Raw genomic sequence first — 54,451 nt, 5'->3', positions numbered from 1 at the left:
GCTCGTTCTGGGCCGATATCGTGCCGGAACAGAACGATGTTCTGTTCGGCATCACTCCGGCTGTCGAGACTGCCTATCGGGGCTCGCATGCGCGAGAGACTCATCACGTGGTGGTGCAAGAACTGGAAGTATCCCCGGAACAGGCAGAGGCGGCCTATCGGCTGGCGCGTACCATGGGGCCGGTGCCGGGTGCCTATTGTGCCAATTATACTGCGCGCCTGTTGCAGCAGATTCCGGGGTTCGGTGACATCAAGGTCACGTTCCAGCCGACCAAATTGGCCGATCAATTCGGTTCGCGCCCCGGTGCGGTGACGAACAAGTATTACGAGCAGGACGATGCCGACCTGCAAAAGGGTCTGGCCGCCAACAACGCCAAGCTGAACCAGCCGGGCTGAGCCTTGTCTCAGCCCAGCAAGTAGAGCAGGCCGTAAAGCGTGCCTGCGCCTGAAAAGATCGCGACCAGCACGTTTTTCGACCAGTATCCGGCTGCAAGCGCCACTGCCGCCGCGCTCATCCGAGGCACATCGGGCTGACCGCCGGTGGCCTGCGGCCAGATCACCAAAGGTGCGATAAGCGCGGGCAGGATCGCCACGGCAGTATAGCGCAGGTGCCGCAGCAGCCAGTCGGGCAGCGGGCGGTCGCCCACCAGCCCGATAAAGACAAAACGCAGGCCAAAGCTGCCAAAGGCAAGCCCGGCGATGACGATCCACATGGTTGATGGGGCGATCTCGGTCATGTGTTCTTGCTCCTGCGGGCCAGCATCACTTCGGCCTGCGCGCCGGCCATCATGCCGGCGGTGCCTGCAATCAGCAGGCCCAGGTTGAACGGCACACCGGCTGTCAGCAGCGCGGTCACGATTGCCACCAGCGCCGCGATCACATGCGGCAGGGTGCGCAGCATCGGCCCGATCATCGCCAGAAAGGTGATCGGCAGGGCGAAATCCAGCGCCCAGCTGTCGGGGATGCGGGTGCCCAGCACCGCACCCAGATAGGTCGCCAGGTACCAGGCGGGTGCCAGCGGAGTGACGGTGCCAAAGAAATAGGCCATCCGCTGCGGCACGGTCAGGTCCGGCTCGGTCTCGAACCGCACCACGGACAAGGCATAGGACTGATCCACCGTGAAATAGGCGGCCACCGCCCGCTGCCAGAGCGGGGCCGCGCCCAGATAAGGCGTCAGCGCGGCGGAGTACATCGCCACCCGCAGGTTCACCGCCAGCGCCGACAACAGCACGATCAATGTCGGTGTGTCATCGAGCAAAAGTTGCAGCGCGGTGAACTGAGCAGCACCGGCAAAAACGGTGGCGGTAAAGGTCATCACCTGCACCAGGTTCAGCCCGGCCTCGGTCGCAAACACGCCGAACAGGGTGCCAAAAGGGGCCGCCACCATGATGAAGGGGGCGCCGTCGCGAAAACCCTTCCAGTAGACGGATTTGGATGTGGTGAAGGACATGCCTAAATCCTAAGGTAAGCTCAACTGCTCTATCGGGCTATCGAAAGGGGTGCAATTGGCTATTTCGGACGACCAGTCGGATTACATCATCGCCCCGGACCCGGGAGCCACCCGCCTGACCCGCGCGGTCGAGGGGCTGGACCAGACCGGCGCGCCCGCGCGTATCTCGGTGGTCGAGGAACGGCCGCTGACCATCTTCCTCAACAGTCAGGAGATCGTGACCGCCATGACCATCGGGGATTACCCCGAGTATCTGGCGTTGGGGTTCCTGCGCAATCAGGGCATGCTGAGGCCGGATGAAGAGATCACCGGCGTCGATTACGACGAGGACCTGGAAACCGTCGTGGTGCGCACCGCGGTGGAAACCAGCCACGAGGAAAAGCTGAAGAAAAAGACCCGTACCAGCGGTTGCGCCGTGGGCACCGTATTCGGCGACATGATGGAGGGGCTGGAAGAGGTGCGCCTGCCTCAGGTGGCGGTGCGCACATCCTGGCTCTACGATCTGGCGGCGCGGATCAACCGCACACCCTCGCTCTATCTGGAGGCCGGGGCCATCCATGGCACGGTTCTGTGCCGTGAGAACCGGCCGCTGGTCTATATGGAGGATGTGGGCCGCCACAACGCGGTGGACAAGATCGCGGGCTGGATGCTGTCCACGGGCGAGGGGGCGGGTGACAAGATCCTCTATACCACCGGGCGGCTGACCTCCGAGATGGTTATCAAGACCGCGATGATGGGCATCCCGGTACTGGCCTCGCGCTCGGGCTTTACCGCCTGGGGGGTCGAGATCGCGCGGCAGGTGGGGCTGACCCTGATCGGCCGGATGCGTGGGCAACGGTTTGTCTGTCTGTCTGGGGCAGAGCGGCTGGTCTGGGATGCGGATCCGGACAGCGTGCCGGTCGAGGACAGGAAACACCGCCGGAAGAGTGCGGAAGGGTGACCGAATTTCGCACGAAATTCGGACCGGAAAACGCGCGTTTTCCGGCGCGGGAGGAGAGGACATGACAGGACGTAGGCCGTTGGGCGTGATCCTTGCCGGGGGGCTCGCCACCCGGATGGGTGGCGGCGACAAGGGGTTGCTGCCGCTTGGGAGACAGACGTTGCTGGGCCATGTCATCGACCGGCTGGCGCCGCAGGTAGGGGCTCTGGCGCTCAATGCCAATGGTGATCCGGCACGGTTTGACGCGTTCGGTCTGCCGGTTCTGCCCGACACGGTCGAGGGGTTTGCCGGACCGCTGGCGGGTGTGCTCGCGGGGCTCGATTGGGCCGCGGTGCAGGGGGCCGACAGCATCGTCACGGCCGCTGCCGACACGCCGTTCTTTCCGCGCGATCTGGTGGCGCGGCTGGTCGAGGCGTCCGAGGGGCAGACGCATCCGCTGGTGTTGGCCACAACCCCGCGCGATGGCGCGGCGTTGAAATCGGGCGGCAAGGTCAACCGGCACCCGACCTTCGGTCTCTGGCCCGTGGCTCTGCGCGGTGATCTGCGCGCGGCGCTGAACGATGGTCTGCGCAAGGTGGTGCTGTGGACCGACCGGCATGGCGGGCGCGAGGCGCTGTTTGACGCCGAGCCGTTCGATCCCTTCTTCAACGTCAACACGCCCGAGGACCTGGCCCGGGCCGAAACCCTGTTGGAGCGTGCATGAAGGTCTATGGCGTCACTGGCTGGAAGAACGCAGGGAAAACCGGGTTGATGGAACGGCTGGTGGCCGAGATCACCGGGCGCGGGCTGACGGTGTCGACGGTCAAGCACGCGCATCATTCGTTCGACGTCGACCATCCGGGTCGCGACAGTTGGCGGCACCGGCAGGCGGGGGCCTCCGAAGTGATCCTTGCCTCGGGCTATCGCGTGGCGCAGATGACCGAGCTGCGTGGCGCGGCGGAACCGCCCTTGGCCGAGCTGCTGGGCCGCTTGTCGCCGGTCGATCTGGTGCTGATCGAGGGCTACAAGCGCGAGGGTCATCCCAAGGTCGAGGCATTCCGGGCCGAGGCGGGCACAGCACTGATCGCGCCGGGTGATCCGACCATCCGCGCGGTGGCCAGTGACACGCCCCTGACGCTTGACCGGCCGGTGTTCGACCTGAACGACACAAAAGCGATTGCCGATTTCATCCTCTCCGAGGTCGGGCTGTGACACCCTTTGACACCATTGCCATGGTCGATTGGTCGGGCGGCAACGATACCGGCCCACGCCCGCGCAAGGATGCGATCTGGGCCTGTGCCGCGGGGGCGGAACCGGTCTATCTCCGGAACCGGGGGCTGGCCGAAAACTGGCTGTGCGATCTGATCGAAACCGCGCTGGCCGCCGGTCGGCGATTGATGCTGGGGTTCGATTTTCCATTCGGCTATCCGGCTGGCTTTGCCCGTGCGGTGAGCGGAACGGACGACCCGTTGCGCCTATGGGACTGGTTCGAAGCCCGGATCGAGGATACGCCGCAGACCAATAACCGGTTTGATCTGGCCGGAGAGATCAACCGGGGGCTTGGTGGCAAGGGGCCGTTCTGGGCCAATGGGTTGAAACGTGACATCGCCGGGTTGCCACGAACCAAGCGGGAGTACCTCAATCCGTTCCCCGATCGGCGCATGGTAGAGTGCCGCGCTCCGGGGGCGTTTACCTGCTGGCAGATGGCCGGGGCGGGGGCGGTTGGCGGGCAGGTGATGATGGGGCTGCCGGTGTTGGCGCGTCTGCACCGCCGCTTTGCCGGGTGGGTTTCTGCCTGGCCGTTCGAACCGTTGGACAAGCCCGTGACCCTGGTGGAAATCTGGCCCTCGCTGACCTTGGGAAAGGGGCCAATGGACCGGATCAAGGATGCCTGGCAGGTAGAGCGTGTGGCCGGTGATCTGGCCGCGTTGCCACAGGCAAGGCTCGGTTCCCTGCTGGACATAACCGCGCCCGAGGAGGGTTGGATATTGGGAGTGAACCAGACATGACCGGGTTGAAACCGCCACCGCTGCGCAACGATTGCTTTGCCCTGCCCGCCGGGGTCGCGTGGACACCGGTCGATGCGGCGCTGGAAATGCTGCGGGACAGGTTGGGGCCGGTCACCGGTGTCGAGACGCGCCCGCTGGCGCAGGCGCTGGGCGGGATACTGGCGGCGGATGCGGTGGCGCGGCGCTCAAGCCCGCCGCAGGCCAACAGCGCGGTCGATGGCTATGGCTTTGCCGGGGCGGTACCCGAGGGCGCGCATGTGATGCCGCTGGAGAAGGGGCGCGCGGCGGCTGGCGTACCCTATGAGGGGGTTTTGCCCGCAGGCCGCGCCCTGCGGGTGCTGACCGGTGCGGCGCTGCCGCAAGGGGTCGAGACCGTGATCCTGGAAGAGGATGTGACCTTGGGTGCGGGCGAGATCGCTTTTCGTGGACCATTGAAGCGCGGCGCCAATACCCGCAAGGCGGGCGAGGATGTGGCCGAGGGCGCTGTGGTGCTGCCCGCGGGGCGGCGGCTGACGCCCGCCGATCTGGCGCTTTTGGCGTCGGTCGGGCTGGGCGCGGTGCTGCTCCGCCAGCAATTGCGTGTTGCGGTGTTATCCACCGGAGATGAACTGATAGAGCCGGGAGAGGCCGCTGGGCCGGGACAGATTTTCGATGCCAACCGGCCCATGCTGGTGTCGCTGATCCGCCGTCTGGGCTACGCACCGGTCGATCTGGGGAGGGTGCCCGATGACCGCGCCACCCTGCGCGCCATATTTGACAGGGCGGCTGCCGAGGCGGATGTGATCCTGACCAGCGGCGGCGCCTCGGCGGGGGACGAGGACCATGTCTCGGCGCTGTTGCGCGAGGCCGGGGCGATGCAGGAATGGCGCATCGCGCTGAAACCGGGGCGCCCACTGGCGCTGGGTTTGTGGCAAGGGAAGCCGGTCTTTGGCCTGCCGGGCAATCCCGTTGCCGCAATGGTGTGCAGCCTGGTCTTTGCCCGCCCGGCGATGGCGGTGTTGGCGGGCGAAAGCTGGAGCGCGCCACAAGGCTACGACCTGCCGGCATGGTTCGAGAAACGCAAGAAACCGGGACGGCGCGAGTACCTGCGCGCCCGTGTGCGCGAGGGCCGGGTCGAGGTCTTCGCCTCCGAAGGGTCAGGTCGGGTCAGCGGGCTCAGCTGGGCCGAGGGGCTGGTCGAGATCGGCGACGAAGCCTGCCATATCCGGCCCGGCGACCCGGTGCGGTTCATTCCCTATGGGAGTTTCGGGCTCTAGATCTTAGGGCGGTCGGGCGCGGGTTAGTCGAACGTGCCCGCCACCCGGCCCAGGAGCATGAAGGCGCGCGCGGTACGTGTCTCTCCCAGGGCCGAGATCTCGGCATCGCTGGCTTGTGCCTCAAAGGTGGCGAACATCCGGTCGAACAGGCGCAGGAAATGGTGCGCCGCATCACGAAAGATCGGATCCTGCTTCATCCTGCCGGCGGTCAGCGCTAGCGACGAGCGGTCGCGCACCCCGCCCAAAGAGGCCACAGCGCGCCCGCGTGCGCCATGGGCAAACTGGCGCCAGACCTCGGGCCGCGCCATGTCGGGGCGCAGGTCGTCCATATAGATGCCCTCGTGGCTGAGCAGGGTCAGCACATCCTGCGCGGCCTGGATCAGTTGCGCCGCGGACCGGTCCTTGAGTGCGCGGCGCAGCGCTGCAAAGCCTTCGACATCCTCGGCGGTTTCCGGGAAATGCAGGGCGCGGATCAGATCCTCGGTCGAGAGCGGCGGCGACAGCGCCTCGGCTGGGGTGCCAAGCGCGAGCAGGCCCTGATCCTCGGCGCTTTCCGGTACGGCAGCGGGGATGGGCAAGGGGCGCGCCCGCCGCGACGTCGAAAAGGTGGCCAGCGTGGTCTCGGTCTTTTTCGCGGCGGCGGCGATCTCGTCCAGCTTCTTGGCGACCGAGGGTTCGTGCCCGGCGGCCTGTTTCTGTTGCTGGGTGATATAGGCCTGGCGGATCGCGTCGATCGCCGCTTGCAGGCGTTGGCTCTCCTCACGCATGACCCGGCTGGCCTTGGCCGCAGTGGCTGCGACCCAGATCATCGCCACCGGCATGAAGATCGCCAGCATGGTCACCAGAAACCCGATGCCGCCACCGGCGCCAGCATCCGCAAAGACGAACAGATAGACCGACACGGCCAGCCATAGCAGGGTCAGAGCGATGGCGATGATTTCGATGCCGGTCACCGAAGCGCGCCGGGGCCGGTCATAGAGCCCGAGCGGTGCGTTGCGGGCGGGGTCTGGGTCAGGCGACGGGCCGGACATGAGGGATGCTCCGTCAGGAGTACTCGATACTCAGGATTTCATAGGACTTCTGGCCGCCCGGTGTCTTGACCTCGACGCTGTCGCCTTCGTCCTTGCCGATCAGCGCGCGGGCAATCGGCGATTTGATATTCAGCAGGCCCTTTTCGATATTGGCCTCATGCTCGCCGACGATCTGCCAGGTCTTCTCCTCGTCGGTGTCCTCGTCCACCAGCGTCACGCGGGCGCCGAACTTGATGGCGCCGGTCAGCTTCGCAGGGTCGATGACATCAGCCAGAGACAACACGCCTTCCAGTTCCTTGATGCGGCCCTCGATAAAGGACTGCTTTTCGCGCGCTGAATGGTATTCGGCGTTCTCCGAAAGATCGCCATGTTCGCGCGCCTCGGCGATGGCCTTGATGATGGCGGGGCGCTCGACGCTCTTGAGCTGTTTCAGCTCCGCTTCAAGCGCGGCAAAGCCCGAAGGCGTCATGGGGATCTTTTCCATATCGTCTTGTCCACGCAGAAATTGTATCGCCCCGCCGCGCGATGCGCCGGGGCGACTGTTGGGTTGCTTTTTACCTGACCCAAACCGGGCGTGGAATGCAAGAGGGGACAAGCGGTGGTTGGGCAGAACCCCGCCTCAGGCGTAGCTGATCACCTCGAATTCGATGCCATTGTCATCGTCGAAATAGAACCGGCGTCCGGGTTCGTAATCGGCGTGGTTATGAGGGTTAAACCCGGCCGCGCGAACCCGTTCCTCTGTCGCGTCGATGTCATCGACCAGCACGCCCACATGGTTCAAACCGCCGATCACATCGTAACTGCTCTCGGTCGAAGCGACCGGCGCGGGCGGGGCGTAAAGCGCCAAATAGGTATGGTCATCGCCCACATGCACGGTATAGCCCCCGGCCATCGCGGCGCCCTCCCAGCGGGTTTCCCAGCCGAAGACCGTGTTCAGCCAGGCGGCGGTCGCCTTGGGATCGGCGACGGTGAAGTTTGCGTGTTCCAGTGTGGCCTTCATGAAAATCTCCTTTTGCTCTGTTGCCACGGGTGAAGATAATTTCTAAACCTAACTTTAGGTCAAGGTCTGTGTGGGAAAAAAATATGTCGGCTTCCGAAGGTCTCTCTATCGGCGCTTTGGCGCGGCGCACCGGGCTGGCGGTGTCGGCGATCCGCTACTACGAAACCCAAGGGCTGATCGCGCCCTGGCGCAATGCAGGCGGGCAGCGGCGCTATCAGCGCGCCGACCTGCGGCGGCTGAGCTTTGTCATGATCGCACAGCAATTGGGATTGACGTTGCCGGAAATCCGCGAGGTTCTGGCCGGGCTACCCGGCAACCGCACCCCGACCCGCGCCGACTGGACCCGCATCAGCACCGGGCTGCGCGACCGCCTGAACCAGCGAATCGCAACGCTGGAACGGCTGCGCGACAATCTGGACGGCTGCATCGGCTGCGGCTGCCTCAGCCTGCCCAATTGTGCGCTGTACAATCCGGCCGACCGCGCCGGGAGCAAGGGGCCCGGCCCCCGGTTGGTGCTGGACGAGACCGGGGACCTGTGACGCGGGTTTAGCCAACCACCTCGCCGATCAGCATCTGCGGCGCATCGTTGTAGAAATTCGGGATATCCGCCACGACCGGTCCGGCGGCGGCCATCGCCGCGTTCATCTCGGTCTGGTCGGCGAACACGATGGTGGCGATCGCGTGGAACGGGGGCGGTGTGTCGGGGCCGCCTGCCAGACCCTTGGTCACAACCGTGTTCTGGATATGGGCGCCCATGTGTTCAGCGACCAGACCCATATGGGTGCTAAGGTAGTAGTCGTAATCGAAGCTGGTGTCGTCGCGGGCGGGATAGGCGACTTGCAAGGATACGGGCATTCACTCTCTCCAGATAAAGGGGTGTGGACACAGTAGGGCGATTCCCGAGGATGCGGCAAATTATCCTGAAAGGCCCGCAAAAACCCTGATGAGGTGCAGGAAATGCTGCATGTGCGAATATAACCTCGCGTTTCAATTGACGCTTGACCTGCATAGCCTGTAATCAAGCGCGAAACTTTATTGCGTCCGGCCCGCGACCGGAGAGCCAAACCAAAGCCAAGGAGCGTCACGATGGCCGAGATTGAACGCGAAGCGATGGAATATGACGTGGTGATCGTCGGGGCGGGTCCGGCGGGCCTGTCGGCGGCCATTCGTCTCAAACAACTCGATGCCGACCTGAACGTCGTCGTGCTGGAAAAAGGCTCGGAAGTGGGCGCGCATATCCTGTCGGGCGCGGTGCTGGATCCTTGCGGTCTCGATGCGTTGATCCCCGACTGGAAGGAAAAGGGCGCACCGCTGAACGTGCCGGTCAAGGACGACAACTTCTATATGCTGGGTGAGGCCGGGCAGATCCGCATCCCCAATTTCCCGATGCCGCCGCTGATGAACAACCACGGCAATTACATCGTTTCGATGGCCAATGTCTGCCGCTGGATGGCCGAGCAGGCCGAGGAACTGGGTGTCGAGATCTTCCCCGGCATGTCCTGTTCCGAACTGGTCTATGGCGACAATGGCGAGGTCAAGGGCGTGGTCGCCGGTGTCTTTGGCCTCGAGGCCGACGGCTCTTTTGGCCCCAACACCGAGCCGGGGATGGAGCTGCACGGCAAATATGTCTTCCTCTCCGAAGGCGTGCGCGGGTCGCTGGCCAAGGAAGTGATCGCCAAATACGACCTGCAAAAAGGCAAGGAGCCGCAGAAATTCGGCGTCGGCATGAAAGAGATCTGGGAGATCGATCCTGCGAAGCATCGCGAAGGCTCTGTCACTCACACCATGGGCTGGCCGCTGGGCGGCAATGCGGGGGGCGGGTCGTTCATCTACCACCTCGACAACAACCAGGTCTATGTCGGTTTCGTGGTGCACCTGAACTACAAGAACCCGCACCTGTTCCCCTATATGGAGTTCCAGCGCTTCAAGCATCACCCGATGGTGGCGGAACTGCTGAAGGGCGGCAAGCGCGTGGCCTATGGCGCCCGCGCCATCACCGAGGGCGGATACCAGTCGATGCCCAAGATGGTGGCGCCCGGTGTGGCGCTGCTGGGCTGCTCGGTCGGTATGGTCAACGTGCCGCGCATCAAGGGCAACCACAACGCGATGCTGTCGGGCAAGGCCGCGGCCGAGGCCGCCCATGCCGCCATCAAGGCGGGCCGTCAGTCGGACGAGCTGATCGATTACGAGACCGAAGTGCGCAGCGGCCCCATCGGCAAGGACCTGAAGAAAGTCCGCAACGTCAAGCCGATGTGGTCGAAATGGGGCCTGACCGCCAGCCTGGCGCTGGGCGGGCTGGACATGTGGACCAATACGCTGGGCTTTTCGCTGTTCGGCACCCTGGGCCATGGCAAGACCGACGCCGCCGCGACCGAGGATGCCAGCAAACACAAGCCCATCGACTATCCCAAGCCCGATGGCGTGCTGTCCTTTGACCGGTTGACCAACGTGTCCTTTGCCGCCACCAACCACGAGGAAAGCCAGCCCTGCCACCTGCGGCTGACCGACCCCGACCTGCCGGTCAAGGTCAACTTGCCCAAATACGACGAGCCGGCGCAGCGCTATTGCCCGGCCGGCGTCTACGAGGTGGTCGAGGACGAGGCGGGCCCGCGCTTTGTCGTCAACTTCCAGAACTGCGTGCACTGCAAGACCTGCGATATCAAGGACCCCAGCCAGAACATCACCTGGGTCACCCCGCAGGGCGGCGACGGTCCGAACTATCCGAACATGTGATCGGGCGCTGATACCAAGACAGACACCGGGCCGACATGCTGCCCGGTGTTTTCTTTTGTGCAGATGACCGGATCTTTATTGCTGCTTATCGATCCCGGACCCCCCAGCCATTGCACCCGCGCCCGCAACGCCCTAGCTTTGCGGGAAAGCAGCAGGAAAAGGCGGATCCTTGGCGATGTCTCTGGTCAAAAAAGCGGTGGCGGCGGTATTGGTCTCGGCGCTGGCACTGCCGGTGTCGGCGGATGTGGGCGCGGGATCGTATCTGGCAGCGCGCCAGGCGGCATATGACAATGATTTCTCGGCTGCTGCGGATTACTTCGCGCGGGCGCTCACCTTCGATCCCAAGAACCCGGCCCTGATGGAAAACATGGTTCTGTCTCAGCTGGCGCTTGGGCGCCACGAGCAGGCCTATCCGATCGCGCAACTGATGCAGGAGGCAGGGCTGAAAAGCCAGGTCGCCAATATCGCCATCGCGGTTCATCTGCTGGCCGAGGAACGCTATCAGGAGGTTCTGGACCGCGACCCTGAAACCCGGGGTGTGGGCAAGCTGGTCGACGGGTTGGTTGCAGGCTGGGCCGAGATGGGGCTGGGCTCGGTCGCCCGTGCGCTGGCGCAGTTCGACAAGGTGGCGGACGAGGCCGGGCTGCGCGGTTTCGCCAATTACCACAAGGCGATGGCCTTGGCCTCGGTTGGTGATTTCGAAGGTGCCGAGGCGCTGTTCGCCGCCGATGACGGCGCATTGACCACCATCTCGCGGCGAGCGGCCCTGGCCCGCGCCGAGATCCTGTCGCAACTGGATCGGAATGACCAGGCGCTCGAAATGCTGGCCGACGTATTCAACGGCAGTTTCGACCCGGCATTGACCGATATCGCCGATCGTCTGGCAGCGGGGGAAACGCTGCCCTTCTCTCTGGTCCGCTCGGTCCGGGATGGTCTGGCCGAAGTGTTCTTTACCATCGGCGCCGCGTTGAATGGCGAGGCGGCGGATGATTTCACCCTGATCTATATCCGCTCTGCGGTGCATCTGCGCCCCGACCATATCGATGCGTTGCTGATGACGGCGGGCCTGCTGGAATCGCTTGGCCAGTACGATCTGGCCGTGGCCACCTACAAGCAAATCCCCAGCGACAGCCCCGACTATCACGCCGCGGAACTGGGCCGGGCCGAGGCGCTGCGCCGCTCGGCCAAACCGGACGCCGCCATTGAGGTGCTGGAGAAACTGGCCAAGGATTATCCGACGCAACCGCAGGCCTTTGTGGCGCTGGGCGATCTGGAGCGGCAGCAAGAGGCCTATGACCGCGCGGCTGCCGCCTATGACAGAGCGTTGGAGTTCACCGAAGCTGGCGCGCCGAACCTGTGGTTCCTGTATTATGCACGCGGCATCTGTCACGAACGTCTGGGCAACTGGCCCGGTGCCGAGGCCGATTTCCGGTCAGCGCTTGAGTTGAACCCGGATCAGCCGCAGGTGCTGAATTACCTGGGGTATTCGCTGGTCGAAAAGCAGGAGAAGCTGGACGAAGCACTGGACCTGATCGAGCGCGCCGTCGCGGCGCGGCCCGACAGCGGCTATATCGTCGACAGCCTCGGCTGGGTTCTGTTCCGGCTTGGCCGCTATGACGAGGCCGTCGGGCATATGGAGCGCGCGGTCGAGCTGATGCCGGTCGATCCGGTGGTCAATGATCATCTGGGCGATGTGCTCTGGGCGGTGGGCCGCGTGCGCGAGGCCGAATTCCAGTGGAAACGCGCGCTCTCCTTCATCAAACCCGACGATACCGATGGCGAGGCCGACCCGGACCGTATTCGCCGCAAGCTGGAAATCGGCCTCGACCGGGTTCTGGCCGAGGAGGGTGTGCCGCCGCTGAAGGTCGCCAATGGCGATTGAGGTCTTTGCGCCGGCAAAGATCAACCTGACCCTGCATGTGACCGGCCAGCGTGACGACGGCTATCACCTGCTCGATTCGCTGGTTGTCTTCGCGGATGTCGGTGACACGGTGCGGGTGACCTCGGCGGATCGGCTTAGCCTCGATATCGACGGGCCCGAAGCGGGTGGGCTTGACGCCGAGCCCGACAATCTGGTCCTGCGTGCCGCGCGCCTGCTGGCGCCCGACCGTGGCGCTGCGATCACCCTGACGAAACGGCTCCCCATTGCTTCGGGCATCGGCGGCGGCTCGGCGGATGCGGCGGCAAGTCTGCGCGCGCTGGCGCAACTGTGGGATTTGCCCGTGCCATCCACTGAACAGGCGCTTGCGCTTGGCGCCGATCTGCCGGTCTGCCTGTCCTCGACACCGTTGCGCATGCGCGGGATCGGCGAGCGGCTGGACCCGGTGCCGCCGCTGCCCGCGATGGAAATCATGTTGATCAATCCGCGCGCGCAGGTCTCGACCCCTGGCATTTTCAAGGCGCTCGCGCAAAAGGACAATCCGCCGATGGCGCAGACGCTTCCGCGTTGGCGCGATCTGCCTGATTTCGTCGCCTGGCTTGAAACCCAGCGCAACGACCTCGCCACACCCGCCATCGCGCAGCAGCCGGTGATTGCGGACGTGCTCACCGTCTTGCGCGATGGCGGGGCGCTCTTTGCTGGCATGTCCGGATCGGGCGCGACCTGCTTCGGTCTCTTCCCATCAGGGCAACAGGCAGATGTCCGGATGCGTGTCCCCGATTGGTGGTGCGCAAGGGGACGGGTGCTCTGACCTCCTGACCCCTTCATTTCGCCTGAAATACTCCGGGGGTGAGGCCTGTCAGGGCCGAGGGGGCAGCGCCCCCTTGCTTCAGTTCAGCCGCGCCACCACATAATCGGCAAGATCGCTCAGCATGGCGCGGATCTCGTGATTGGGCAGCACCTCCAGTGCGGCGCGTGCCTTCGCGGCCCAGGCGCGGGCATCGGCCCGGGTCGCCTCCAGCGTGCCGTATTTTTCCATCAACGCCAGCGCCTCGCCCAGGTCTCCCTCGGTCTGTTTGCCTTTTTCGATGGTCCGCACCCAGAATGCGCGCTCTTCGTCGGTGGCTTGCGCCACCGCCTTGATCACCGGCAGGGTCAGCTTGCGCTCGCGGAAATCGTCGCCCACGTTCTTGCCCGTCGCCTTGGCGTCGCCCTGATAATCCAGCAGATCGTCGGCGATCTGGAACGCGATACCCAGGGCATCGCCATAGTCGAACAGCGCCTTGACCTGTGGCTCGGGAACGCCCGCGATCACGCCGCCAACCTCGGTCGCAGCCGAGAACAGCGCCGCTGTCTTGCCCCGCACAACTTGCAGATAGATGCTTTCATCCGTGCGCAGGTCGCTGGCCGCGGTCATTTGCAGCACTTCGCCCTCGGCGATGGTTGCGGCGGCATTGGCAAGGATGTCCAGCACCCTGAGCGAGCCGGTTTCCACCATCAGCTGGAAACTGCGGGCAAACAGGTAATCGCCCACCAGCACCGAGGATTTGTTGTCCCAGAGCAGATTGGCCGTAGGACGTCCACGGCGCTGGCCGCTTTCGTCCACCACGTCGTCATGCAGCAGGGTGGCGGTATGGATGAACTCGACCGTGGCGGCCAGCTTGACATGGTCCTCGCCTTGGTAGCCGCACAGCCGCGCCGCCGCCAGTGTCAGCATCGGACGCAGGCGCTTGCCGCCCGCCTCGACCAGATGCGCCGTCACCTCGGGGATGCGGGGCGCGTGTTCAGACGCCATCCGGGTACGGATCAGTGTGTTTACCGCCGCCATCTCATCGGACAGGGTTGCGGCCAGCATCTCATGCGGTTTCGTGCTCACCTTGGCGTCCATCGCTCTCCTGCAACAAGGCTCGACAATGCGCCAGCCTTGCCCTTACATCCATCCTTATGAAGGAACTTTTGCGCAGCACCGACCCGACCGTCATGGCCTTTGCATCCGCCCTTCTCGAGGGCGAGGATATAGACTGCTTTCAGATGGACGTAAATATGAGCATCCTCGAAGGCGGCATCGGAATCTTTCCGCGCCGCATGATGGTGCGGGACGAGGATTATGACGACGCCCTGCGCGTGGTCACCGACAATGGCATTCCGCTGGGAAGATGACCACCTTTGCCGAGAGCGAACTGACCTGCGACACTTTCCTGGGTGGGTATCTGCAACTCCATCAACCGCGGGCCGGATACCGGGCCGGGGTCGATCCGGTGTTTCTGGCCGCCAGCGTCACGGCGGATGCAGGACAATCGGTGCTGGAACTGGGCTGTGGCGCCGGTGCGGCGATCCTGTGCCTGGGTCGTCGGGTGCCGGAACTGGCGCTGACGGGGGTCGAATTGCAGTCGGGCTATGCCGATCTGGCCCGGCGCAATGCGGCGCTGAACGATATCGCGCTCGACGTTGTCGAAGGCGATATCGCGGCCCTGCCACAGACGCTGCGACAGCAGAGCTTTGACCATGTCATCGCAAACCCGCCCTATTATCTGGCTGGTACTCACAGCCCGGCCAGCGATGCGGGGCGGGCCACCGCGTTGGGAGAGCAAACTCCGCTCGCGCTCTGGGTCGATACGGCTGCGCGCCGTCTCCGCCATCGCGGCTATCTGCACATGATCGCCAAGGCCAACCGTCTGCCGGATATGCTGGCCGCCTGCGACGACAGGCTGGGCTCGCTTGAGGTGTTGCCACTGGTTCCGCGTCAGGGTCGCGCCGCCGAACTGGTGATTCTGCGCGCCCGCAAGGGCGGGCGGGCGCCGTTTCGCCTGTATTCCGGCCTGATCCTGCATCAGGGCACCCGGCATCCGGGCGACCGCGACCATTACCTGCCTGAAATCGCAAAGGTTCTGCGCGAACCCGCACCGCTGCCATGGCCCGGCGCGGGATAAGCCGGGTTTGGCCGATATGTCGGTTTTATGACAGAATGCGACCGCTGCCCGCGTGACAGGCCGCTTGGGATGTGCTCAACTCGATTCATTCATAACAGAGAAGGAGGATCGCCATGAGTGTGAGCGCGCATTTGACCGAACTGAAGAAAAAGCACGCAAATCTCAGTCTCGAAGTTGAACAAGCCCAGCGTTCGCCAGGTACTGACGACCTTCAGATCAGCCAGCTGAAGAAACAGAAGCTGAAGCTCAAGGAAGAAATCGAGCGGCTGTCCGTCTAAGCCGCAAAGCTGGCGCGCGCTGCCAGCAGCGCGCCGCCAGTGATCAGAAGCGCAGAGATTGCCAGAACCCAGCTGGGCGCTGCGATGCCGCTGATCACCAGAACAAGTGTTGACAGAAGGGGGGCGGCATAAGAGCTCGTTCCCAACAGTTGGATGTCTCCACGTTTCACCCCGATGTCCCAAACGTAAAAGGCCAGACCCACCGGCCCCAGGCCCAATGCCAGGGTAGAGGCCCAGCCCAGCGTGTCGCGCGGCCAGACCGTTTCTTCGACCATGAAATGCAGCCCCCATGAGGCCGCCGCGGTGGCGAGGCAGAATATGGCGACCGAACTGGTGGGGGCATTCCCAAGGCGCCGGGACAGGACCGAATAGCCCGACCATGTCAGCGCGCAGAGCATCGCAAGCCCATAACCCGGCAGAAACTGTGTCTGGAATCCGGGACCACCACCGCCGGTGATGATCAACGCCGCCCCGGAGAAGGCCAAACCCGCACCCACAAGATGGCCCCGCCGCAGGCGCTCCCCCGGCAGCAGGCCCGAAAACAGAACTATCAACAAAGGCCAGAGATAGGCGATCAGTCCCGCCTCGGCCGCAGGCGCCAGCCTGAGCGCCGAGAAATAGAGCGCGTGATAGCCGAACAGCCCCAGCGTTCCAAAGGCATATACCCTCCAGCCGACGCTGCGCAATTGCGAGAGGTTGCCGGTGGCCATGACCCAGATCAACCCCAGCGCCCCGCCGACGGTAAAGCAGAGCGCGTTCAGCAAAAGCGGTGGCACCGGCGCCGATCCGACCGTCAACAGCGCCAGCAACGCCCAGAGAAGGACGGCAACAAAGCCGATGGCGGTGGCGCGGGCGCGGGTCATGCGGGCGGGATGTCCTTGACGTGAACGATTGTCAAACCGTCCGAGATATGAGCGGTTTTTGCGATCTCGGCAAGGAACCAATCACGGAATGCCGCGATCTTGGGTTGGGTTTCCGAGCCGGCAAGGCAGACGAAGCGAAACCGCGCATCGGTCTCGACCGCAGTCTTGAACGGCATCACGAGTCTCCCCTCGATGACGTCCTTGATGATCATCGGGCGGCGGCCCAGCACAACGCCCACCCCTGCGACCGCCGCGTCGATGGCATGGTCCGCATTGGAAAAATGTGCCCCGCGTTTGGGGGCGAAATCCATGCCCACCGCGCGGAACCATGTGGGCCAGTCGATGGGCGGATCCAGAAAGCTGATAGATTCGTCAAAGATCAGCGGCGCTTCGCGCAGGCTTTCTGGTGTCGGGTACCGGCTCGCCAACTCGGGGGTCATCACCGGGATCATCCATTCCTTGCGGGCAGAGATGGAATAAAGACCCGCGTCCAGCCCCTGGCCAAAGCGGATCGCCACATCGACCCCATCCCGCGCAAGGTCGACCAGCCGCAGGCTGGTCGAGATTCGCAGGTCGATCTCGGGATGCGCCCGCGCAAAATCGTAAAGGCGGGGCGCCAGCCATTTGGCGGTGAGCGCGGGTCCGGCGGTCACCGTCAGAGTGGTGTTGTCCTGAAGCCGACGGGCGGCCCGCCAAGCGGCGGTCAAGACCTCGAACCCTTCCTGTGCGCCCGGGGCCAGGGCTCGCCCTTCCTCGGTCAGTTCTACCGCGCGATTGAGACGCCGGAACAAGGGGCGACCCAGATGCTCTTCCAGCGATTTGATCTGAAAGGACAGCGCCGCAGGGGTCACGCTCAACTCGGCTGCCGCCTTGGCAAAGGACATGTGTCGGGCCGCGGCATCAAAGGCGCGCAGGGCGGTCAGCGGGGGCAGGCGGTCGCTCATATCGATTCAGTTTTTCTTGCCTGAAGGTCGAAAATGTCTCGTTTGTGATGTTTTTTCATTGGGCGCATATTTACATCAAGTCAAGCAAAACTGAATAATTCACGAAGGAGCCCCGCCATGATCGAGATGACAACCAATCCCGCCGCCCGTCGGGCTATGGACCGTGCGCACATGGAACGCGCACAAGCCTTGCGCACAGTCTGGGGATGGCTTTTCGGTTCCCGCTGACCGCTGCGCGCGCGGACTTACGGGATGAGGGGTCGGCCAGATGCGCCGGCCCCTTCGTCGTATTGCAGGAACGAAAAAGGCCGCCCCGCAATGGGGCGGCCAATCTCCCGGATCGCACCAGGTCAGACGAAGAACTGTGCGCCGTTTGCCGAAATGGTTGAGCCGTTGATGAAGCCCGAGTCCTCAGACGCCAGGAAAGTCACGCAGCGGGCGATTTCCTCGGGCTCACCCAGACGTCCGGCAGGGATGCCAGCGACGATCGAATCGCGCACCTTTTCGGGGATCGCCATCACCATCTCGGTGGCGATATAGCCGGGGCAGATGGCGTTTGCGGTGATGCCGGCGCGGGCGCCTTCCTGGGCCAACGACTTGACGATGCCCAGATCACCCGCCTTGGTCGCGGCATAGTTCACCTGCGCGAACTGGCCCTTCTGGCCGTTGATCGAGCTGATCACGATGACGCGGCCGAACTTGCGCTCGCGCATACCGGGCCAAACCGGATGGACGGTGTTGAACACACCGGTCAGGTTGGTGTCGATCACCTGATGCCACTGTTCCGGGGTCATCTTGTGGAACGGTGCGTCGCGGGTGATGCCCGCATTGGCGACTACGATGTCGATCGGGCCGATTTCGGCCTCGACCTTGGCGATACCGGCGGCCGATTCCTCGTAATCGGCGACGTTCCACTTGTAGGTGGCGATGCCGGTTTCGGCGGTAAACTTGGCTGCGGCTTCATCATTACCGGCATAGGTGGCGGCGACATTGTAGCCTTCGGCCTTGAGCGCCTTGGAAATCGCGGCGCCGATGCCGCGCGAACCGCCGGTGACGAGTGCTGTACGTGCCATTGAAGAATCCTCCAGATCTGAATTGGCTTGATAATGCTGTTACGCTGCGGGGGCAAAATACGCAATATTGTTTCGCGGAGATTTTCCGCGTTGCAGAACGTCAATATTGTCGCAGATGCAGCATGCTCTTGGAATGCCACGAAAAAGGGCGCCTGACGGCGCCCTGTTCCTATGGCGGGTTCGGGCGATCAGTCGCGCTCCACGCAGAGGGCGACGCCCATGCCGCCACCGATGCAGAGGGTTGCGAGACCCTTCTTGGCGTTGCGGCGCTTCATCTCGAACAGCAGGGTGTTCAGGACGCGGCAGCCCGAGGCGCCGATCGGGTGGCCGATGGCGATGGCACCGCCGTTCACGTTGACGATGGCCGGATCCCAGCCCATGTCCTTGTTCACGGCGCAGGCCTGGGCGGCAAAGGCTTCGTTGGCCTCGACCAGGTCCAGGTCCTCGACCTTCCAGCCGGCCTTGGCCAGCGCCTTGCGGCTGGCGTGGATCGGGCCGACGCCCATGATCGACGGGTCGAGCCCGGCGGTGGCGTAAGAGGCGATGCGGGCCAGCGGCTCGATCCCGCGCTTTTCAGCATTCTCGGCGGTCATCAGCAGGGTGGCGGCGGCGCCGTCGTTCAGGCCGCTGGCATTGGCGGCGGTGACGGAACCGTCCTTGGTGAAGGCGGGGCGCAGTTTCTGCATCGCCTCGATGGTGGCGCCGTGACGGATGTACTCGTCCTTGTCCATCACGATGTCGCCCTTGCGGGTTTTGATGATGAAGGGAACGATTTCATCGGCGAACTTGCCGGCCTTCTGGGCGGCTTCGGCCTTGTTCTGGCTCGCGACGGCGAATTCGTCCTGCATCTCGCGGCTGATCTGCCACTGCTCGGCCACGTTCTCGGCGGTCTGGCCCATGTGATAGCCGTTGAACGCGTCCCAGAGCCCGTCGCGGATCATGGTGTCGATGTATTTCATGTCGCCCATCTTGTGACCGGCGCGCAGGGCGGCGGCATGGGGTGACAGGGTCATGTTCTCCTGGCCGCCGGCGGCAACGATCTCGGCATCGCCCAGCAGGATGTGCTGGGCGCCCAGCGCCACGGCGCGCAGGCCCGAGCCGCAGACCTGGTTGATGCCCCAGGCGGCGCTTTCCTTGGGCAGGCCCGCGTTGATATGGGCCTGGCGGGCGGGGTTCTGACCCTGGGCGGCGGTGAGGACCTGACCCAGAATGGTCTCGCTCACCTCGGCCTTGTCGATGCCGGCGCGCTCGACAACGGCTTCGAGCACCGCGGCGCCCAGGTCATGCGCCGGGGTATTCGCGAAAGAGCCGCCAAAGCTGCCGACGCCGGTGCGGGCGGCAGATGCAATTACTACGTTGGTCATGTGATCCGATCCTTTGCCGTCATGATCCTATTGGGGAAATCTGACGGCATGACGGGGCGATGTCGACCCCGGAGCGCCCTTATCCCCGCTCTAGCCCCCTTGACATAGCCGAGTGCTGCACATGCAGCAACTGACAGCTTGTCTCACAAGTAATGCCAGGATGGTGATCAGCCGTTGGCCTTTGCGGTTTCGGGTCGTTCCCAGGCCGGCGTGACGGTCGGCGCGCCGTAGAGGTAACCTTGCAAGCAATCGACCCCGTTTTCAGCGAGAAAGCGAGCGTCCTCTTCGGTTTCGACCGATTCGGCGATAATCAGCATTTCGAACTCGCGGGCCAGCGCGATCAACGCTCTCACGGTGGCGCGATTGGCAGCGTCGGTGCTGACCTGACGGATGAAACGACCGTCGATCTTGACCGCGTCAAAAAAGAAGTCGCGGAAACTGTTGAAGTCGATGGGGCCGTCACCGAAATCATCCAGCGCAAAGGCGATCCCGCGTGGTTGCAGCCTGTCCATGAAGTCGATCACGAGTTCCGGAACGGCCATGGCCGAGGTCTGATTGATCTCGAGGATCAGCCGATCGCCCAAGGTTTCGTCCCGCTTGAGAAAACGTTCCAGCACCTGCATCCACTTGCGGTATCCTATCGAGCGGGCGGACATGTTGATTGACAGGCGCAGCGTCGGATTGCGAACCAGCGCCCGCAGACCGGTTTCCAGCGCGATACAGTCCAGTTCCCGTCCGATTTCGGTATTCTCGACAGCTGGCATGAAATCGCGAGCGGGGATGACCCGGCCGGTTTCGTCCAGCACACGGATGAAGCCTTCATAGAAGGCGGTGCCATGTGGTGGCGTGGTTTGCAGGACCGGCTGATAGGCGAGCAGACAATCGCCATGCCGTACAGCCTCGGTCGCCATGGCGACGGCGGATCGGTCACGGCTCGACACCGCCGCGCTCAGGGGGTTTTCCGCCCCTTCGGGCAAGTCTGCCAGTTTCTTGATCCGGGGGCGCATCGAGGTTCCTTGTCGGACAGGCCTAACGAGAGATGTGCCCAGCCTTGGCCAAAATCGTAAATCGCAGGTTAAGCGCAGGATTTGACTAAAAGACGGATCACCCGGAGCTGTGTCATGTCGCGCTCGGATATCCATCTGATTTCAGTGGAATTTCACGGCAATTACGATGGCGCGGCCCATGATCTTGCGACGAGATTGTTAGAATGTGACCGAGTTTCTAACCTTCGAAACCGGGTGCCCCCTTCTGTTCGGGGTGACGGGCCAGGTAGCGCGCCTTGATCCCCTCCGAGGTTTCTCGGCTGCCATCGTGGCTGTAGCCCGGCGGAGCAAAGGCATAGGCCAGCCGCTGGCGCCAGGTCAGGCCCGGTTGGGTCACATCGCGCCAGATGCCCAGCCATTCGTGAAAGGCCACGCGCAGCGGGTTGAATGTGCCTAAGTTGTGGACGAGGCCGTAATCGACCCTTTCATCGTCCTGCTCGGGAACGAAGGTGCCGAACATCTTGTCCCAGATGATGAAGACACCGGCATAATTGCAGTCCAGATAGCGCGGGTTGCGGCCATGGTGCACGCGGTGATGGCTGGGCGTGTTCATCACCGCCTCGAACCACCGCGGCAGCTTGTCGATCGCCTCGGTATGGATCCAGAACTGGTAAATCAGGTTCAACCCACCGCAGAACAGGACCAGAGCGGGATGAAAGCCCAACAGCACCAGCGGCGCCTTGACCACCATCATGAAGGTAAACGTGCCGGTCCAGGTCTGCCTGAGGGCTGTGGTCAGGTTGTAGTGCTGGCTGGAGTGGTGGTTCACATGGCTGGCCCAGACCCAGCGTATCCTATGGCCGAAACGGTGCACCCAATAATAGCGCAGGTCGTCCAGCACGAAACAGATCAGCAGCGCCCAGATGGATGTGCCCATGTCCAGCGGCGTAATCTGCCAGAGCAGCATGAAGAACCCCCAGGCGATGAAGCCCAGCACAATGCCCTCGGCCACCGATCCTGCCCCCATGATAAGAGAGGTGACGGCATCGCGGGTTTCATAGCGCCCGCCGCGTTTCTTGATGGCGATCCACAGGAATTCGATCAGGATCGCAGCGATGAAGAAAGGCACAGCCAGCTGGGTTGCATCGGGGTAGCTGATCGAATCGGTCATGCGCGGGCCAGTCTTTGTTGCCAGATCGGGGTTTCGTCGGGGTCGAGTTTCAGGGTGACGCGGGGCGCGGTGAAATCGTGGAACGTGATGGTCAACCCGCCCGAAACCTCGTCTATCTCATAGTCCCGAAGGTGTCGGCCCACGGTATCGGCGCCCAGTGCCCAGATCAGGCCAGGACCGCTCTGTGTCTCGACCAGAGCCGCATGACAATCGTGTGCGAGCAGCGTGCCCATCACGTGGTCTTCGGGGAAATGTCGCAACCAAGCGGCTTGCAATGTCTCAGGGCGCAGTATCGCGCGCTCTGACCGGCCGGTCAGATGCAGAACAATGGCGATGGCCGATATGCCGCCGATCACCAGGATCAGCAGGATTTCAAGTGGCATGGGCGTCTCCCTGCGACGCAGAGTGAAACCCGGGCGCGCGCTCTGTCAAAGGTCGCGTGGCGTCAACGCTCTCTCAATTGATGGTGAATGGATCACCGACCTTGCCTTTGCCCTTGGAACGGGTGAAGCGGGTCGTATTGCCATCGATCTCGACCAATTGGCAGTCGGTGCCGATTTCCTTCTTGCCGATGATCCCGTTGCGGCACCAGAACTTGCCGTTCCAGGTCCATGCCCCCTTGTAGGTCTTGCCGCCAAAGCTTCCGGTCTGACTGCCATCGGATTTGATGATGGTCCAGTTGCCGTTGGCGTCGGTCAGCTTGCGGTCAACAAGCTGGGCGCGAAAGTCCTTCTCTTTCTTGATCGGCTTGAACTCGGCCAGCGCAGCGGAACCGGCGAGGCCAAAAGAGAGTGAAAGGATGACGAAGGCGGTACGTTTCATGAAAACCCTCTGATTATAATGATCGCTGTAAAACGCCCCAAAACAGGGCCCTGAAATACTGCAGGATCAAAGAGGTCGAATCAAACGTTCCCTTGTCCGGACAAAAAAGGAGCGCCCAAAGGCGCCCCGCTGAGGGAATGATCCGGGATATGCCTGGTCGCTTTGGCGTAGCGGCACCGCGCTATTGCATCAACGCTGCGATGATCGCGCGGGCGCTGTCCGAGTTCCAGTCGGCATCGCCGATCAGGCGGGCGACTTCCATCCCGTCGGCATCGATCAGCACCGTGATGGGCAGGCCGATCACCGCCATCTCGCGTGCCAGCGCCTGACGCGGGTCCTGGTGCCGGGGCAGGTTGTCGACGCCGATCTCGCCAAAGAACTTCTCGATCCCGGCGGGCGAGTTGCGGCCGGTGGCGATGGTCAGCACCTCGAAACTGTCGCCGCCCAGTTCGGACTGGAGCGCCGAAAGCTGCGGCATCTCCTTGCGGCAGGGGGCACACCAGGTGGCCCAGAAATTCAGCAGAACCACCTTGCCCTTGTAATCGCCCAATGTGGCTTCTCCCGCGCCGTCGGCCAGTTGAAACGGTACCTGCGAGACAGCGCGCGCCTCGGGCAGCACGATCAGTTTCTTCATGTCACCGTCGCGCAGCGCCTCGATCTCGGCGCGGTCGGCGGCCAGGCCGAGCGATGGATTTGCGCCCAGCGCGGCGGCGGTATAGACGAGGGCGAGCAACAGTTTCTTCATATCCCCTCCGAAGGGTTCTCTCAGATGACCGACAAGACCTCGAACCAGATGTGGGGCGGCCGCTTTGCCGCCGGACCGGACGCGATCATGGAGGCGATCAATGCCTCGATCGGGTTCGACAAGCGACTGGCGGCCCAGGACATCGCGGGTTCGCGGGCCCATGCGGCCATGTTGGCGGCCACGGGCGTTATTACGGATAGTGATGCAGAGGCCATTCGGAAAGGGCTGCTCACCGTTTTGTCAGAGATCGAGGCGGGAGAGTTTACCTTTTCCACCGCGCTGGAGGACATTCACATGAATGTCGAGGCGCGGCTGAAGGAGATCATCGGCGAGCCGGCGGGGCGGCTGCACACGGCGCGGTCGCGCAACGACCAGGTGGCGACGGATTTCAAACTTTGGGTGCGCGACCAGTTCGACGCCGCCGAACAGGGGCTGTTGGCGCTGATCCGGGCGCTGCTCGGTCAGGCCGAGGCGGGGGCCGATTGGGTGATGCCGGGGTTCACCCATCTCCAGACCGCGCAGCCGGTGACCTGGGGCCACCACATGATGGCCTATGTCGAGATGTTCGGCCGCGATCTGAGCCGGGTGCGCGATGCCCGCGCGCGGATGAACGAATCGCCCCTAGGCTCGGCGGCGCTGGCGGGCACCTCTTTCCCGATCGACCGACACATGACGGCAGCGGCGCTGGGCTTTGATCGGCCTACTGCCAACTCGCTGGATGCGGTCAGTGATCGCGATTTCGCGCTGGAGTTCCTGTCAGTCGCCTCGATCTGTGCCATGCACCTGTCGCGCTTCGCCGAGGAACTGGTGATCTGGTCCAGCGCCCAGTTCCGGTTCGTGGTCCTGTCTGATCGGTTCTCTACGGGCTCGTCGATCATGCCGCAGAAGAAGAACCCCGACGCGGCCGAGTTGATCCGGGCCAAGGTGGGCCGCATCTTTGGCGCCAATACCGCGCTGATGATGGTGATGAAGGGGCTGCCGCTGGCCTATTCCAAGGACATGCAGGAAGACAAGGAACAGGTCTTTGACGCCGCCGACAACTGGATGTTGGCGCTGGCGGCGATGGAGGGGATGGTGCGCGACATGACCGCCAATCGCGCGTCACTGGCGGCGGCCGCCGGGTCGGGCTTCTCCACCGCGACCGATCTGGCCGACTGGTTGGTGCGCGTGCTGGGCCTGCCTTTCCGCGATGCGCACCACGTGACCGGCGCGCTGGTGGCGCTGGCCGAAGGCAAGGGCTGCGACCTGCCGGATCTGAGCCTGGACGAGATGCAATCGGCCCATGCCGCGATCACCGAGGATGTCTATGGTGTCCTTGGGGTGGAAAATTCGGTAAACTCGCGTCAGAGCTATGGCGGCACCGCGCCCGCGCAGGTGCGCGCGCAGCTCGCCCGCTGGAAGGAGATGCTGGCATGACACCGATCCGCCTGAGCCTCGCCCTTGCACTGGCCGTGCTGGTATCCGGTTGCGGTGCCGATGGCGAACCGGTGCAGCCGACGGTGGCGGCCAATGTCGGCGTCTCGGGCAGCGGTACCCATGTGAGCGGTGGTGTCGGGTTGGGCAAGGGTCCGTTCAACCTCTGGCTCGGGTTCTGAGCGGCCAGTCGTGTCCGGGGGCGCTGCCCCCGCCGCGGCAAGCCGCGACTCCCCCGGAGTATTTTCGGCAAAGTGAATGATCTTGGGGCTGCTGCTTCTTTCTGGTCCAAAATACTCCGGAGCGCGAGGCGGAGCCTCGCAAAAATCTTCTCCGCGTTGCGTGGCGGCAATTGATCCGCCACCGGATTTCAGGCTAAGCGCGCGACATGGATCATTTTCTTTATCGTGACGGTGCGCTCTGCGCCGAGGATGTTCCCCTGGCCGAGATCGCGGCCACGGTGGGCTCGCCATTCTATGTCTATTCCACTGCCACGCTGCTGAGGCATTTTCAGCTGTTTGACGAGGCTTTGGAGGGGACCGAGCATCTGATCTGCTATGCGATGAAGGCAGCCAGCAACCAGGCCATCCTGCGCACCCTTGCGCAGGCAGGGGCGGGGATGGATGTGGTCTCGGTCGGCGAATATCTGCGTGCACGGGCGGCAGGTGTGCCAGGTGAGCGAATTGTCTTTTCCGGCGTCGGCAAGACGGCCGAGGAGATCCGGATCGCGCTCGAAGGTGGCATCCGCCAGTTCAATGTGGAATCCGAACCCGAGATGGAGGTCATCAACGCCATCGCTCTGGAACTGGGCAAGGTGGCGCCGATCACCATCCGGGTGAACCCGGATGTGGATGCCAAGACCCATGCCAAGATCGCGACCGGCAAGTCCGAGAACAAGTTCGGTATTCCGATCGCGCGCGCCAGCGCGGTCTACGCCCAGGCCGCGGCGTTGCCGGGGCTGGAGGTAGTGGGGATCGACGTTCATATCGGCTCGCAACTCACCGATCTGGCGCCGTTCGAAACCGCCTATCGCAAGGTGGCGGAACTGACCGAGCGGCTGCGCGCCGAGGGTCACGATATCCGTCGGCTCGACCTGGGTGGGGGGCTCGGCATTCCCTATACCCGCTCGAACGAGGCGCCGCCGCTGCCGATGGAATACGGCGCTTTGATCAAGCGAACGCTGGGCCATCTGGGTTGTGAGATCGAGATCGAGCCGGGACGGCTGATCGCGGGCAATGCCGGGCTGATGGTCTCGAAAGTCATCTATGTCAAATCGGGCGAGGGGCGCGATTTCCTGATCCTCGATGCGGCGATGAACGACCTGATCCGCCCGGCCATGTATGACGCCCATCACGACATCGTGCCGGTGATCGAACCCGAGCCGGGGGTCGAGCCACAGCCCTATGACATCGTTGGACCTGTTTGCGAAACCGGCGATACCTTTGCCAAGGCGCGAATGATGCCGCCGCTGGCCGCGGGCGATCTGGTGGCGTTTCGCAGCGCCGGCGCCTATGGCGCGGTGATGTCGAGCGAGTACAATACGCGCCCCCTGATCCCCGAGGTTTTGGTGCATGGGGATCAATTCGCGGTTATTCGCCCACGCCCGAGCTTTGACGAAATCATAAACCGCGATACCATTCCCTCATGGCTCTGACGCGGTGACCTCACCGTGCGGGCCGACAGGAGGCCCGATGTGATCCCGAACCGCCAGCCGAACCTGCCGCTGCCTCGCTTTGCGCTGGGCCTGACTCATGCGGGCCTTTGGGCCGAACGGCTGTGGCGGGCGTTCTGGCCGTTCCTTTCGGTCCTGATGCTGACGGCATCACCTCTGCTGCTGGGTATGCACGCGCTTGTGCCGCTGGAATTGGCCTGGGGGCTCGCAGCCCTGCTGGCCCTGATGGCGGGTGCGACGCTGGTTATGGGCTTGCGGCGGTTCCGCAGGCCGTCCCGGGGCGAGGCGCTGTCGCGGCTCGACGCCGCGCTGCCGGGCCGACCGATCCAAACCCTCCTTGATGAACAGGCGGTCGGCGCGCAAGATCCGTCCTCGGCAGCGCTCTGGCGGGCGCATCAGTCCCGAATGGCGGCTCGGGTCGCAAGCGCCGAACCGGTCGCGCCCGATCTGGTGCTGACCAAGCGCGATCCCTATGGTCTGCGCTTCATGGCGGCGCTTTGTTTCGTCGCGGCGCTTCTCTTTGGCTCGGTCTGGCGGGTGGGGAGCGTGGCCGATCTGGCGCCGGGTGCGGCGCAGGCCGCGGCAGGGCCAAGCTGGGAAGGCTGGATCGAACCTCCACGCTATACCGGTCTGCCGACGCTTTATCTGAACGATCAGACGGGCGAGGTTCTGCAATTGCCGCAGGGCAGCCGTATCACGCTGCGGTTCTATGGCGAGCTAGGACAGCTGCGTCTGGCCGAGGATGTCTCGGGCATACCGGTGGAGCGTCCCGAACATTCCGAACAGACGATCAAGGTCACCCGGAGCGGTCCGCTTGAGATCGAAGGGCGCGGTGGCCGTGGCTGGCAGGTGGTGATGCTGTCAGACAATGCCCCGCAAGTCGAGATTGCGGGCAGCGCCGAAACCCGGGCGGGTGGACAGATGGTCCTGCCTTTTGCCGCGATGGACGACTATGGCATCACCGGTGGACGGGTGATCATTGCACTGGACATCGAGGCGGTCGACCGCCGGCATGGGCTTCGGATCGACCCCGAACCGCGCGACCCGGTGGTCGCCGATCTGCCTCTGCCGATCACCGGGGACCGGCGCGAATTCACCGAGAACCTGATCGAGGATTTTTCGCAGCATCCGTGGGCACACCTGCCGGTGACGATTACCTTGATCGCCAGCGATGCGGCGGGGCAGGAGGCCGAGACGTTGCCCTTTGGCACGATGTTGCCGGCGCGGCGGTTCTTTGACCCGTTGGCAGGGGCTGTGATCGAGCAGCGCCGTGACTTACTCTGGTCGCGCGACAACGCTCCGCGTGTGGCCCAGATTTTACGCGCGATTTCGCACCGCCCCGACGATGTGTTCCGCTCGCAAACCGCCTATCTGCGTCTGCGGGTCATTCTGCGCCGGATGGAGGCGTTGCAGCGATTTGGCCTGCAACCCGCACAGCAGGAGGAGATCGCCCGGGCGCTTTGGGATCTGGCGATCATGCTCGAGGACGGCACCCTGTCTGACGCACTGGAGCGGATGCGTCGGGCTCAGGAGCGACTGAGCGAGGCGATGAAGAACGGCGCCTCGGACGAGGAAATCGCAGAACTGATGCAGGAGTTGCGCGAGGCGACACAGGACTATCTGAGGCAGTTGGCGCAGAACCAGCAGAACGAGCAGGATGGCGAGCGGCAGGCGCAAGAGGGCGAGCGCCTGCAAATGACGCAGGACGACCTGCAAAAGATGATGGATCGCATCCAGGAACTGATGGAACAGGGCCGCATGGCCGAGGCGCAGCAGGCGCTGGAAGAGTTCCAGCAGATGATGGAGAACATGCGTGTCACCCAGGGACAGGGCAACAATGGACAGTCCGAGGGTCAACGCGCGATGGAGGGGCTGGCCGAGACGCTGCGGAACCAGCAAGGACTGAGCGATCAGGCCTTTCGCGATCTTCAGGAACAGTTCAACCCGGGCGCGCAGGCGGGTGAGAGCCAGCAGAACGAAGGCCGCAATGGGGGCCAGGGCCGGGGGCAAAGCCACGAGGGCGAGGGCCAGGGCAGCCGCCAGTCGGGCACCGGACAGGATGGTGCGCAACCAGGTGAACCCGGCGAGACCGGCGAGGGTTCGTTGGCCGACCGGCAACAGGCATTGCGCAACGAATTGGGACGGCAGGAACAGAACCTGCCCGGTCAGGGTACCCCCGAGGGCGACGCCGCGCGCGAGGCATTGGATCGCGCCGGGCGCGCGATGGAAGGCGCCGAGGAGGCGCTGCGCGAGAACGACCTGGCCGAGGCGATCGACCGCCAGGCCGAGGCGATGGAAGCCATGCGCGAGGGCATGCGTTCGCTGGGCGAGGCGCTGGCGCAGCAAAGCCAGCCGGGACAGGGCAGCCAAGAGGGTGATCAGCGCGCCCGCAGCCAGGACCCGTTGGGGCGCACTCCCGGTTCTCAGGGGGGTGTCGACACCGACGAGTCGCTGGTACCGGGCGATGATGTTTATCGCCGGGCGCGGGATCTGCTGGACGAGATCCGACGCCGCTCTGGAGAAAGTGATCGGCCCAAGATCGAACGCGACTATCTCAAGCGCCTGCTCGACCGGTTCTGAGGCGGGGTTACGTCGGCCGCATTATTTCGGCATCAGCATGGCGGCCTGCGCATCGAGCCACAGTCGGGCCTGGTCGACCAGCGCCACATAGGCGCTGAGCATCGGGTCGGCCTGTGGCACGGTGCGCGCCACCAGCGGGGCGTTTGCGTAAAGCAGGAACAGGACTGCGCCAAAGATCAGCATCACCAGAAAGCCGCGCATGAAACCACCAGACCGACGACGCCGAGCGGGGCCGGCATGCACGGGCGCGGGCGCCACCGCCGCCCCGTCCGAGTTGCGCAGGGTCGAGTTGATTTCCTCGATATCGGGCAACAGCCCCCGGCGCGAGGTGTTGTCCGCTTCTTGCGCAACCGGTTCCTGCCCGCGCATCCGGGCCATCCGGTCTTGGGCCTCACGGGCGCGGCGCCCGGGCTCGTCGCCGGGATAGGCGTCCAGACCCAGATCGGGTTGACTTTCCAGTGCGTCGGCTTCGCGCGCGCGCAACTCGGCCTCGCGGGCGGCCTCTTCGCGCAGGATGTCCGAGATGTCGGGGTCGATGCCACGGGCCTTGGTGGTCTCGGCCGTGTCATCGGTCGCGTCGACTGCACCTTCGGCCTCGGTGTCGTCCTGCCAGTTGTCATCTCCATCGTCGGCGGTGTCGCCATCAGGCGCTGGCGTCTGTTCGCTGTCGAGATCGTCGAAGTCTTCGGTCGACTCGGCCTCGATCGCCTGACCGGCCGCAGGCTGAAACCAGGTATGGCCGCAGTTCGAGCATTGTACATCTCGGCCCTCGGACGGGATCACCTCGTCCGGAACCTCGTATTGTGCGTCGCAATTCGGACATGTCAGACGCATGCTGTCTCCCGGTTTCTTTTTCTGCCTAAGCTTGGTTTTTTCGCCGATCATAGGCGGTTGCGCCCATTGCGGAAAGAGCGATTTGCCGCAAGTCGTCGCGAGTGTCGCCCATTGGACCCAACGCAGGCGCAGGCGGGCATTGAAACCACGTTCCCCATCGGGCAAGAAGAGCCGTCAATATCAGGGGGCCGATGTGATCGAGCTTGAGAATGTGGGCTACAGCTATGGCGGCGACGAATTGCTGAGCGAGATCTCGGTCGAGTTGTCGCCGGGGTCGTTCCATTTTCTGACTGGCCCCTCAGGCTCGGGCAAGACCACGCTTCTCAAACTCTGCTACGGGGCGCTTCTGGCAACCTCGGGACATGTCCGCGCCTTTGGCGAGGACATGCGGCGGCTGGATCGGGACCAGATGGCGCTGTTTCGCCGCCGTATAGGGGTCGTGCATCAGGATTGCCGCTTCCTCGACCATCTGCCGCTGGCCGAGAACATCGCGTTGCCGCTGACCGTCTCGGGCCATGAATTGTCGCAAGAACAAGAGAACCTGCGCGAACTGATGGCCTGGGTCGGTTTGTCCAAACGCGCCGAGGCCCTGCCGCCTGAACTGTCGGGTGGGGAACGCCAGCGCGCGGCGCTGGCCCGTGCGGTGATCATGTCGCCCGATGTGGTTGTGGCGGATGAACCCACCGGTAACGTCGACTGGGAGATGTCCCAGCGGCTGCTACAATTGCTGGTGGAACTGAACCGGATGGGCAAGACCGTGCTGATCGCTACCCACGATCTGAGCCTGATACGTGCGGCCAAGAGCCAGGTTCAGGCGCGGGTGCTGCGGATCTCGAACAAGCGGCTGCAACTGGCGGGGGCGGATCTGTGAGCAAGGGAACCATCCGCGCATTGTTGATGGCTGATAAACAGGCCGACCGGGTGGTGCCGCCTTCGGGCTTTACCGCGCAACTCACCTTGTTCGTGTCGGGCGCGATGGCCTTTCTGGCTGTGTTCGCGCTGGCTTTGTCCCTGGCTTCGGGGCGGTTGGCGGATCGCTGGGCCTCGGAACTGGCGCGGGCGGCGACACTGCGCATCAATGCGCCTGCCGATCAGGTCGCCGCACAGACGCAGGCGGCGCTCTCGATCCTGAAACAGACACCTGGTGTGGCCGAGGCCCGCGCGCTGAGCCGCGAAGAACAGGCGGCGCTGCTGGCGCCCTGGCTCGGGCCTGATTTACCGTTGGATACCCTGCCGGTGCCGCAACTGATCGAGATCGTTGGCGGCGAACCCGCCTATGACGCACAGGGGTTGCGACTGCGGCTGGTGGCCGAGGTTCCGGGCGCTGTGTTGGATGATCACCGGCGCTGGCGCGAGCCGCTGGTGGATGCCGCCAATTCGCTGCGCCGTCTGGCGCTGGTGTCGATCCTGCTGATTGGTGGCGCCACGGCGGCGATGATCACGCTGGCGGCCAATGCCGCGCTGGCGGCCAATGCGCAGGTTATCGAGGTTTTGCGGCTGGTTGGCGCGCGCGACCGCTATATCGCGGGCGCCTTCGTGCGCCGGTTCACCCTGCGGGCGTTGATCGGGTCCGCCGTGGGGGTGGTGCTGGGCATGGGCGGAGTGTTGTTGCTGCCCGAAGCCTCGGACGAGGGTGGCTTTCTGACCGGGCTCGGTTTTCGTGGTGCCGGTTGGCTGCTGCCTTTGTTGATCCCGGTTCTGGGCGCTGTGGTTGCGTTTGCCGCAACCTGGAACGCGGCCCGACGCAGGTTGAAGGAGCTTGCATGATGATCCAGTGGGTGCGTTCCATCGTCTTTACCATCGTCATTTACATCTGGATGGCCATCCTGGGGCTGCTCTTCACCCCTTATGCGCTGGTCTCGAAGAAGGGCGCGCTCAGGGCCTGCAAGCTATATGCTCGCAGCACGATCTGGATGGCGCGCTGGATGGTCGGCATTCAGGGCGAGATACGCGGGCCGGTGCCGACGGGTGAGGTGCTGATCGCCGCCAAGCATCAGTCTTTCTTTGACATCCTGCTGATCTTTCACGCCGTGCCGCATGGCAAGTTCATCATGAAACGCGAGCTTTTGTGGACGCCCGTGATCGGGGTCTATGCCAAGCGGCTGGGCTGTATCCCGGTGAACCGGGGCAAGCGCGGCGCGGCGGTGGCCAAGATGGTCAAGGACGTGGCCAAGGAATTCGCCGAACCCGGTCAGCTGGTAATCTATCCGCAGGGGACCCGGGTCGCGCCGGGCGTATCCAAACCCTACAAGGTGGGAAGTGCGGTCCTCTATGAGGGGCTGCAATATACATGCGTCCCGGTGGCCACCAATGTCGGGCTGTTCTGGCCGCGCGACGGGCTGCTGCGCAAGCCGGGGCGCGCGATCGTGGAGTTCCTCGAGCCGATTCCACCGGGGGTGCCGCGCGATGCCTTCATGCGACGGCTGGAGACCGAGATCGAGGGCGCCTCGGACCGGTTGATGCGTGAAGCAGGATATGAGAACGCTCAGAGTTGAGGCATGACAGGGGGCGCTGCCCCCGTCGCCTGACGGCGCCTCCCCCGGAGTACTTCGAGCGAAATGAAGCCTTGAGGGCGCGTATGACGGGGCGGCGGTGCTGCCGCCCCGAAGCGTTTTAGGGTTACGAGTGGATCGGGCCGTCGCCGCAGGCCAGCGCCGCCTCGCGCACCGCCTCGGAATAGGTCGGGTGCGCGTGGCATGTCAGCGCCAGATCCTCGGCCGAGGCGCCGAATTCCATCGCGACGCAGATCTCGTGGATCAGTTCACCCGCCGCCGGGCCGATGATGTGGGCGCCAAGGATGCGGTCGGTCTCCTTGTCGGCGAGGATCTTGACGAAACCGTCGCCCGCGAAATTTGCCTTGGCGCGGCCATTGCCCATGAACATGAACTTGCCGACCTTGTAGGCGCGGCCCGCCTCCTTGAGGCTTTGTTCGGTTTCGCCCACATTGGCGACCTCGGGCGTGGTGTAGATCACGCCGGGGATGACGCCGTAGTTGACATGGCCATGCTTGCCAGCGACCTGCTCGGCGGCGGCCATGCCCTCGTCCTCGGCCTTGTGAGCGAGCATCGGGCCTTCGATCACGTCACCGATGGCGTAGATGCCGGGCACGTTGGTCTGCCAGTCCTTGCCGACCTTGATCTGGCCGCGCTGGGTCATCTCGATCCCCAGCTTGTCGAGGCCCAGGCCGGCGGTATAGGGTTTGCGGCCGGTGGCGACCAGCACGGTATCGGCTTCGATCTCGTGCTCGGTGTCCTTCTTCATCAGTTTGTAGGTGACCTTGGCCTTGCCCCTGGCCACTTCGGTCTTTTGCACCGCGGCGCCCATGACGAAGTTCAGGCCCTGCTTTTTCAGGATGCGCTGGAAGGTCTTTTGCACCTCGCCATCCATGCCGGGGGTGATCACGTCGAGGAATTCGACCACCGTCACCTCGGCCCCCAGGCGCGCATAGACCGAGCCCAGTTCCAGCCCGATGACACCGGCGCCGATCACCACCATGGATTTCGGGATCTTGCCCAGTTCCAGCGCGCCGGTGGAGGTCACGACGGTTTTCTCGTCCACCTCGACACCGGGCAGCGAGGCGGGCTCAGACCCCGAGGCGATGATGATGTTTTTTGCCTCGTGGGTGTCGTCGCCCACCTGCACCTTGCCCGCGGCGAGGATGGTGGCCCAACCCTTGATCCAGTCGATCTTGTTCTTCTTGAACAGGAATTCGATGCCCTTGGTGTTGCCCTCGATCACCTCGTCCTTGTAGGCGAGCATCTGTTTCCAGTCGACCGAGGGCGCCTTGCCCTTGAGCCCCATCTTGGCAAAGTTGTGCTGCGCCTCATGCAGGCTGTGCGACGCATGCAGCAGCGCCTTGGAGGGGATACAGCCCACGTTCAGGCAGGTGCCGCCCAGGGTTTCGCGGCCTTCGACCACGGCGGTCTTCAGTCCCAGCTGGGCGCAGCGGATGGCGCAGACATAGCCGCCGGGACCGGCGCCGATTACGATGACGTCATAGTTAGCCATTTTATCTCTCCTTCGTGTGCGCCGGGTGGGGTAGTGCGGCCCGGTGCCTGAAATGTCGTGCCGGTGCCGGATCAGACCGGTGTCAGCAGTTTCACCGTGATATGGGCGATGCCGCCGCGTTCGTGGTGCATGGCCAGTTCTTCGCTGTCGAAGAAGGCCTTGGCAGAGGCAAGGTTGGTGATCTCGAAAAGTGCCACGGCGTGGTCGGCGCGATCAGGGTCGCGCCAGATATGCAGGTCGCGGATACCCGCGGCTTTGCGCATCGCGCGATCCTCGCGGAACACCTTGAGCCAGGCGTCGAAGTCGGCCACATCAGCCTGCCAGAGGGCGTGGGTTGCCATGGTTACTTTACCCAACGCGTAGCGCACATAGAGAAACAACCAGAGTTCTCTTCATGTACATTGGAGTTCGTCTTTTGGTCCATTTCCCTACTCTATTTCCTTGGCTTTCTTGTTCCTTTTGGCCGCCGGAGCCTTCGGGAGGTATACGCGGTTTCAACGCAGCCGCCTTGGTTCACTTCGGCTTTCGTTCTTGAAATGCCTTCTCCAAACTCGACCTCAATCGCTCTCTTTCCTCTGCCACGGCTTCGTTGGCGCGCTGTTTGGAAGAGTGCCAAATCGCAAACCACAAAAGGGCGAGAAGAGAAACCAATCCAAGTAGCAGATAGGGCCAAGCTACAGCAACCATCTCGAAGGCTGCTGCCGCCAGCACAAATGCGCCCAAAGCGGCAAGCCATCCCAGTGGACTAAACGCAAGACCCACGCAAACGAGTGCAAATGCGTAAATGACTTGTTCTAGTTCCACTGGTTCGTCACTCCAATCCGCTACCTGGCTTACAGATCCATCAGCAGGCGGCGGGGATCTTCGAGCGCCTCTTTCACGCGCACCAGGAAGGTCACGGCGCCCTTGCCGTCGACGATGCGGTGATCGTAGCTGAGCGCCAGGTACATCATCGGGCGGATCTTGATCTCGCCGTTGATGACCATGGGGCGGTCCTGGATCTTGTGCATGCCGAGGATGCCCGACTGCGGGGGGTTCAGGATCGGCGAGGACATCAGCGAGCCGTAGACGCCACCGTTGGAGATGGTGAAGGTGCCGCCCTGCATTTCCGCCATGGACAGTTTGCCGTCGCGGGCGCGCTTACCCTTTTCGGCGATGGCCTTTTCGATCTCGGCAAAGGACATCTGGTCGGCGTCGCGGATAACCGGCACCACGAGGCCCTGCGGCGTACCGGCGGCGACGCCCATATGCACGTAGTTCTTGTAGACGATGTCCTGGCCGTCGATCTCGGCGTTGACCTCGGGCACCTCTTTCAGCGCGTGGCAGCAGGCCTTGGTGAAGAACGACATGAAGCCCATGCGCACGCCGTGCTTCTTCTCGAAGGCCTCTTTGTAGGTGTTGCGCAGCGCCATAACCTCGGTCATGTCCACCTCGTTATAGGTGGTCAGGATCGCCGCGGTGTTCTGGGCGTCCTTCAGGCGCTTGGCGATGGTCTGGCGCAGGCGCGTCATGCGAACGCGCTCCTCGCGCGCGGCATCCTCTGCCAGGGCAGGCGCGCGGGGGGCCGCGGCGGGGGCCGAAGCCGCGGCAGGGGCGGCGGCCGGTGCGGCGGCTGCGGCGGCAACGGCTGCCGCGACATCCTCTTTCATGATGCGGCCATCGCGTCCGGTTCCGGTGACCTGTGCCGGGTTGATCCCGGCCTCGGCCATCGCCTTCTCGGCCGAGGGCGCGTTGGCAATGTCCTTGCCGGTGGAAGCTGCGGCAGCGACAGTGGTGGACGGGGCGGCGGGTGCGGGAGAGACGCCCGAGGCGCTGCCCGAGATCACCGCGAGTTTGGCCGATGCGTTCACCGTCGCGCCTTCGGTCGCGATGATTTCGGCCAGCACGCCGGATGCAGGCGCGGGCACCTCGACCGAGACCTTGTCGGTTTCCAGCTCGCACAGCATTTCGTCCTGCGTGACGGTGTCGCCCACCTTCTTGAACCAGGTCGAGACAGTGGCTTCGGTCACCGATTCACCCAAGGTGGGCACCATCACGTCAACCGAACCGCCCGCCTCGGCGGCAGGCTCTGCCGCCGCTTTCGCGGGTTTTTCGCCTGCGGCGGGGGCCGCACCTTCGCCGGCGGCAATGGTTGCCAGCAGCGCGTTCACGCCAACGGTTTCGCCTTCCTTGGCCACAATCTCACCCATCACGCCTGCGGCGGGGGCGGGGACCTCGACGGTTACCTTGTCGGTTTCCAGCTCACAGAGCATCTCGTCCACTGCCACGGTGTCGCCGGGTTTCTTGAACCAGGTGGCCACTGTGGCCTCGGTCACGGATTCGCCAAGCGTGGGGACACGAACTTCGATCGTCATCGGTTATTTTCCTTCGATGCTCAGCGCTTCGTTCACGAGCGCCTCTTGTTGGGCTTTGTGTTGGCTGGCCAGACCGGTGGCAGGCGAGGCCGAGGTGGCGCGGCCCACATAGGTCGGGCGGGTGTGTTTGGCGCCGATGCGGGTCAGCACCCATTCGATATTGGGCTCGATGAAGCTCCACGCGCCCTGGTTCTTGGGTTCTTCCTGGCACCAGACCATCTCGGCCCCCTTGAACCGCTCCAACTCGTTGATGAGCGAATGGGCGGGGAAGGGGTAATACTGCTCGATCCTGAGCAGATAGACATCGTCGATGCCGCGTGCGTCGCGTTCCTCGAGCAGGTCGAAATAGACCTTGCCCGAGCACAGCACGACCCGCTTGATCTTGTCGTCGGCGACCAGCTTGGTCTCCGAGTTGCCATATTGCGCATCATCCCACAGAACCCGGTGGAAGGACGAGCCGGTGGTGAATTCCTCGGCCTTCGACACCGCCAGTTTGTGACGCAGCAGCGATTTCGGAGTGACCAGGATCAGCGGCTTGCGGAAGGTCCGGTGCAGTTGACGGCGCAGGATGTGGAAATAGTTGGCCGGCGTGGTGCAATTGGCCACGATCCAGTTGTCCTGACCGCACATTTGCAGGAACCGTTCCAGGCGGGCAGAGCTGTGTTCGGGACCCTGGCCCTCGAACCCGTGCGGCAGCAGGCAGACAAGGCCCGACATCCGCAGCCACTTGCTTTCGCCCGAGCTGATGAACTGGTCGAACATGATCTGGGCGCCGTTTGCGAAATCGCCGAACTGCGCCTCCCAGAGGGTCAGCGCATTGGGTTCGGCCAGTGAATAACCGTATTCGAAACCCAGCACCGCATATTCGCTGAGCATCGAGTCGATGACCTCGTAATTCGCCTGACCCTTGCGGATGTTGTTGAGCGGATAGTATCGCTCTTCGCTGTCCTGGCTGACCAGGCCGGAATGGCGCTGGCTGAAGGTGCCGCGGGTGGCGTCCTGACCGGCCAACCGGACCGGATAGCCCTCGGTCAACAGCGAGCCAAATGCCAGCGCCTCGCCGGTGGCCCAGTCGATGCCCGTACCGGTATCGAACATCGCCTTCTTGGTTTCAAGCAGGCGCTCGACAGTGCGGTGCAGCGCGAACCCCTCGGGCGCGCGGGTCAGGGCATTGCCGACCTCGGCCAGGGTTTCGGGCGTGATCGCGGTCTCGCCGCGCACATATTCCTCTTTGTTCTTATCCAGATGCGACCAGCGGCCATCCAGCCAGTCGGCCTTGTTGGGCTTGTAATCCTTGCCTGCCTCGAACTCTTCGTTCAGATGCGCCTGGAAGGCGGCCTTCATGTCCTCGATCTCGCCTTCGGGGATCAGCCCGTCCTTGACCAGACGCTCGGTATAGAGGCTGAGCGTGGTCTTGTGGGTCTTGATGCGCTTGTACATGATCGGGTTGGTGAACATGGGCTCGTCGCCCTCGTTATGGCCAAACCGGCGATAGCAGAAGATGTCGATCACCACGTCCTTGCGGAACTTTTGCCGGAACTCGGTGGCCACCTTGGCGGCGTGCACAACCGCCTCTGGGTCGTCGCCGTTGACGTGGAAGATCGGCGCCTCGACCATCAGCGCGATATCGGTCGGATAGGGGCTGGAGCGGCTGAAATGCGGCGCGGTGGTAAAGCCGATCTGGTTGTTCACCACGATATGCATGGTGCCGCCGGTACGGTGGCCGCGAATGCCCGAAAGCTGGAAGCATTCGGCCACCACGCCCTGACCGGCAAAGGCCGCATCGCCATGCAGCAGCACCGGCATGACCGAGGTGCGGTCCTTGTCGCCGAACTGGTCCTGCTTGGCGCGGGCCTTGCCCAGAACCACGGGGTTGACCGCCTCGAGGTGCGAGGGGTTGGCGGTGAGGCTGAGGTGGACGGTGTTCCCGTCGAACTCGCGGTCCGACGAGGCGCCGAGGTGGTATTTCACGTCGCCCGAACCGTCGACATCCTCGGGCTTGAAGCTGCCGCCCTGGAATTCGTTGAAGATGGCGCGATAGGGCTTGCCCATCACGTTGGCCAGGATGTTCAGGCGGCCGCGGTGAGGCATGCCGATGACGATCTCGCGGACCCCCAGCGCGCCACCACGCTTGATGATCTGTTCCATCGCGGGGATCAGCGCCTCACCGCCATCAAGGCCAAAGCGCTTGGTTCCCATGTATTTGACATGCAGGAACTTTTCGAAGCCCTCGGCCTCGACCATCTTGTTCAGGATGGCCTTGCGCCCTTCGCGGGTGAACGAGATCTCCTTGCCGTAGCCTTCGATCCGTTCTTTCAGCCAGGCGGCCTCTTCGGGGTTCGAGATATGCATGTATTGCAGCGCAAAGGTGCCGCAATAGGTGCGTTTGACGATGTCGATGATCTGCCGCATTGAGGCATGGGTCAGCCCCAGCACGTTGTCGATGAAGATCGGCCGGTCCATGTCGGAATCGGCAAAACCATAGGTCTTGGGATCCAGCTCGGGATGCGGGGTGCCCGCGCGCATGCCAAGCGGGTCCAGATCGGCCACCAGATGGCCCCGGATACGATAGGCGCGGATGATCATCAGGGCGCGGATCGAATCCAGCACCGCACGCTTGATCTGGTCATCACTGACCGGAACGCCGGCCTTGGCGGCCTGTTCCTTGATCTTGCCACCAGCGGCCTTGGCGTCGATTTCGGCCCATTGTCCGGTCAGCGCGCCGGTCAGGTCGTCGGCGGGCATCGGCGGCCAGTCGGCGCGCGCCCAGCTGGGGCCGTCGGCCTCTTTCTTCACATCGGTATCCGCATCGCCCATCGCGCGGAAAAACTCGGCCCATGCGGCATCGACCGACGCGGGGTCGTTGGCGTATCGGGCATAGAGCTGTTCGAGGTATTCCGCATTGTGCCCCTGCATGAAGCTTGAGGCATGAAACTGGGAGTTGGGCGATTGTTCGGTCATTGGGTCACCTGACTTTCCTAGCTCTGGATTTCGCGCGTTGCGATGGCCAGAACGGGTTCTTTGAGCGATCTGAAACTGTGGCCTGCATTCGGTATGGCGGTGAATGTGGCGTTCAGGCCGCGTGCCTGGGCCTTGGCCACATAGTCCCGGGCAAGGCCGGGCTGTGTATTGGAATCGTTCTGGCCGGTCACCGCGATGATCCGGGTTTGCCGTGGTATCTGGTCGAGATAGCGGATCGGCGACTGGCTTTTGGGCCAGGGCGTGCCGCGCGCAGCCCGCCAGCGCGGAATGTCGAACGGGCCGGACACCATGATTGCCGTGTCGATCAGGCCGGGTACCGTTCCCAGCAGGGTGGCGGTCTGTGCCGCTCCGCCGGAATGGGCCACCACCACCAGCTTTTGATGCGGATATGCCTGGCCAGCCGCCGAGATACCCTGTGCCAGCAGATTGTTGTTCTGCTTGGTGTAATGGTCACGACTGCCGTTATTTGATCCCTTGCTGCGGCGCCCGGCGACGGAATAGCCGGGCCGCGCCATCTGGATGACGGTTGCCTGCGGGTTTCGCGCGGCCAGTTCCGTGGCAAAGGACGTGATGTAGTCCGGCCCGGAATCTCCATGCAGGACGATGACCAGCACCTTTGGTCCCACACCATGAACCTGGCCTGAAACCGGACCGAACATCTCGGCCAGCAACGGAGTGCCAAGACACAGGAACAGCGCGGCAAGGCCAGCCGCGAGGCGCTGGTGAAAGCGGGCCGGATGCGAGACGTGGGCACTCATGGCGACACCGCCTGGCTGGGATGGGGACCGTATTGATTGGTGCCCGGCTGGCTGGGCCGGGTCAGCCACCACAGAACCAGAAGCGGCGAGACGATCAGGACGGCAACAGTCGGGATCAGCAACAGCAGCGTGGCGCGGGTGAAAAGAAGGTCGAGCGAGCCGCCAGCGGCAAAGCTGGAGGCGATGCCGATGCCGAAGACCAGGATCAATCCGGCGCCGATCATCAGCAAGATGGGAAACAGCGCAAAAAGCCCGTTGCGGCCGGTATCGTGCATTCGGCGAAAGGCCACCGCCAGATGCGGCAGGAACACCGCAAGTGAGAACAGCGCGGCGAGGGGGCCGGTATTCTCGATACTGGCGCTGGCGCCGGTGTCCGAGGTTTCGACCGTGGTGGTCACGGAATCGAACAGCGCCGCGTCGAGCAGGGTTGCCACCACGTTGCCCAGCACCATGAACAGGAAAAAATACCAGTACTCCGGGCGAGAGGCCCGCCCGGAGAAGGTGAAGTATTTCGAGAAACACGTTCCTATGGCCTTGCCGAACGTCATGTGTCCTCCCGATTTGCGCGCCGCCCCGCATTGACGCGGGGCAGGCCGGTTACTTGCCGATGGCCGCCAGAACGGCCTCGCCCAGGGTTGCCGGGCTGTCGGCCACGACGATCCCGGCCGAGCGCATGGCTTCGATCTTGTCCTCGGCGCCGCCCTTGCCGCCGGCGACGATGGCGCCCGCATGGCCCATGCGGCGGCCCGGAGGCGCGGTGCGGCCCGCGATGAAACCGGCGACCGGCTTCTTGCGGCCCTTCTTGGCCTCGTCTTTCAGGAACTGGGCGGCCTCTTCCTCGGCGCTGCCGCCGATCTCGCCGATCATGATGATGCTTTCGGTTTCATCGTCGGCCAGGAACCATTCCAGCACGTCGATATGCTCGGTCCCCTTGATCGGGTCGCCGCCGATGCCCACGGCGGTGGACTGGCCCAGACCGATATCAGAGGTCTGTTTCACCGCCTCATAGGTCAGGGTGCCCGAACGAGACACAACGCCGACGCTGCCGCGCTTGTGGATATGGCCGGGCATGATGCCGATCTTGCAGGCATCGGGCGTGATGACACCGGGGCAGTTGGGGCCGATGAGGCGCGAGGACGAACCTTCGAGCGCGCGCTTGACCTTCATCATGTCGAGTACCGGAATGCCCTCGGTGATGCAGACGATCACCTCCATCTTGGCGTCGATCGCCTCGAGGATCGAGTCGGCGGCAAAGGGGGGCGGCACATAGATCACGGTTGCATTGGCCTCGGTCACGGCCTTGGCCTCGTGCACCGAGTTGAAGACGGGCAGGTTCAGGTGGGTCTGGCCACCCTTGCCGGGGGTGACCCCGCCGACCATCTTGGTACCATACGCGATGGCCTGTTCCGAATGAAAGGTGCCCTGCGAGCCGGTGAAGCCCTGGCAGATGACCTTGGTATTTTCGTCGATGAGGACTGCCATCTTGGCGTTCTCCTTTGAAATCTGTCGTAGGGTGGGCAGACTTGCCCACCATTCATTGAGGGATGGTGGGCGGGCCGCCCACCCTACGTTCAGCCCTTGACCGCTTTCACGATCTTCTCGGCACCATCCGACAGGTTGTCGGCGGCGATGACGTTCAGGCCGGAGGTGTTGATGATCTCCTTGCCTTTCTCGACATTGGTGCCTTCGAGACGGACGACCAGCGGAACCTGAAGGCCCACTTCCTTGACCGCGGCGACCACGCCCTCGGCGATCACGTCACAGCGCATGATGCCGCCGAAGATGTTGACCAGGATGCCTTTGACGTTCGGGTCCGAGGTGATGATCTTGAACGCCTCGGTCACCTTCTCCTTGGTGGCGCCGCCGCCGACGTCGAGGAAGTTGGCGGGTTCGGCACCGTAGAGCTTGATGATGTCCATGGTGGCCATCGCCAGACCGGCGCCGTTGACCATGCAACCGATCTCGCCATCCAGTGCGATGTAGTTCAGGTCGTATTTGGAGGCTTCCAGTTCCTTGGGGTCCTCCTCGGTGGTGTCGCGCAGTTCGGCGATGTCCGAGTGGCGATAGATCGCGTTGCCGTCAAAGCCGACTTTGGCGTCCAGCACCTTGAGGCTGCCGCCCTCGGCCACGATCAGCGGGTTGATCTCCAGCATCTCCATGTCCTTCTCGACGAAGGCCTTGTAGAGGAGACCCATCAGCGAGACGCATTGTTTCACCTGCGGGCCGGAAAGGCCGAGCGAAAACGCGATGCGGCGGCCATGATAGGGCTGGTAACCGGTCACCGGGTCGACGCTGAAGGACAGGATCTTCTCGGGCGTGCTGGCGGCGACCTCTTCGATGTCCATGCCGCCCTCGGTGGAGCAGACAAACGAGATGCGGCTGGTCTGACGGTCGACCAGAAGGGCCAGGTACAGTTCCCGTTCGATGCCCGATCCGGCCTCGATATAGATGCGGTTGACCTGCTTGCCTGCCGGGCCGGTCTGGTGGGTGACCAGGGTACGGCCCAGCATCTTCTTGGCTTCCTCGGCGGCCTCTTCGACCGATTTGGTCAGACGGACACCGCCCTTTTCACCGGCATCGGCCTCTTTGAACTTGCCCTTGCCACGGCCGCCCGCGTGAATCTGCGCCTTGACGACCCATAGCGGGCCATCGAGTTCGCCTGCGGCGGTCTTGGCGTCTTCTGCACGCAGCACCACGCGGCCGTCCGAAACCGGCGCGCCATAGCTGCGCAGAAGGGCCTTTGCCTGATATTCATGGATGTTCATTGCATCTGTCCCGTCTGACTGCGATTGACCCGATATAGGGTGGTCTAGCGGCCATTTTTAAAGGGTTATTTGACGCGGACGGGAAATATCGTGAAGATTTTGCACGTTTGTGATCACACGGTTTCAAGCTGTGATCACATATGCGAAACCTTGCGAACGTTTGTGATTCGCTGTTTGCGACTGCAGGGAAAAACGGCTTTGTAGCGGGGTTTTGCGGCTTTTGCGCTAACGGCTCGGCGGGCTGGTGGTTGATCTGGACCAGGGTGGCCGATAGCGTGGGTCCCGCGCCGTCAGAGAGCGTAGCGAGAGCAGGAATGTATTTTCGAGAGGGTGGAGACGGGCAAGCCAGTTGGGCGGTGGTGACCACCTGCCGCGAACCGGCGGTGCTGGTTCTTGCCTTTGTCGCGCATCACCTTTCGCTCGGCGCAAAATATGTCGAGCTTTACCTCGATGCGCCGGATCCGGCGCTGCAATCGGCATTGGCGGGCATTTCGGGGTGCCGGGTCACACTGTGCGACGACAGCTATTGGCAGGACGAACTTGGCGGCCCGCGCCCGGCGACCAATGAAAAGCGTCAGATCCGCAACGCAAGCCGGTCCTATTTGCGGGCAGAGGCCGATTGGCTGCTGCATCTGGATGCGGACGAGTTTCTGGAAACCGATCTGCCGTTGGTCCGGATCCTGGGCGGGCTGCCCGAAACGGTGGATTTCCTGCACCTGCCCAATCTCGAACGAGTCTTCGATGCAGCAGAACCCCAGGAGAACTTGTTCGACGGCTACATGCGCGCACCGTTGCTCCGGGGCTGGCCGGAGCAGGCCGATATGCTCGATCCGGCGATCCAGCCCTTTCTGCATCGGGGAATTGTCGCGCATTCGCAGGGGAAATCGGCGGTTCGGACCGGTCGCAAGCTGTGGCCGGGCATTCACTCGCCTCGCGCGCCGGCGGGCCACGACAGGTTACTGCTCTGGCCTGCCGTCAATGCGCGAATTCTGCATTTCGATGGGCTGACAGGGTTCCATTGGATCATGAAGCTTTTGCGCGGTTGGACAGACCGTGGCGGAGGGGCGGCCGCTCATGCAGGGCTTGCACCCGCTCGACAGGCGCAGATTGCCTATGTCGACGAGAACAGGGAGGACATGTTTGCCCTGTTGCAGCTTCATCAGCAACTCAAGGCCCTGCCTCTGAGCGATCTGGAGCGGTTGGAGGCGATCGGCTTGTTGCGACGCTCGCGGATCGATCCGGGCGCCGCGCTTCGCGCGCTGGGGCAACCCGCCGACCTATCACGAGCCAGCTTTGACGAGGGACTGGAGTTCGACATCCCGGATTTCGACCGACACCGGATCAGGTGGCGACGGCTCTATCGCCTGCATTTTGCAGAAGCCGATCGGAAACAGGCATGAAAAAGGCCGGCCCCAATGGGGACCGGCCTTGAAGCTTGCATCGCCGGGGATCAGGCCAGAGAGTTATCGATGCCCTTGCAGGCTTCGACCAGGCCTTTGACCGCGTTGACCGAGTTGTCGAACATCTCCTGTTCTTCCTTCGTCAGCGTCACGTCGATGATACGCTCGATCCCGCCGGCGCCGATCACGGTGGGCACACCTACATACATGCCCTTGACGCCCAGTTCGCCGTTGCAATGCGCGGCGCAGGGCAGAACGCGTTTCTGGTCCTTCAGATAGGCTTCGGCCATTTCGATGGCGCTGGTGGCGGGCGCGTAATAGGCCGAACCGGTTTTCAGCAGGCCAACGATTTCGGCGCCGCCGTCACGGGTACGCTGCACGATGGCGTCCAGCTTCTCCTGGCTGGTCCAGCCCATCTTGACCAGGTCCGGCAGCGGAATGCCGGCAACGGTCGAGTAGCGGACCGACGGCACCATGGTGTCGCCATGGCCACCCAGCACGAATGCGGTGACGTCCTTCATCGACACGTTGAATTCTTCGGCCAGGAAGTGGCGGAAACGGGCCGAGTCGAGCACGCCTGCCATGCCGCAGACCTTGTTCGCGGGCAGGCCCGAGAACTGTTGCAGCGCCCAGACCATCGCGTCGAGCGGGTTGGTGATGCAGATGACGAAGGCGTCCGGCGCGTTATCGCGGATGCCTTCGCCGACCGATTTCATGACCTTGAGGTTGATGCCCAGCAGGTCGTCGCGGCTCATGCCCGGCTTGCGCGGCACACCGGCGGTGACGATGCAGACATCGGCGCCCGCGATATCGGCATAGGACTGGGTGCCCTTGAGCTTGGCGTCGAACCCTTCCGAGGGGCCGGATTCCGCGATGTCGAGCGCCTTGCCCTCGGGCGTGCCTTCGGCGATGTCGAACAGGACAACATCGCCCAGTTCCTTCAGCGCGACGAGGTGGGCGAGCGTGCCGCCGATCTGACCTGCGCCGATGAGCGCGATCTTGGGTCTGGCCATTTGGAGTATCTCCGGTCCGGTTGAAAATCGTCGCTGTGCTAGTGCGTAAAGCGGCGTCGCGCAAGTGTTCTGCGACGCGGCATCACGGCGCATTCCCCCTGTCCGAAAGCGGGTGATTGCGCTAAAAGCGTTGTCAGGTCGAGAGTTAGAGGGAAATGGCGCGTGCTGGAACCGGATATCGGCTTTTTCGCGGTGACCATTCCAGCGGTGATCTTTGCGGGTATTTCCAAGGGCGGCTTCGGCTCCGGTGTGGCCTTTGCCTCTGCCTCGATTCTGGCGGTCTATCTCGATCCCGGGCAGGCGCTGGCGCTGATGCTGCCCTTGTTGATGCTGATCGACCTGGCGACGCTGAAGCCCTATTGGCGCAGATGGAGTTGGCCGGATGCCCGGTTGCTGATCCTGGGTGGGTTGCCCGGTGTGGCGCTGGGAGCGCTGCTCTATCGCGCGACCGATGCTGATCTGTTGCGCCTGCTGATCGGGGGAATTTCTCTGGCGTTTGTGGCTTGGCAGATGGCGCGCGGGCGCGGTTGGGTGCGCGAATTCGCCTCGCGCCTGCCTCCGATGGCTGGGTTGCTGGCGGGGACGGTGGCCGGGTTCACCAGCTTTGTCAGCCATGCGGGCGGGCCGCCGGCTGCGGTCTATCTGCTGTCTCAAAGGCTGGGAAAGACCGAGTTTCAGGCCACCACGGTGTTGACCTTCTGGGCGCTCAACATCGCAAAGTTCATTCCCTATGCGTGGCTGGGGATGTTCACCCTGGACACCGCGCGGGCGGGTCTCTTGCTGGCACCCTTTGCCCTGCTCGGGGCGTGGCTGGGCGTCAAGGCACATCACCTGGTGCCGGAACGGGCCTTTTTTGCGCTGGCCCATTTCATGCTTACACTTACCGGGGTCAAACTGATCTGGGACGCGCTCGGCTGAGCCGGGTCAAAGTGGCGCGCCGATCCGATCCGCAAGGGCCCCACGAGGGACGGGGGCACATCGGACCGGCGCGCAACTCGGTTCAGGCGTCGTTGCCGCTGGTCGGCAGTGCCTCGGCCAGCGCCTCATAAGACTGGCCGCTGGCCACCATGCAGGTCATGCCATTGGGCAGGGTCACCGTGATGGTCCAGGTTCCGGTCTCGTCCGAAGCAAAGACCTCCATCACCGAGCCCTGCTGAACCAGTCCGATACCGCGCCGCGCTTCGCCATATTTCTCTGCCAGTTGGTCCAGCACCATCTGGCGCGGCGCGCAGTTGTTGCCTTGTGCCTGAAGCTGGCCCGCCGCCAGTGCCATCAGGCCGAGGCCCATCGTCATCTTGATCATCATCGTCTTCATGGGTCGTCCCCTTGTTCCGGGGCAGCCGCGATGCGCCCAGGCCTGCCAGTATTCCCGGTCAGCCGCACCGCCCGTTGCCGTTGGTCATGGCAGAACATGTCTCGGCCCGTCTTGCCCGGTGGCTTGCCCCAAGGACCCGCATGCCCTGTTCCGATACGAAAACCCTGCCGAAAAGGTGCTGAAAACCGGTTAATCCGGCGCGCGCCAGCCCGTTGCGTAAGGTTGATGCTGCATTGCGGCGTTTTTTGCCTTGAACATTCCGGCAAAAAATGCACCTCTCCGCGCAACAATATTTCTCTTGGGAGATCTGACATGGATCCACGCCAGCGCCCCTATCGTTCCGTCCTCTATATCCCCGGCTCCAAGGAGCGGGCGTTGGACAAGGCGCGCAGCCTGCCGGTGGATGCGATCATCTTTGACCTTGAGGATGCGGTCGCCGCCGATGAAAAGGACAACGCCCGCGAGACGCTAAAGGCGGCACTGGCGCAGGGCGGTTATGGCGCGCGGGTCAAGATCGTGCGGATCAACGGGCTGGACACGCCCTGGGGCCGGGCCGACGCCGAGGCGGTGCGCGAGATGGATGCCGACGTGGTGCTGTTGCCCAAGGTGGGCAGCGCGGCGGATGTGGATGCGCTGGCCGCGATCACCGGCGACCTGCCGATCTGGGCGATGATGGAAACCCCGCGCGGCATGCTGAACGCCGCGCAGATCGCCGCGCATCCACTGCTGACCGGGTTCGTGATGGGTACCAACGACCTGGCCAAGGAGCTGCAGACCCGGTTTCGGGCCGACCGTCTGCCGATGATGGCCTCGCTGGGCCTGTGCCTGCTGGCGGCCAAGGCCGAGGGGCTGATCGCCATCGACGGCGTCTATAACGCGTTCAAGGATGACGAGGGGCTGGCCGCCGAATGCGCGCAGGGCCGCGACATGGGGTTTGACGGCAAGACGCTGATCCATCCGGCGCAGGTGGATATCGCCAACGCGGCCTTTGCCCCGTCCGAAGCCGAGATCGACCTGGCCCGCCGCCAGATCGCCGCCTTTGCCGAGGTCGAGGCCAGCGGACAGGGCGTTGCCGTGGTGGATGGCAAGATCGTGGAAAACCTGCACGTTGCCACCGCCCGTGAAACTCTGGCAAAAGCAGAGGCGATATTGGCTTTGCAAGCGGGATAAACTCTCATGGGCTTCGTTCTTCTGATCCTTGGTGTGGCACTCTGGTGGGCCGCGCATCTGTTCAAGCGGGTTCGGCCTGCGCAGCGCGCCGCAATGGGCGATCGCGGCAAGGGCAAGGTGGCGCTGGTGTTGCTGGGCTCGGTCGTGCTGATGGTGATCGGGTTCAGGATGACGCCCTATGTGCATGTCTGGGCGCCGCCCGCCTATCTGACCCATGCCAACAACCTGCTGATGCTGGTTGCGATCTGGATGATGAGCCCGGCCGGAACCAAGGGCAAGCTGCTCAACAAGATGCGCCATCCGCTATTGGCTGGTTTCCGGGCCTGGGCGGCGGCGCACCTGTTGGTGAACGGTGATCTGGCCTCGATCATCCTGTTCGGTGGCCTGTTCCTGTGGGGCATTGTCGAGGTCGCGGCGATCAATGCCGCGGAACCAGATTGGACCCCGGGCAAGCCCGGCACGCTGGGCAAGGACGCGATGTTCCTTGTCGCCTCGGTCGTGCTGATGGCGGTAATCGGCTATGTCCACGGGCTGGTCGGGCCCTGGCCTTTCCCGGGATAGGGGGCGATCATGGCCAAGCTCTATCGCCTCCTGACCGAAGAGGACACCGCCGCCTTCTGCCACAAGGTTTCCGATGCGCTGGCCAAGGGGTGGGAGCTTTATGGCTCCCCCGCCTATGCCTATGACGCGGCGAACGGCATCATGCGCTGTGCGCAGGCTGTGACCAAGGATGTTCCGGCCGACTATTCCCCTGACATGAAACTGGGACAACAATGATGGCAAAGACCAATCCGGGCCGCTTCTTCGAAGACTACGCTGTCGGCCAGACCCTGCATCACGCGGTTCCGCGCACCGTGACCAATGGCGAGCGCGCGCTCTATCATGCGCTCTATCCCGCGCGGCATGCGCTGTATTCCTCGGACGCGTTTGCGCAATCCTGCGGGCTGTCGGGCAGCCCGATCGACGATCTGGCAGCGTTTCATGTGGTGTTCGGCAAGACGGTTCCGGATGTGTCGCTGAACGCGGTGGCTAATCTCGGCTATGCCGAAGGCCGCTGGCTGAAGCCGGTTTATGCGGGGGATACGCTGCGCTCGGTTTCCGAGGTGATCGGGCTCAAACAGAACTCCAACGGCAAGACCGGGGTGGTCTATGTCCGCACGCGCGGCTTGAACCAGCGTGACGAGACCGTGATGGAATATGTCCGTTGGGTGATGGTGCGCAAACGCGACCTGGATGCGCCTGCGCCCGAAACAGTGGTGCCCGAGCTGAAAAAGGTGCTGGCGCCCGCCGATCTGGTGGTGCCCGACGGGCTGGATTTCTCGACCTACGACTTTGCACTGGCGGGCGAGCCGCATCGTTGGGATGATTATGCCGTTGGCGAAACCATCGACCATGTGGATGGTGTCACTGTGGAAGAGGCCGAGCATATGCTGGCCACCCGCCTGTGGCAGAACACGGCCAAGGTGCATTTTGACCTGACCTTTCGCCCCGACGGGCGGCTGATCTATGGCGGGCATGTGATCTCGATGGCGCGCGCGCTGAGTTTCAACGGACTGGCCAATGCGCAGATGATCGTGGGTCTGAACGGCGGGGCGCATGCCAATCCCTGCTTTGCCGGCGACACGATCAAGGCCTGGACCGAGGTGCTGGACAAGGCCGATACGACAGCGCCCGGCGTCGGAGCGCTGCGTCTGCGGTTGGTGGCTACCAAGGGCGGCAAGCCGTTCGATTTGCGCGGAGCGGATGGGAAGTATCTGCCCGAGGTACTGCTTGACCTGGACTATTGGGTGCTCATGCCGAAATAGACCGGCAGCCGGGGAAAAGGGCGCGTTGTTCTGTCGGACATGACGCGCATGTGATCGCATTTGCAAACAACTGTGTTAGCCTGTGGTCATGTCTTTCTGGCGCGCATTCGTTTCTAGTCTTTTCCTGACCCAGCCTGCTCTCGCTTGCGATCTCGCCTTGGCGCTGGCGGTGGATGTGTCCGGCTCTGTCGATGAAGGCGAATACCGCACCCAGATGGATGGGCTTGCCCATGCGCTGCGCGATCCGGTTGTGTCCGAGGCGCTGGTGCGGGCGCAGGCGAAATTGATGCTGGTGCAATGGACCGGCGCCGCACGCCAGCGGGTAACGATTCCCTGGACCCAGGCCAGCAGTTTCGAGGCGTTGGACAGCTTCGCCGACCGGGTTGCAGCCGATCCGCGCGTCTGGCGGAACTACTCTACCGCGATCGGTGAGGCGCTGGAAATCACCATGGCGGCCTTTGCCCAGGTCCCAGACTGTGCCCGCCACCTGATCGACGTCTCCGGTGACGGGCCCTCGAACGAGGGGATCGAGCCGCTGGCGGTGCATCGCGACCTGCGTGCGCTGGGGATTACGGTGAACGCGATTGCCATCGAGCAGAGTGAACCGGACCTGACCGCCTATTTCTACGAGAACGTCATCGTGGGCGAGGGTGCTTTTGTCGAGACCGCCAACGGCTTTGCCGATTATCCTGCGCGCATCCGCAAAAAGCTCCTGCGCGAGGTCACGCAGCAGACTGCGGCATTGGACTGAGGTATCGGTGAGAGATTCGTGATCACATCCGACCTGCCCTGCTAACGCTCACATGCGGAGAATGTGGAGAATAATGTGATCACACGCTAGATCACCGTGATCACAAAGGGGCAAATCTTGCCAGGCGTGCCAAAAAACCGCGCCCTTTTGCAGTTGCGGCGCGTGACAGGACGCAAAAAAGAGGTAAAACCAAGCGCAGCCAACGGAAAGGAGCCATCATGGCCGATGTCAATCGGGGTAACCGCCCGCTTTCGCCGCATCTTTCGATCTATCGACCGCAGCTGACCTCGATCACCTCGATCCTGACACGGATCACGGGCAATGCGCTGTTGCTTGCGGCGTTGCTGATCGTCTGGTGGTTCCTGGCCGCCGCGACCTCGCCCGAGTATTTCGCTGTCGCCGATGCAGTGGTCACCTCGCTGATCGGGGATCTGGTTATGGCGCTGTCGCTTTGGGGGCTTTGGTATCACACGCTGGCCGGTATCCGGCACCTGATCTGGGACAACGCGCTGGGCCTTGACCTGCCGACAGCCGAGAAACTGGGCTGGGCCGTTGTGATCGGGTCTGTCGTTCTCACCATCCTGACCCTTCTGGTTATCGCGTAACGGAGGCCAAAGATGCGCTATCTTACAGACCGCAAACGCGCCGTTGGCATGGGTTCGGCCAAGACGGGAACCGCCCATTTCTGGGCGATGAAAGTCAGCTCGGTGGCCCTGCTGATCCTGATCCCGCTTTTCGTGTTCACCTTTGGCCCGATGCTGGGTGAGCCGCACCAGGCGGTGCTGGACTATTTCTCGCGCCCCTTCCCGGCCATCGTTGCCGCGTTGACGCTGGTCGTCGGTTTCAAACACTTCGCCGACGGCGCCCAGGTTCTGATCGAGGATTACGTGCACGGCCTGATGCAGAAAATCCTGATCATCCTGGTGATCTGCCTTTCCTATGCCGCTGCTGCGACCGGCCTTTTCGCCATCGCCCGCATCGCCCTTTAAGACCGGAGCTTTTTCAATGGCTGCTTACGAATACGAAACGCATGAATACGATGTGGTCGTGGTCGGCGCCGGCGGTGCCGGTCTGCGGGCCACGCTGGGCATGGCCGAACAGGGGCTGCGTACAGCGTGTGTGACCAAGGTCTTCCCAACCCGCTCGCATACCGTGGCCGCGCAGGGCGGGATCGCCGCGTCGTTGTCGAACATGGGGCCGGACCACTGGCAGTGGCACATGTACGACACCGTCAAGGGGTCGGACTGGCTGGGCGATACCGACGCAATGGAATACCTCGCGCGGGAAGCCCCCAAGGCGGTGTACGAGCTGGAGCACTATGGCGTTCCCTTCTCGCGCACCGAAGAGGGCAAGATTTATCAGCGCCCGTTTGGCGGCCACACCACCGAGTTCGGCGAAGGCCCGCCCGTGCAGCGCACCTGTGCAGCGGCGGACCGGACCGGCCACGCGATCCTGCACACGCTGTATGGCCAGAGCCTCAAGAACAACGCGGAATTCTATATCGAGTATTTCGCCATCGACCTGATCATGTCCGAAGATGGGCAGTGTCAGGGCGTGGTCTGCTGGAAGCTGGATGACGGCACCTTCCACGTCTTCAACGCCAAGATGGTGGTGCTGGCGACCGGCGGTTATGGCCGCGCCTATTTCAGCGCCACTTCGGCCCATACCTGCACCGGCGACGGTGGCGGTATGGTAGCCCGTGCCGGCCTGGCGTTGCAGGACATGGAATTCGTTCAGTTCCACCCCACCGGCATCTACGGCTCGGGCTGCCTGATTACCGAAGGCGCACGCGGCGAGGGCGGTTACCTCACCAACTCCGAAGGCGAGCGGTTCATGGAGCGTTACGCGCCCCAGTACAAGGATCTGGCGCCGCGCGACTATGTGAGCCGCTCGATGACCATGGAAATCCGCGAAGGTCGTGGCGTGGGCAAGGATGGCGATCACATTCACCTGAACCTGAGCCACCTGCCGGCCGAGGCGCTGGCCGAACGCCTGCCAGGCATCTCGGAAAGCGCCAAGATCTTTGCGGGCGTCGACGTGACCAAGGAACCGATCCCGGTTCTGCCCACCGTGCATTACAACATGGGCGGCATCCCGACCAACTATTGGGGTGAGGTGCTGAACCCCACCGCCGACAACCCGACCGCCATCGTACCCGGCCTGATGGCCGTGGGCGAGGCCGGTTGCGCCTCGGTGCATGGGGCCAATCGCCTCGGCTCGAACTCGCTCATCGACCTCGTGGTGTTTGGCCGTGCCTCGGCCATTCGCGCTGGCAAGGTGGTGGACCCCGAGGCGCCAAACCCGGTGCTGAACCTCGCCTCGGTCGAAAAGGCGTTTGACCGTTTCGACGGGCTGCGCAACGCCAAGGGTAATGTCGCCACCGCCGAGTTGCGGCTGGAGATGCAGAAGACCATGCAGGCCGACGCCGCCGTGTTCCGCACCGCCAAGACCATGGCCGAGGGCGTCGAAAAGATGACCGCGATCGCCGCCAAGATGGACGATCTGAGCGTCACCGACCGCAGCCTGGTCTGGAACAGCGACCTGATGGAAACGCTGGAACTGACCAACCTGATGCCCAGCGCGCTGGCCACCATCGTCGGTGCCGAAGCGCGCAAGGAAAGCCGTGGCGCCCATGCGCATGAGGACTTCCCGACCCGCGACGACGAGAACTGGCGGGTGCACACCGTCAGCCGTGTCGAAGGCAACAAGGTCGACCTGAGCTATCGCCCGGTCATCACCGACCCGCTCACCACCGAAGAGCAGGGTGGCATCAGCCTGAAGAAAATCGCGCCCAAGGCGCGGACCTTCTAAGGAGAGGAAACCATGGTACAACTGACCCTCCCGAAGAATTCCCGCATCACCACGGGCAAGACCTGGCCCAAGCCGGAAGGCGCGACCAATCTGCGCAAGTTCCAGATCTATCGCTGGAATCCGGACGATGGACAGAACCCGCGCGTCGATACCTATTTCGTCGATATGGACGATTGCGGGCCGATGGTTCTGGACGCGCTCATCTATATCAAGAACAAGGTCGATGCGACGCTGACCTTCCGCCGGTCCTGCCGCGAAGGGATTTGCGGATCCTGTGCGATGAACATCGACGGGATCAACACGCTGGCCTGTATCTATGGCATGGACGAGATCAAGGGCGACGTGAAAATCTATCCGCTGCCGCATATGCCGGTGGTCAAGGACCTGATCGCGGATCTCACCCATTTCTATGCTCAGCACGCCTCGATCATGCCCTGGCTGGAAACCAAGACCAACCGCCCGGCCAAGGAGTGGAAGCAATCCATCGAGGATCGCAAGAAGCTGGATGGCCTTTATGAATGTGTGATGTGCGCGAGCTGCTCGACCTCGTGCCCCAGCTATTGGTGGAACGGCGACCGCTATCTGGGGCCCGCCGCGCTGCTGCACGCCTATCGCTGGATCATCGACAGCCGGGACGAGGCCACGGGCGAACGCCTGGACAACCTCGAAGACCCGTTCAAGCTGTACCGCTGTCACACGATCATGAACTGCGCCAAGACCTGCCCCAAGGGGCTGAACCCGGCCAAGGCGATTGCCGAGATCAAGAAAATGATGGTCGAACGCACGGTCTGATCGGTTCAATACCCATGGTAACAGCGGGCCCTCCTTTGGCGGGCCCGCATTTTTTGTTGATCTATTAAGTGTTGCCCTTTCTGCATGGCCAGTCTGCACAACTGTCCGATGCATCCGGTGTGCTTTGCGCATAGTTTGATCGGCAGGGAGGGGCCAAATCTGATGCAAAGGATGACGCCCATGAACACCGCGAACAAACCCGCCAGACCCCATATCCCCGCGCAAGAGGCGCTGGACCTGCTTAACCAGGCCTGGGCTTACTACGTGCCCGAACCAGTCATGGTTGCAAAGGAAGAGCAACTCGACCTCTTCCAATATGCCAATGCTGCCTGAGGGCAGATTGCCTAAGCGGTACTGACAAGATAGGACGGGGTCATGCCCGTCCTTCTTCTGTTTTTGGCGTTGGTTGTCTTTGCCTATTTCTTCTGGCGCGCTCGCAGCACCACTCTGACCCGAAACTGCCGCTGGCGGTTTGACCGAAATCGCGAAATCTGGACTTGCGCCTATTGCGGAGGTCAGGTTTCGGGGGCTGTGGATAAGCCACCAACCTGTTGCGTTGAAACAGCAAAACGACCC

60 protein-coding genes (1 of these 60 cut by a window edge) are annotated in these 54,451 nt (G+C 63.3%); 32 read left to right on the top strand and 28 right to left on the bottom strand.

The window, feature by feature from the left end:
- Nucleotides 1-395, top strand: the 3' portion of a protein-coding gene (locus AC2FLM_RS11460; RefSeq protein WP_496857980.1) for a hypothetical protein. It extends 223 nt beyond the left edge of the window; only the last 395 of its 618 coding nucleotides appear in the window; the start codon falls outside the window, past its left edge; its stop codon occupies nt 393-395.
- An 8-nt stretch (nt 396-403) separates the two neighbouring features.
- Here AC2FLM_RS11460 and AC2FLM_RS11455 read toward each other — a convergent pair whose 3' ends face one another.
- Nucleotides 404-736 carry an AzlD domain-containing protein gene (locus AC2FLM_RS11455; RefSeq protein ID WP_234171175.1) on the bottom strand — a complete coding sequence of 111 codons (333 nt, stop codon included), beginning with the start codon at nt 734-736 and terminating at the stop codon, nt 404-406.
- A complete protein-coding gene (locus tag AC2FLM_RS11450; protein ID WP_164129186.1) occupies nt 733-1,449 on the bottom strand; it encodes an AzlC family ABC transporter permease in 717 nt (238 codons plus the stop codon). The genes AC2FLM_RS11455 and AC2FLM_RS11450 overlap by 4 nt, the downstream gene beginning before the upstream one ends.
- Before the next feature lie 49 nt (nt 1,450-1,498).
- On the opposite strand from AC2FLM_RS11450, the gene AC2FLM_RS11445 reads away from it, so the two are divergent.
- The 5 genes from AC2FLM_RS11445 (at nt 1,499) to AC2FLM_RS11425 (ending at nt 5,633) form a co-directional block, all read left to right on the top strand.
- Nucleotides 1,499-2,389: a formate dehydrogenase accessory sulfurtransferase FdhD gene (locus AC2FLM_RS11445; RefSeq protein WP_496857977.1), complete on the top strand. Its 891-nt coding sequence runs from the start codon at nt 1,499-1,501 to the stop codon at nt 2,387-2,389.
- A 61-nt stretch (nt 2,390-2,450) separates the two neighbouring features.
- Complete coding sequence (gene mobA, locus AC2FLM_RS11440) at nt 2,451-3,092, top strand: molybdenum cofactor guanylyltransferase MobA (RefSeq protein WP_234219718.1); 642 nt, start codon at nt 2,451-2,453, stop codon at nt 3,090-3,092.
- A complete protein-coding gene (gene mobB / locus AC2FLM_RS11435; RefSeq protein ID WP_496857975.1) occupies nt 3,089-3,580 on the top strand; it encodes a molybdopterin-guanine dinucleotide biosynthesis protein B in 492 nt (163 codons plus the stop codon). Before mobA ends, mobB begins: the two co-directional genes overlap by 4 nt.
- Nucleotides 3,577-4,377, top strand: coding sequence for a molybdopterin guanine dinucleotide synthesis (locus tag AC2FLM_RS11430; RefSeq protein ID WP_496857973.1), 801 nt, complete (start codon nt 3,577-3,579; stop codon nt 4,375-4,377). The genes mobB and AC2FLM_RS11430 overlap by 4 nt, the downstream gene beginning before the upstream one ends.
- Nucleotides 4,374-5,633 carry a molybdopterin-binding protein gene (locus tag AC2FLM_RS11425; protein ID WP_496857972.1) on the top strand — a complete coding sequence of 420 codons (1,260 nt, stop codon included), beginning with the start codon at nt 4,374-4,376 and terminating at the stop codon, nt 5,631-5,633. The genes AC2FLM_RS11430 and AC2FLM_RS11425 overlap by 4 nt, the downstream gene beginning before the upstream one ends.
- Nucleotides 5,634-5,656: 23 nt before the next feature.
- Here the strand turns inward: AC2FLM_RS11425 and AC2FLM_RS11420 are convergent, their stop codons facing one another.
- The 3 genes from AC2FLM_RS11420 to AC2FLM_RS11410 form a co-directional block, all read right to left on the bottom strand.
- Nucleotides 5,657-6,664 (bottom strand): hypothetical protein, encoded by a 1,008-nt coding sequence (locus AC2FLM_RS11420; protein WP_496857970.1) that lies wholly within the window; start codon nt 6,662-6,664, stop codon nt 5,657-5,659.
- A 13-nt stretch (nt 6,665-6,677) separates the two neighbouring features.
- The gene (gene greA, locus AC2FLM_RS11415; protein WP_234137209.1) at nt 6,678-7,148 is read right to left on the bottom strand and encodes a transcription elongation factor GreA; all 471 of its coding nucleotides are present in this window, start codon (nt 7,146-7,148) and stop codon (nt 6,678-6,680) included.
- A gap of 135 nt (nt 7,149-7,283) precedes the next feature.
- Nucleotides 7,284-7,664 carry a VOC family protein gene (locus AC2FLM_RS11410; RefSeq protein WP_234219713.1) on the bottom strand — a complete coding sequence of 127 codons (381 nt, stop codon included), beginning with the start codon at nt 7,662-7,664 and terminating at the stop codon, nt 7,284-7,286.
- Between the two features lie 83 nt (nt 7,665-7,747).
- On the opposite strand from AC2FLM_RS11410, the gene soxR reads away from it, so the two are divergent.
- Nucleotides 7,748-8,203 carry a redox-sensitive transcriptional activator SoxR gene (gene soxR, locus AC2FLM_RS11405; RefSeq protein ID WP_234165600.1) on the top strand — a complete coding sequence of 152 codons (456 nt, stop codon included), beginning with the start codon at nt 7,748-7,750 and terminating at the stop codon, nt 8,201-8,203.
- Between the two features lie 7 nt (nt 8,204-8,210).
- On the opposite strand, the gene AC2FLM_RS11400 is transcribed toward soxR, so the two are convergent.
- Entirely contained in the window at nt 8,211-8,519 is a 309-nt protein-coding gene (locus tag AC2FLM_RS11400) for an EthD family reductase (RefSeq protein WP_496857967.1), read from the bottom strand.
- Between the two features lie 231 nt (nt 8,520-8,750).
- Here AC2FLM_RS11400 and AC2FLM_RS11395 point away from each other — a divergent pair, with 231 nt between their 5' ends.
- The 3 genes from AC2FLM_RS11395 (at nt 8,751) to AC2FLM_RS11385 (ending at nt 13,087) form a co-directional block, all read left to right on the top strand.
- The gene (locus AC2FLM_RS11395; protein WP_496857965.1) at nt 8,751-10,397 is read left to right on the top strand and encodes an electron transfer flavoprotein-ubiquinone oxidoreductase; all 1,647 of its coding nucleotides are present in this window, start codon (nt 8,751-8,753) and stop codon (nt 10,395-10,397) included.
- 175 nt (nt 10,398-10,572) lie between these two features.
- Nucleotides 10,573-12,279, top strand: a complete 1,707-nt coding sequence (locus tag AC2FLM_RS11390) for a tetratricopeptide repeat protein (RefSeq protein WP_234219710.1) — start codon at nt 10,573-10,575, stop codon at nt 12,277-12,279.
- A complete protein-coding gene (locus AC2FLM_RS11385; RefSeq protein WP_496857963.1) occupies nt 12,269-13,087 on the top strand; it encodes a 4-(cytidine 5'-diphospho)-2-C-methyl-D-erythritol kinase in 819 nt (272 codons plus the stop codon). Before AC2FLM_RS11390 ends, AC2FLM_RS11385 begins: the two co-directional genes overlap by 11 nt.
- A gap of 78 nt (nt 13,088-13,165) precedes the next feature.
- On the opposite strand, the gene AC2FLM_RS11380 is transcribed toward AC2FLM_RS11385, so the two are convergent.
- Nucleotides 13,166-14,164, bottom strand: a complete 999-nt coding sequence (locus AC2FLM_RS11380; protein WP_496857961.1) for a polyprenyl synthetase family protein — start codon at nt 14,162-14,164, stop codon at nt 13,166-13,168.
- Nucleotides 14,165-14,220: 56 nt separating this feature from the next.
- On the opposite strand from AC2FLM_RS11380, the gene AC2FLM_RS11375 reads away from it, so the two are divergent.
- The 3 genes from AC2FLM_RS11375 to AC2FLM_RS11365 all read left to right on the top strand — a co-directional run bounded on the left by AC2FLM_RS11375 (nt 14,221) and on the right by AC2FLM_RS11365 (nt 15,484).
- Nucleotides 14,221-14,436, top strand: coding sequence for a putative signal transducing protein (locus AC2FLM_RS11375; protein ID WP_234137217.1), 216 nt, complete (start codon nt 14,221-14,223; stop codon nt 14,434-14,436).
- Complete coding sequence (locus tag AC2FLM_RS11370; protein ID WP_496857959.1) at nt 14,433-15,206, top strand: tRNA1(Val) (adenine(37)-N6)-methyltransferase; 774 nt, start codon at nt 14,433-14,435, stop codon at nt 15,204-15,206. The genes AC2FLM_RS11375 and AC2FLM_RS11370 overlap by 4 nt, the downstream gene beginning before the upstream one ends.
- 113 nt (nt 15,207-15,319) lie before the next feature.
- Nucleotides 15,320-15,484, top strand: coding sequence for a YdcH family protein (locus tag AC2FLM_RS11365; protein ID WP_011046083.1), 165 nt, complete (start codon nt 15,320-15,322; stop codon nt 15,482-15,484).
- Here the strand turns inward: AC2FLM_RS11365 and yddG are convergent.
- The 9 genes from yddG to AC2FLM_RS11320 form a co-directional block, all read right to left on the bottom strand.
- A complete protein-coding gene (gene yddG / locus AC2FLM_RS11360) occupies nt 15,481-16,347 on the bottom strand; it encodes an aromatic amino acid exporter YddG (RefSeq protein ID WP_496801911.1) in 867 nt (288 codons plus the stop codon). The two genes, AC2FLM_RS11365 and yddG, sit on opposite strands and share 4 nt — an antisense overlap.
- Nucleotides 16,344-17,291: a transcriptional regulator GcvA gene (locus AC2FLM_RS11355; RefSeq protein WP_496857957.1), complete on the bottom strand. Its 948-nt coding sequence runs from the start codon at nt 17,289-17,291 to the stop codon at nt 16,344-16,346. The genes yddG and AC2FLM_RS11355 overlap by 4 nt, the downstream gene beginning before the upstream one ends.
- A gap of 350 nt (nt 17,292-17,641) precedes the next feature.
- Nucleotides 17,642-18,364: an acetoacetyl-CoA reductase gene (gene phbB / locus AC2FLM_RS11350; protein WP_234165607.1), complete on the bottom strand. Its 723-nt coding sequence runs from the start codon at nt 18,362-18,364 to the stop codon at nt 17,642-17,644.
- Nucleotides 18,365-18,552: 188 nt separating this feature from the next.
- Nucleotides 18,553-19,728, bottom strand: coding sequence for an acetyl-CoA C-acetyltransferase (locus tag AC2FLM_RS11345; RefSeq protein ID WP_234184487.1), 1,176 nt, complete (start codon nt 19,726-19,728; stop codon nt 18,553-18,555).
- Nucleotides 19,729-19,895: 167 nt separating this feature from the next.
- The gene (locus AC2FLM_RS11340) at nt 19,896-20,735 is read right to left on the bottom strand and encodes an EAL domain-containing protein (RefSeq protein ID WP_234219704.1); all 840 of its coding nucleotides are present in this window, start codon (nt 20,733-20,735) and stop codon (nt 19,896-19,898) included.
- Between the two features lie 217 nt (nt 20,736-20,952).
- Nucleotides 20,953-21,885: a sterol desaturase family protein gene (locus AC2FLM_RS11335; protein ID WP_496857954.1), complete on the bottom strand. Its 933-nt coding sequence runs from the start codon at nt 21,883-21,885 to the stop codon at nt 20,953-20,955.
- Nucleotides 21,882-22,268, bottom strand: coding sequence for a hypothetical protein (locus tag AC2FLM_RS11330; protein ID WP_234219702.1), 387 nt, complete (start codon nt 22,266-22,268; stop codon nt 21,882-21,884). The genes AC2FLM_RS11335 and AC2FLM_RS11330 overlap by 4 nt, the downstream gene beginning before the upstream one ends.
- A gap of 73 nt (nt 22,269-22,341) precedes the next feature.
- Entirely contained in the window at nt 22,342-22,707 is a 366-nt protein-coding gene (locus AC2FLM_RS11325; RefSeq protein WP_234137226.1) for a hypothetical protein, read from the bottom strand.
- A gap of 181 nt (nt 22,708-22,888) precedes the next feature.
- Entirely contained in the window at nt 22,889-23,452 is a 564-nt protein-coding gene (locus AC2FLM_RS11320; RefSeq protein ID WP_234142543.1) for a TlpA disulfide reductase family protein, read from the bottom strand.
- A 24-nt stretch (nt 23,453-23,476) separates the two neighbouring features.
- On the opposite strand from AC2FLM_RS11320, the gene argH reads away from it, so the two are divergent.
- The 4 genes from argH (at nt 23,477) to AC2FLM_RS11300 (ending at nt 29,117) form a co-directional block, all read left to right on the top strand.
- Nucleotides 23,477-24,868, top strand: a complete 1,392-nt coding sequence (argH, locus tag AC2FLM_RS11315) for an argininosuccinate lyase (protein WP_496857952.1) — start codon at nt 23,477-23,479, stop codon at nt 24,866-24,868.
- Nucleotides 24,865-25,047, top strand: coding sequence for a hypothetical protein (locus tag AC2FLM_RS11310; protein ID WP_496857950.1), 183 nt, complete (start codon nt 24,865-24,867; stop codon nt 25,045-25,047). The genes argH and AC2FLM_RS11310 overlap by 4 nt, the downstream gene beginning before the upstream one ends.
- A gap of 206 nt (nt 25,048-25,253) precedes the next feature.
- Nucleotides 25,254-26,519, top strand: coding sequence for a diaminopimelate decarboxylase (gene lysA / locus AC2FLM_RS11305; RefSeq protein ID WP_234137230.1), 1,266 nt, complete (start codon nt 25,254-25,256; stop codon nt 26,517-26,519).
- Between the two features lie 39 nt (nt 26,520-26,558).
- Nucleotides 26,559-29,117 (top strand): TIGR02302 family protein, encoded by a 2,559-nt coding sequence (locus tag AC2FLM_RS11300; protein ID WP_496857948.1) that lies wholly within the window; start codon nt 26,559-26,561, stop codon nt 29,115-29,117.
- Nucleotides 29,118-29,138: 21 nt separating this feature from the next.
- Here the strand turns inward: AC2FLM_RS11300 and AC2FLM_RS11295 are convergent, their stop codons facing one another.
- Entirely contained in the window at nt 29,139-29,951 is an 813-nt protein-coding gene (locus tag AC2FLM_RS11295) for a zinc-ribbon domain-containing protein (RefSeq protein WP_496857946.1), read from the bottom strand.
- A gap of 193 nt (nt 29,952-30,144) precedes the next feature.
- Between AC2FLM_RS11295 and AC2FLM_RS11290 the strand changes: the two genes are divergently transcribed.
- The 3 genes from AC2FLM_RS11290 to AC2FLM_RS11280 are packed head-to-tail and all read left to right on the top strand — an operon-like array spanning nt 30,145 to nt 32,446.
- Entirely contained in the window at nt 30,145-30,822 is a 678-nt protein-coding gene (locus AC2FLM_RS11290) for a cell division ATP-binding protein FtsE (protein ID WP_234142551.1), read from the top strand.
- The gene (locus tag AC2FLM_RS11285) at nt 30,819-31,718 is read left to right on the top strand and encodes an FtsX-like permease family protein (protein WP_234142553.1); all 900 of its coding nucleotides are present in this window, start codon (nt 30,819-30,821) and stop codon (nt 31,716-31,718) included. Before AC2FLM_RS11290 ends, AC2FLM_RS11285 begins: the two co-directional genes overlap by 4 nt.
- On the top strand, nt 31,715-32,446 hold the full coding sequence (locus AC2FLM_RS11280; protein ID WP_234142556.1) for a lysophospholipid acyltransferase family protein: 732 nt from the start codon (nt 31,715-31,717) through the stop codon (nt 32,444-32,446). The genes AC2FLM_RS11285 and AC2FLM_RS11280 overlap by 4 nt, the downstream gene beginning before the upstream one ends.
- 124 nt (nt 32,447-32,570) lie before the next feature.
- Here AC2FLM_RS11280 and lpdA read toward each other — a convergent pair whose 3' ends face one another.
- The 9 genes from lpdA to sucC form a co-directional block, all read right to left on the bottom strand.
- Nucleotides 32,571-33,959 (bottom strand): dihydrolipoyl dehydrogenase, encoded by a 1,389-nt coding sequence (gene lpdA, locus AC2FLM_RS11275; protein WP_496857943.1) that lies wholly within the window; start codon nt 33,957-33,959, stop codon nt 32,571-32,573.
- A 71-nt stretch (nt 33,960-34,030) separates the two neighbouring features.
- Entirely contained in the window at nt 34,031-34,300 is a 270-nt protein-coding gene (locus AC2FLM_RS11270; protein WP_234142560.1) for a hypothetical protein, read from the bottom strand.
- A 172-nt stretch (nt 34,301-34,472) separates the two neighbouring features.
- Nucleotides 34,473-34,763 (bottom strand): hypothetical protein, encoded by a 291-nt coding sequence (locus tag AC2FLM_RS11265; protein WP_496857941.1) that lies wholly within the window; start codon nt 34,761-34,763, stop codon nt 34,473-34,475.
- 29 nt (nt 34,764-34,792) lie between these two features.
- Entirely contained in the window at nt 34,793-36,313 is a 1,521-nt protein-coding gene (odhB, locus tag AC2FLM_RS11260) for a 2-oxoglutarate dehydrogenase complex dihydrolipoyllysine-residue succinyltransferase (protein ID WP_496857938.1), read from the bottom strand.
- 3 nt (nt 36,314-36,316) lie between these two features.
- Nucleotides 36,317-39,274, bottom strand: a complete 2,958-nt coding sequence (locus AC2FLM_RS11255) for a 2-oxoglutarate dehydrogenase E1 component (RefSeq protein ID WP_496857936.1) — start codon at nt 39,272-39,274, stop codon at nt 36,317-36,319.
- A gap of 17 nt (nt 39,275-39,291) precedes the next feature.
- Nucleotides 39,292-40,053, bottom strand: a complete 762-nt coding sequence (locus tag AC2FLM_RS11250; protein WP_496857934.1) for an alpha/beta hydrolase family protein — start codon at nt 40,051-40,053, stop codon at nt 39,292-39,294.
- Entirely contained in the window at nt 40,050-40,601 is a 552-nt protein-coding gene (locus AC2FLM_RS11245; protein ID WP_496857932.1) for a DUF805 domain-containing protein, read from the bottom strand. Before AC2FLM_RS11245 ends, AC2FLM_RS11250 begins: the two co-directional genes overlap by 4 nt.
- 49 nt (nt 40,602-40,650) lie before the next feature.
- Entirely contained in the window at nt 40,651-41,535 is an 885-nt protein-coding gene (gene sucD, locus AC2FLM_RS11240) for a succinate--CoA ligase subunit alpha (RefSeq protein ID WP_234137241.1), read from the bottom strand.
- Between the two features lie 89 nt (nt 41,536-41,624).
- Nucleotides 41,625-42,818: an ADP-forming succinate--CoA ligase subunit beta gene (gene sucC / locus AC2FLM_RS11235; protein WP_234137243.1), complete on the bottom strand. Its 1,194-nt coding sequence runs from the start codon at nt 42,816-42,818 to the stop codon at nt 41,625-41,627.
- A gap of 314 nt (nt 42,819-43,132) precedes the next feature.
- On the opposite strand from sucC, the gene AC2FLM_RS11230 reads away from it, so the two are divergent.
- The gene (locus AC2FLM_RS11230) at nt 43,133-44,218 is read left to right on the top strand and encodes a glycosyltransferase family 2 protein (RefSeq protein WP_496857930.1); all 1,086 of its coding nucleotides are present in this window, start codon (nt 43,133-43,135) and stop codon (nt 44,216-44,218) included.
- Between the two features lie 50 nt (nt 44,219-44,268).
- Here the strand turns inward: AC2FLM_RS11230 and mdh are convergent, their stop codons facing one another.
- Nucleotides 44,269-45,231: a malate dehydrogenase gene (gene mdh / locus AC2FLM_RS11225; RefSeq protein WP_234137245.1), complete on the bottom strand. Its 963-nt coding sequence runs from the start codon at nt 45,229-45,231 to the stop codon at nt 44,269-44,271.
- Between the two features lie 162 nt (nt 45,232-45,393).
- Between mdh and AC2FLM_RS11220 the strand changes: the two genes are divergently transcribed.
- Nucleotides 45,394-46,149, top strand: a complete 756-nt coding sequence (locus tag AC2FLM_RS11220; protein ID WP_496857927.1) for a sulfite exporter TauE/SafE family protein — start codon at nt 45,394-45,396, stop codon at nt 46,147-46,149.
- Between the two features lie 82 nt (nt 46,150-46,231).
- On the opposite strand, the gene AC2FLM_RS11215 is transcribed toward AC2FLM_RS11220, so the two are convergent.
- Complete coding sequence (locus AC2FLM_RS11215) at nt 46,232-46,546, bottom strand: hypothetical protein (protein WP_496857926.1); 315 nt, start codon at nt 46,544-46,546, stop codon at nt 46,232-46,234.
- Between the two features lie 312 nt (nt 46,547-46,858).
- On the opposite strand from AC2FLM_RS11215, the gene AC2FLM_RS11210 reads away from it, so the two are divergent.
- The 10 genes from AC2FLM_RS11210 (at nt 46,859) to AC2FLM_RS11165 (ending at nt 54,208) form a co-directional block, all read left to right on the top strand.
- The gene (locus AC2FLM_RS11210; RefSeq protein WP_496857924.1) at nt 46,859-47,716 is read left to right on the top strand and encodes an HpcH/HpaI aldolase/citrate lyase family protein; all 858 of its coding nucleotides are present in this window, start codon (nt 46,859-46,861) and stop codon (nt 47,714-47,716) included.
- 6 nt (nt 47,717-47,722) lie between these two features.
- Nucleotides 47,723-48,277 carry an NnrU family protein gene (locus tag AC2FLM_RS11205; protein ID WP_496857922.1) on the top strand — a complete coding sequence of 185 codons (555 nt, stop codon included), beginning with the start codon at nt 47,723-47,725 and terminating at the stop codon, nt 48,275-48,277.
- A gap of 9 nt (nt 48,278-48,286) precedes the next feature.
- On the top strand, nt 48,287-48,493 hold the full coding sequence (locus AC2FLM_RS11200) for a DUF1737 domain-containing protein (protein ID WP_234137250.1): 207 nt from the start codon (nt 48,287-48,289) through the stop codon (nt 48,491-48,493).
- Nucleotides 48,493-49,521 (top strand): MaoC family dehydratase, encoded by a 1,029-nt coding sequence (locus tag AC2FLM_RS11195; protein ID WP_496857920.1) that lies wholly within the window; start codon nt 48,493-48,495, stop codon nt 49,519-49,521. Before AC2FLM_RS11200 ends, AC2FLM_RS11195 begins: the two co-directional genes overlap by 1 nt.
- An 88-nt stretch (nt 49,522-49,609) precedes the next feature.
- Nucleotides 49,610-50,272 (top strand): DUF1194 domain-containing protein, encoded by a 663-nt coding sequence (locus AC2FLM_RS11190; RefSeq protein ID WP_234137252.1) that lies wholly within the window; start codon nt 49,610-49,612, stop codon nt 50,270-50,272.
- Nucleotides 50,273-50,490: 218 nt separating this feature from the next.
- Nucleotides 50,491-50,877, top strand: coding sequence for a succinate dehydrogenase, cytochrome b556 subunit (gene sdhC / locus AC2FLM_RS11185; RefSeq protein ID WP_234142569.1), 387 nt, complete (start codon nt 50,491-50,493; stop codon nt 50,875-50,877).
- Between the two features lie 12 nt (nt 50,878-50,889).
- Nucleotides 50,890-51,261 carry a succinate dehydrogenase, hydrophobic membrane anchor protein gene (gene sdhD, locus AC2FLM_RS11180; RefSeq protein ID WP_011046120.1) on the top strand — a complete coding sequence of 124 codons (372 nt, stop codon included), beginning with the start codon at nt 50,890-50,892 and terminating at the stop codon, nt 51,259-51,261.
- 16 nt (nt 51,262-51,277) lie between these two features.
- Nucleotides 51,278-53,083 (top strand): succinate dehydrogenase flavoprotein subunit, encoded by a 1,806-nt coding sequence (gene sdhA / locus AC2FLM_RS11175; RefSeq protein ID WP_234142570.1) that lies wholly within the window; start codon nt 51,278-51,280, stop codon nt 53,081-53,083.
- 12 nt (nt 53,084-53,095) lie between these two features.
- The gene (locus tag AC2FLM_RS11170) at nt 53,096-53,875 is read left to right on the top strand and encodes a succinate dehydrogenase iron-sulfur subunit (RefSeq protein ID WP_496857917.1); all 780 of its coding nucleotides are present in this window, start codon (nt 53,096-53,098) and stop codon (nt 53,873-53,875) included.
- A 180-nt stretch (nt 53,876-54,055) separates the two neighbouring features.
- Nucleotides 54,056-54,208 (top strand): hypothetical protein, encoded by a 153-nt coding sequence (locus AC2FLM_RS11165; protein ID WP_496857915.1) that lies wholly within the window; start codon nt 54,056-54,058, stop codon nt 54,206-54,208.
- The last annotated feature ends 243 nt before the right edge of the window (nt 54,209-54,451 follow it).

This window comes from Ruegeria sp. SAZD011 (assembly GCF_059612545.1).
This window is presented reverse-complemented; position numbering and strand designations above follow the sequence as displayed.

Bases quoted from the DNA above. Each gene is read 5' to 3' on its own strand.
- AC2FLM_RS11195 (WP_496857920.1), top strand. From the start codon at position 48,493: ATGGCAAAGACCAATCCGGGCCGCTTCTTCGAAGACTACGCTGTCGGC.
- AC2FLM_RS11355 (WP_496857957.1), bottom strand. From the start codon at position 17,291: ATGAGCGACCGCCTGCCCCCGCTGACCGCCCTGCGCGCCTTTGATGCC.
- sdhD (WP_011046120.1), top strand. From the start codon at position 50,890: ATGCGCTATCTTACAGACCGCAAACGCGCCGTTGGCATGGGTTCGGCC.
- lysA (WP_234137230.1), top strand. From the start codon at position 25,254: ATGGATCATTTTCTTTATCGTGACGGTGCGCTCTGCGCCGAGGATGTT.
- AC2FLM_RS11365 (WP_011046083.1), top strand. From the start codon at position 15,320: ATGAGTGTGAGCGCGCATTTGACCGAACTGAAGAAAAAGCACGCAAAT.
- AC2FLM_RS11370 (WP_496857959.1), top strand. From the start codon at position 14,433: ATGACCACCTTTGCCGAGAGCGAACTGACCTGCGACACTTTCCTGGGT.
- AC2FLM_RS11385 (WP_496857963.1), top strand. From the start codon at position 12,269: ATGGCGATTGAGGTCTTTGCGCCGGCAAAGATCAACCTGACCCTGCAT.
- AC2FLM_RS11325 (WP_234137226.1), bottom strand. From the start codon at position 22,707: ATGAAACGTACCGCCTTCGTCATCCTTTCACTCTCTTTTGGCCTCGCC.
- AC2FLM_RS11345 (WP_234184487.1), bottom strand. From the start codon at position 19,728: ATGACCAACGTAGTAATTGCATCTGCCGCCCGCACCGGCGTCGGCAGC.
- AC2FLM_RS11320 (WP_234142543.1), bottom strand. From the start codon at position 23,452: ATGAAGAAACTGTTGCTCGCCCTCGTCTATACCGCCGCCGCGCTGGGC.
- AC2FLM_RS11250 (WP_496857934.1), bottom strand. From the start codon at position 40,053: ATGAGTGCCCACGTCTCGCATCCGGCCCGCTTTCACCAGCGCCTCGCG.
- AC2FLM_RS11215 (WP_496857926.1), bottom strand. From the start codon at position 46,546: ATGAAGACGATGATGATCAAGATGACGATGGGCCTCGGCCTGATGGCA.
- AC2FLM_RS11395 (WP_496857965.1), top strand. From the start codon at position 8,751: ATGGCCGAGATTGAACGCGAAGCGATGGAATATGACGTGGTGATCGTC.
- AC2FLM_RS11375 (WP_234137217.1), top strand. From the start codon at position 14,221: ATGAAGGAACTTTTGCGCAGCACCGACCCGACCGTCATGGCCTTTGCA.
- AC2FLM_RS11270 (WP_234142560.1), bottom strand. From the start codon at position 34,300: ATGGCAACCCACGCCCTCTGGCAGGCTGATGTGGCCGACTTCGACGCC.
- AC2FLM_RS11335 (WP_496857954.1), bottom strand. From the start codon at position 21,885: ATGACCGATTCGATCAGCTACCCCGATGCAACCCAGCTGGCTGTGCCT.
- AC2FLM_RS11245 (WP_496857932.1), bottom strand. From the start codon at position 40,601: ATGACGTTCGGCAAGGCCATAGGAACGTGTTTCTCGAAATACTTCACC.
- AC2FLM_RS11280 (WP_234142556.1), top strand. From the start codon at position 31,715: ATGATGATCCAGTGGGTGCGTTCCATCGTCTTTACCATCGTCATTTAC.
- sucD (WP_234137241.1), bottom strand. From the start codon at position 41,535: ATGGCAGTCCTCATCGACGAAAATACCAAGGTCATCTGCCAGGGCTTC.
- AC2FLM_RS11200 (WP_234137250.1), top strand. From the start codon at position 48,287: ATGGCCAAGCTCTATCGCCTCCTGACCGAAGAGGACACCGCCGCCTTC.
- AC2FLM_RS11205 (WP_496857922.1), top strand. From the start codon at position 47,723: ATGGGCTTCGTTCTTCTGATCCTTGGTGTGGCACTCTGGTGGGCCGCG.
- odhB (WP_496857938.1), bottom strand. From the start codon at position 36,313: ATGACGATCGAAGTTCGTGTCCCCACGCTTGGCGAATCCGTGACCGAG.
- AC2FLM_RS11330 (WP_234219702.1), bottom strand. From the start codon at position 22,268: ATGCCACTTGAAATCCTGCTGATCCTGGTGATCGGCGGCATATCGGCC.
- mdh (WP_234137245.1), bottom strand. From the start codon at position 45,231: ATGGCCAGACCCAAGATCGCGCTCATCGGCGCAGGTCAGATCGGCGGC.
- AC2FLM_RS11390 (WP_234219710.1), top strand. From the start codon at position 10,573: ATGTCTCTGGTCAAAAAAGCGGTGGCGGCGGTATTGGTCTCGGCGCTG.
- AC2FLM_RS11230 (WP_496857930.1), top strand. From the start codon at position 43,133: ATGTATTTTCGAGAGGGTGGAGACGGGCAAGCCAGTTGGGCGGTGGTG.
- phbB (WP_234165607.1), bottom strand. From the start codon at position 18,364: ATGGCACGTACAGCACTCGTCACCGGCGGTTCGCGCGGCATCGGCGCC.
- yddG (WP_496801911.1), bottom strand. From the start codon at position 16,347: ATGACCCGCGCCCGCGCCACCGCCATCGGCTTTGTTGCCGTCCTTCTC.
- AC2FLM_RS11455 (WP_234171175.1), bottom strand. From the start codon at position 736: ATGACCGAGATCGCCCCATCAACCATGTGGATCGTCATCGCCGGGCTT.
- sdhC (WP_234142569.1), top strand. From the start codon at position 50,491: ATGGCCGATGTCAATCGGGGTAACCGCCCGCTTTCGCCGCATCTTTCG.
- AC2FLM_RS11410 (WP_234219713.1), bottom strand. From the start codon at position 7,664: ATGAAGGCCACACTGGAACACGCAAACTTCACCGTCGCCGATCCCAAG.
- AC2FLM_RS11450 (WP_164129186.1), bottom strand. From the start codon at position 1,449: ATGTCCTTCACCACATCCAAATCCGTCTACTGGAAGGGTTTTCGCGAC.
- AC2FLM_RS11170 (WP_496857917.1), top strand. From the start codon at position 53,096: ATGGTACAACTGACCCTCCCGAAGAATTCCCGCATCACCACGGGCAAG.
- AC2FLM_RS11400 (WP_496857967.1), bottom strand. From the start codon at position 8,519: ATGCCCGTATCCTTGCAAGTCGCCTATCCCGCCCGCGACGACACCAGC.
- AC2FLM_RS11165 (WP_496857915.1), top strand. From the start codon at position 54,056: ATGAACACCGCGAACAAACCCGCCAGACCCCATATCCCCGCGCAAGAG.
- sdhA (WP_234142570.1), top strand. From the start codon at position 51,278: ATGGCTGCTTACGAATACGAAACGCATGAATACGATGTGGTCGTGGTC.
- mobA (WP_234219718.1), top strand. From the start codon at position 2,451: ATGACAGGACGTAGGCCGTTGGGCGTGATCCTTGCCGGGGGGCTCGCC.
- mobB (WP_496857975.1), top strand. From the start codon at position 3,089: ATGAAGGTCTATGGCGTCACTGGCTGGAAGAACGCAGGGAAAACCGGG.
- sucC (WP_234137243.1), bottom strand. From the start codon at position 42,818: ATGAACATCCATGAATATCAGGCAAAGGCCCTTCTGCGCAGCTATGGC.
- AC2FLM_RS11380 (WP_496857961.1), bottom strand. From the start codon at position 14,164: ATGGACGCCAAGGTGAGCACGAAACCGCATGAGATGCTGGCCGCAACC.
- AC2FLM_RS11340 (WP_234219704.1), bottom strand. From the start codon at position 20,735: ATGCGCCCCCGGATCAAGAAACTGGCAGACTTGCCCGAAGGGGCGGAA.
- argH (WP_496857952.1), top strand. From the start codon at position 23,477: ATGACCGACAAGACCTCGAACCAGATGTGGGGCGGCCGCTTTGCCGCC.
- soxR (WP_234165600.1), top strand. From the start codon at position 7,748: ATGTCGGCTTCCGAAGGTCTCTCTATCGGCGCTTTGGCGCGGCGCACC.
- AC2FLM_RS11190 (WP_234137252.1), top strand. From the start codon at position 49,610: ATGTCTTTCTGGCGCGCATTCGTTTCTAGTCTTTTCCTGACCCAGCCT.
- AC2FLM_RS11425 (WP_496857972.1), top strand. From the start codon at position 4,374: ATGACCGGGTTGAAACCGCCACCGCTGCGCAACGATTGCTTTGCCCTG.
- AC2FLM_RS11310 (WP_496857950.1), top strand. From the start codon at position 24,865: ATGACACCGATCCGCCTGAGCCTCGCCCTTGCACTGGCCGTGCTGGTA.
- greA (WP_234137209.1), bottom strand. From the start codon at position 7,148: ATGGAAAAGATCCCCATGACGCCTTCGGGCTTTGCCGCGCTTGAAGCG.
- lpdA (WP_496857943.1), bottom strand. From the start codon at position 33,959: ATGGCTAACTATGACGTCATCGTAATCGGCGCCGGTCCCGGCGGCTAT.
- AC2FLM_RS11420 (WP_496857970.1), bottom strand. From the start codon at position 6,664: ATGTCCGGCCCGTCGCCTGACCCAGACCCCGCCCGCAACGCACCGCTC.
- AC2FLM_RS11210 (WP_496857924.1), top strand. From the start codon at position 46,859: ATGGATCCACGCCAGCGCCCCTATCGTTCCGTCCTCTATATCCCCGGC.
- AC2FLM_RS11255 (WP_496857936.1), bottom strand. From the start codon at position 39,274: ATGACCGAACAATCGCCCAACTCCCAGTTTCATGCCTCAAGCTTCATG.
- AC2FLM_RS11295 (WP_496857946.1), bottom strand. From the start codon at position 29,951: ATGCGTCTGACATGTCCGAATTGCGACGCACAATACGAGGTTCCGGAC.